A 57,671-nucleotide genomic window follows, 5' to 3' on the forward strand; every position below is an offset into this window, starting at 1 on the left:
CACGCATCCCTACGCTTAATAGATAACACCATAATGTTAACAAATTTAATCATTAATTAACATATTTGCCAGCATAAAATTTTGCTGACAATCAGTGTGAGAACCGCATGGCAGAGCAAGACAAACCCGTGGTCGTCGACGCCCACCCAGAGAAACGGCAACACCAAGATCACAGCTATAAAGAAGATGCCGATCTACGCGGCAGTAAAGGGCGACTAAAAGCGATTGCGAGCGAGTATCAAGTTGATGCTCGCTTACAAGACGTGGAGCAAGAGGATCTCGCCCATCGCAGCGCAAACCGCCAACGCCAGGTGATGCAAAAGCAACAAGCCAACCTCGAAGCGATCATTGCTCATACCTATGAAAGTTGTCACAGTGAAACGGCACAAACCCCCGATCCGGATTGGCTGGTACGCTTTTTCGACTTAGCCCGCAATATTCACGGCTATGCGATGCAACAGCTTTGGGCCAAGATCCTTAAACAGGAAATATTGCGTCCGGGAAGCACCTCGATCAAAGCACTCACCCTTTTAGAAACCATGACCCAGCGCGAAGCGCAAGCACTGCAACGCGCCTGTGCATTGTCCAGCACCTTTGGCCAAGACAGCACCAAAAAGCTAGTCACCGGTTTTCGCCGCCGCCAAGGCTTGGTGCAACTGCTGCGCCCAGAGCCGCCACACAAACTCTCGCTAGGGCATTACCAGCTTTCTTATACCGACTTGATGTTACTGATGGATTTAGGGCTGATCCTGCGCACCGAGCTTGAATCTGGGATCATTGAGATGCATCCTGCCATGCCATTTACACTGCAAGACACCCAGTACATGCTCACTCCGCTCCACAAAGGGATGCGTCTTTATTATTACCGCTTTAGCCCCACTGGCCATGAGCTAGCAAAACTGGTCGGTAAACGCGTGCATCCCGATTACCACCACGCCATTTGTGCGTTGCTCGCCGAAGGCTTTGAGATGCACAGCGACATTGGCGATACCGTCAACACCCATGCGTGATACCTTTAGGTGCGCAGCACTCCCCGATCGCGCAACACATCAAGGCAGACCGCCACATGCTCAGCAACACGCTGATCGCCAGTTAAATGAATCGCCGGTGCGTGCGGTGGTTCATAATCTGACGATATGCCGGTAAACGCAGGGATCTCGCCAGCGCGCGCTTTTTTGTACAGCCCTTTTGGATCGCGCTGCTCGCACACCGCCAGCGGCGTATCGACAAAGACTTCGATAAACTGCCCCTCTGGCAAACGCTCGCGCACCCTCTCTCGCTCCGCGCGGAATGGTGAGATAAAAGCACTGAGGACAATCAGACCAGCATCGGTCATCAACTTAGCCACCTCGCCAATTCGGCGAATGTTCTCGACTCTGTCCTGATCGGAAAAACCCAGATCGCGACACAATCCATGGCGAATATTATCGCCATCCAGCAAATAGGTATGGTGCCCTTCTGCCACCAAGGCGGCCTCCAACGCACCAGCAATGGTCGATTTGCCCGAGCCAGACAAGCCAGTAAACCAAAGCACGACCGGCTGCTGCTGCTTTTGTTCACTGCGCGTTGCTTGATCAACACTATGTGTATGCCAGATCACGTTAGGATCGGAAGACGATATAAAAGATTGCGTCATAAATAGTCTCTCCGTCCGCCATGCCAAAATACGTGTGTTATCACGATTCACCTATTCTCTTATCATTGCCTTGATGAGACCTCGTATCGGGCTAGCGAATGATGTGGCTAGCCCGATATAGGGCTTATTAACACTCAGGTATTATCTATCCCAGCTGACCAAGATCCCGCGCTTGCCAATGCGGAAAGTGCTTGCGGATCAGCTGGTTTAACTCAAGCTCAAACGCTGAGAACGACGAGGTGGTTTGCGGCTGCGCCTCGGCCACATGACGGATCATGCCCGCGCCGACCGTCACATTGGTGAGGCGATCAATCAGGATAAAGCCACCGGTATTCGGGCTATCGTGATAGGTATCCAGCGGCACCGCTTCGCTCAGGGTCAAGGTGCAACGGCCAATGCCATTAAGCGGCAAGGTGTCTGCGTCATGAGTGTTAAGCGTATTAACATCGACCCCATACGACAGTGCCTCAACCTGCGCCGAGGTTTTCTTGCTGGCCAACTTAATGTCATATTCTCGCCCCGGTGCCAGTGGAGTTTGCGTCATCCACACCACGTCGGCGTCAAACCGTTGACCCACCGCCACGTCATCATCCGCTCGCACCAAGAGATCGCCACGCGAGATATCAATTTCTCTATCTAAAGTGAGGGTGACCGCTTGACCGCTAAAGGCAAATTCACGATCACCGTCAAAGCTGACGATGCGCGCGACCTTCGCGGTAAGCCCAGAAGGGAGTACCTTAACCTCATCGCCCACATGCAACTCACCACTGGCAAGGGTGCCTGCATAGCCACGGAAGTTAAGATCCGGTCGATTGACATACTGCACCGGAAAACGGAACGCACCCGTCCCGCGCGATTTTTCAATGTCTATGGCTTCTAGCTGACTGAGCAGCGGCTCGCCTTGATACCACGCCATCGCGTCACTGGCATTGACCACGTTGTCGCCTTCCAGTGCCGACAAAGGCACCATAGACACTGACAAGCCGGGGTTGAGCTGATCGGCAAACGCCAGATACTGCTCTTGAATTTCATCAAACCGAGCTTGGCTATATGCCACCAAGTCCATCTTGTTCACCGCTACCACAAAATGCTGAATACCCAGCAAGTTAGCGATATACGAGTGGCGACGAGTCTGATCCAAGATGCCGTGGCGCGCGTCGATTAAGATCACCGCCACATCACAGGTCGACGCACCGGTGGCCATATTACGGGTGTACTGCTCATGGCCGGGGGTATCGGCGATGATAAACTTACGCTTGGCGGTGGAGAAATACCGGTACGCTACATCAATGGTGATCCCCTGCTCGCGCTCGGCTTGCAGGCCGTCGACCAGTAGCGCCAGATCCGGTTTCTCGCCCGTGGTGCCGACACGCTGGCTATCGGCATGGACAGCAGCCAGCTGATCTTCATAGATCTGTTGCGAGTCGTGCAGCAAGCGGCCAATCAAGGTCGATTTACCGTCATCGACCGAGCCACAGGTCAAAAAGCGCAATAAACTTTTGTGTTGGTGCTGTTGCAGATAACCCTCAATACCCAGATCGGCCACCTGTTGTTGAATTGCTGGATTCATGACTGCTCCTTAGAAATAACCCTGACGCTTTTTGCGCTCCATGGATCCGGACTGATCGTGGTCGATCGCCCGCCCTTGGCGTTCACTTGAGGTAGCGACCAACATCTCTTCGATGATCTCTGGCAAAGTGGTCGCGGTAGATTCAATCGCCCCGGTAAGCGGGTAACAGCCCAGCGTGCGGAAACGTACCGATTTATGCATCACGGTTTCTTCGGGTCCAATCGGCATCCGCGCATCATCGACCATGTACAAGGTGCCCTCACGCTCCACCACCGGGTGTTCAGCCGCCAAGTAAAGCGGGACAATATCGATATTTTCCAGATAGATGTATTGCCAGATATCGAGCTCAGTCCAGTTAGAGAGCGGAAACACACGAATGCTCTCGCCCGGGTTCACTTGGCCGTTGTAGTTGCGCCACAGCTCTGGCCGTTGATTTTTCGGATCCCAGCGGTGGTTCTTATCGCGGAACGAATAGACACGCTCTTTGGCACGGGACTTTTCTTCATCCCGACGTGCGCCGCCAAACGCCGCATCAAACTTATATTGATCCAGCGCCTGCTTTAGCGCTTGGGTTTTCATGATATCGGTGTGCTTGTCGGAGCCGTGATCAAAAGGATTGATCCCCTGTGCTATTCCTTCTGGATTTTTGTGCACAATCAGATCTAGCCCCAGCTCTTTAGCGGTGCGATCGCGAAAGGTAATCATGTCGCGAAACTTCCAATCGGTATCGACATGCAACAGCGGAAACGGGATCTTACCGGGGTAAAAGGCTTTGCGTGCTAAATGCAGCATCACCGACGAATCTTTACCAATTGAATACAGCATCACGGGGTTATCAAACTCCGCTGCGACTTCCCGCAGTATATGAATGCTCTCGGCTTCCAACTGCTGGAGGTGAGTCAGTGTTTTTGCGTCCATCTTCATTATCCTTTAAGCGAAGTTAACCACAGCGGTTGGCGCTTGCGTGGGATCAGCATCAGTTGCCACATTATTATCACCAAACCAAGTCAACTGACCGGCGAGGGCCGCGACTTCGCCTACCACGATTAGGGCTGGCGACGCGGCTTGCTCAGCCAGCGACGGTAAATTATTGAGTTGACCGGTAAAGACTTTTTGCTCTGGACGGGTGCCGTTTTCAATCACCGCCACTGGCGTCTCCGGTGAACGGCCATGAGCCAAAAGCTGGCTTTGAATGTGGGCCGACTTCATTAGCCCCATGTAGATCACCAAGGTTTGCTGCGCGCGTGCCAAGGTGGCCCATTCCAGCGTGTCTTGTTCTTTTTTCAAATGGCCGGTAATAAACAGCGCCGTTTGAGCGTGATCGCGATGGGTTAGCGGAATACCGGCATACGCCGTTGCCCCTGCAGCGGCGGTGATACCAGGCACCACTTGAAACGAGACACCGGCGTTGGCCAGTGTTTGTAACTCCTCGCCACCACGGCCAAACATAAACGGATCGCCTCCTTTTAAGCGCACCACCCGTTTTCCCGCTTGGGCATGCTCCACCAATAGACGATTGATGTCGTCTTGGCTAACACTGTGGTAGCTCGCCCGTTTACCCACGCAAACCAGCTCTGCATCTCGGCGACACAACTCCATAATCGGCTCAGCGACTAAGTAGTCGTATAACACCACATCGGCTTGCTGCATCAATTGCAACGCGCGCAAGGTCAATAGCCCAGGATCCCCTGGCCCGGCGCCAATCAAGGCCACTTCGCCTTGGGTGGTGATTTGTCCACTGAGCTGTTCAAGCGCCTGCTCGGCTTGCTGGTGTTTGCCCGCCGCGACTAAATCAGCAAACCGGCCACTAAAAGCGGCTTCCCAGAATTTACGCCGCCCCGTTAAGGTCGGAATGCGTGCTTTCAGTTTGTCGCGAAACGCGCCCGCCATCGCTGCCATTTTGCCGATATGTTGGGGGACCAAGGTTTCAATTTTTTCACGGAGCATCCGCGCCAATACCGGTGCTTTACCGCCCGACGAGATAGCAATGATAATGGGAGAGCGATCCACTAAAGAAGGGACAATAAAGCTACATTTAGGGGTGTCATCGACGACATTGACCAAAATATTGCGGCTGTCAGCGGCCGTGGAGACCAGCTCATTGACGAGGGCATTATCGGTCGCCGCAATTGCCAGCATGTTTCCATCCAGATGATCGGGACGAAACGCCTCGCGTAACACTGTCAACTTGCCTTGCGCTTGCGCTTCTTCAATTTCACGGTCGACCTCTGGGGCCACTAAGGTGACCGCCGCCCCGACTTTGAGTAGCATGCGGGTTTTTCGCCATGCCACTTCGCCACCGCCCACCACGAGGCAAGGACGGTGTTTGAGCTGAGCAAAAAGAGGAAGATAATCCATGATCGCGCATTTCCTTGATGACAATACCGCCACTATATCGCCCCATAACTATTACCTGAAATTCTATAAATTCATTTTTTATTCTTTTTAGTGCTTTAGGAGGGAGTGGAATGGGTAAGGCATCGGGTCAATAAAACAATGACTGCGATCGCAAAGCGCTCAATTTCCGCCTCAGAGCCTTGCAACGGTTCGATAAAGCCGATCAAGCGCACAGCTTCATATGAATGATAAACGGCATAATTCAATTGCTTGATAACTAACGCACACTTTTCACTTGGAGATCCTGTTATGCGTTTGCTCCCTTCTGCTGTCGCCACCGCGGTGGTTGCCGGTCTGTTTGCCGCATCTGGCAGTGCCTTTGCCGATACCATCAACCTGCGTGTGATTGAAACCACCGACATTCATACTAATGTGATGGATTACGACTACTACAAAAACAAGCCGTCACAAAAAATCGGCTTGGTCCGCGCCGCGACCGTGGTCAAACAAGCTCGCGATGAAGCACAAAACGCGCTATTGGTCGATAACGGTGACCTGATCCAAGGCAGTCCAATGGGCGATTACATGGCGAGCAAAGGCATCAAACCTGGCGAAGTGCACCCAGTGTACAAAGCGATGAACTTGCTCAATTATGAAGTGGGAAACATCGGTAACCATGAATTCAACTATGGCTTGGCCTTTTTAAAAGAGTCAATCAACGACGCTAACTTCCCGTATATCAACGCCAACGTGTTTGATGCCGATAGCGGCGAGCACTACTTTGACCCGTATTTAATTAAAGAATACCAACTCAAAGATGAAGACGGTGATAGCCACACCATCAAAGTCGGTTACATCGGCTTTGTCCCGCCACAGATAATGACTTGGGATAAAGCCAATCTCGAAGGAAAGGTGATCGCCAAAGACATTAAACAAACCGCAGAAAAGTTAGTGCCGGAAATGAAAGCCAAAGGGGCCGATGTGGTCGTGGCTATTCCTCACTCAGGTATTTCACAAGCGCCTTATAAAGCGATGGCAGAAGATTCTGTGTATTACCTCACGGATGTCGACGGCATTGATGCCATTGCCTTTGGTCATTCACATGCCGTCTTCCCTGGAGAAGACTTCGCCAACATTCCCGGTGCGGATATCGATAAAGGCACGATCAATGGTGTGGCCAGTGTGATGGCCGGCCGCTGGGGCAGCCATGTCGGAGTGATAGATCTGGCGCTCGAGCAAGTCGATGGTCAATGGCAAGTCACCGACAGTCAGGCTCAGGCGCGTCCGATTTTTGATCAGGCGAATAACAAGGCCTTAGTCGAGGCCGATGAAGCTTTGCTTAAGGCTGTGGAGTCAGACCATAAAGCCACACAAGATTTCGTCAATCAGCCAATTGGTCAAGCTAATGATGTGATGTATTCCTACTTGGCCCTGCTTCAAGACGATCCGACCGTACAAATCGTTAACCTCGCACAGCAAGACTATGTCGAGCGCATGATTCAAGGGGACCCTGACTTAGCCGATCTGCCGGTGCTGTCTGCCGCCGCGCCTTTTAAAGCCGGTGGTCGCAAAAACGATCCGAGCAACTTTACCGAAGTGGAGGCGGGCCAACTGACGTTCCGTAACGCCGCCGATCTTTATCTGTACCCGAATACCTTGGTGGCACTGAAAGTCTCTGGTGCCGAGCTTACCCAATGGCTAGAGTGCAGTGCCGGCCAGTTTAACCAAATCGATCCCAACACAGAGCAGCCCCAGTCACTGGTGAACTGGGATGGATTCCGCACCTATAACTTTGATGTCATTGACGGTGTCGAGTATCAGATTGATATCACCAAGCCTGCCCGCTACGACGGAGATTGCAATGAGGTCAATTCAGACGCGTCGCGAATCATCAATCTGACCTATCAAGGTGAGCCGGTTGACCCTGAGCAAACCTTCCTGATAGCGACCAACAATTACCGTGCCTATAGTGGTAAGTTCCCAGGCACCGGCAGTGACCATATCGCCTTTGCCGCGCCGGATGAAAACCGTACCGTGGTCGCCAACTACATCAGCCGTGTGAGTCAAGAAGAAGGCCAAGTCACAGTGAGTGCGGATAACAACTGGTCTATCGCGCCTATCGAAGGCGACGCTGTGGTCAGCTTTGAAACCTCACCGAGCGAGAAAGCGGCGCAATTTATCGAGCAAAAAGGCCAATGGTCAATGCGCCGCCAAGGCACTGATGAAGTGGGGTTTGGCGTTTATCATGTTGATTTAAGCCAGCCTCGTCAGTAGCTGGTTAACGACACCCACTAAATAGCTTTTGAATACCGCAGCCTGTCTGCGGTATTTTTTTACTTTCCCCTTTGGAGTTTTGGTATGGATTGGCAAATCGTGACATTTGACGCGCTTGATACGCGCACCTTATTCACACTGATGAAATTACGGGTAGATGTGTTTGTAGTGGAACAAGCCTGTGCCTACCCAGAGCTTGATGCGCTCGACACCGCGCCAGAGACGCTGCATTTAATGGGCTGGCTGAATGGCGAGCTAGCGGCTTATGCCCGTGTGCTGGCACCAGGTGCAAGTTACTCAGGCGCCAGCATTGGCCGTGTGATCGTTGCGCCCGCTCACCGAAACGGTCAATGGGGGCATCAATTGGTTCGCCACGCGATTCAGGCTTGCCAGCAACATTGGCCACATGATGATATTGAGATTGGCGCACAAACACATTTACAGCGGTTTTATCAAACCCATGGCTTTTCGGCGTTTTCCGACGCCTACTTAGAAGATGGGATCCCCCATATTGATATGCGTTTATCGGTAAGTGACGCATCCGCCGTTTAAAGCAAAAAATCCCGCTGAATCAGCGGGATTTTGTTTTCATCTATTGGCGGTACGACCTATTTGGTTAGACGGAAGCGCTGCATGGTCGTTTGCAGTGATTGCGCCAACTGGCTGAGCTCGCTACAGGCTTGTGCGGTTTGATCAGCACCGCCAGCGACTTCTTGTGACGAATCATTGATGCGCTCAATGTTACGGCTTAGCTCATCCGCTACCGAGTCTTGCTCGCCACAGGCACTGGCAATTTGCATGCCCATATCAGCGATGTTTTCAACCGAGGTTTCAATCCCACGCACCAGCTGTTGAGCCTGGTCGCCCTGCTCTACGCATTGCTCAATGCTCTCACAGCTTTGCGTGGTGGCATTGCGCGCTTGCGTGGCGTGTTGCTGCAGTTTTTCGATGATGGTGGTGATTTCGCCCGTTGAGTCTTGGGTACGGCCCGCTAAGGTACGCACTTCATCGGCCACCACCGCAAAGCCACGGCCCGATTCACCGGCACGCGCTGCTTCAATCGCCGCGTTCAACGCCAGTAAATTGGTTTGCTCAGCAATATCACGAATAACATCCACCACCATGTTGATTTGTTTCGACTGCTGATCGAGCTCACTCACGGTATTGCCCGTTTGACGCATGTCCTCTGCTACTTTGCGAATCGAAGCAACCATGCCATCAATATCTTGCGCCCCCATACGGGACTGCTCGCTCGCTTCGTTGGCGGCGGTGGATGAGCTTTCGGTATTCTGCGCCACGTCGGCAACGGTTGCCTTCATTTGTGCCATCGCGGTCGCCACTTGTGATACTTCATGTTGCTGACTTTGCATCCCGCTTGAGGTTTGGCTCGATACGGCACTGACCTCTTCGACTGCACTGCTCAATTGGGTTACCGCGGCAATCACTTCTTCAATCAGGGTGCGCAGACTGTCTTGCATCGCCATGCTCGAGTCCGCCAATTTACCCATTTCATCATTACCAATCTGGCCGCGATCCAATTGATAGCTCAAATCACCTTTGGCAATCGCAGAAGACTGCTCCATCACTAAGCGCAACGGACTGATGATCGCTCGAGTGAACACCACTGCCACCACAATCATAAAGGCGATCACTGCAAGCAGTACCCCAATAATGGTCATACTCACAGTAGAAACTTGGCTTAGCATGGAGGCGCGGTTTTTACCAATAAAGCCTTGCATCAACTCAGACATTTCCGTTAAGGACTTATCTAACTGTCCGAAGGTACCAAACGACTTAGATAAAATTTGTTGTGCTGCGGTCAGTTGCCCGTCTTCAACACGGTCAGGAAAAGCACTGAGCTCTTGATTATATTTGTCCCAATTGTTCTGGATACGACTGAAAATGGCTTTTTCATCATCGTACCAAAGCGTCTCCTGGTAGGCGTCGAGAGCACGGCTATAATCGCGCTTCATAACATCGATCTCGCCCAAGATTTCACGTCGTTCTGCCGGATCACTAAAGGTAAGAACCGCATACTGATCCTGACGAATACGAACGATTTCTTCACTAAGTCGTTCGATCTCAAGCACCGCGGGAAGGGTATCGTCAGTAAAGTTCAGCATATTATCGCGCATGCCGCTGACTTGGGTGAAGATGTAAAACCCAAAGATCACGACAGCAATACCAATGAGGGAAAAAGCCGCGGTAAACTTTTTGCCAATAGATAGATTTTTCAACATGGAAAAGCGAGTCCTCAACAAATTAGTGATTAGCGTGTTAATGCCTAGACATCCATGTTGAGGCGGGCTTGCGTGTCTGTCCTACACAGCGGCGCGAATACTAGCACAAAAAATAACCAAAGTGTGATGAAAGACTCATTATTTTCGTAAAAAGTATGTCATACAACACTGGCTTGTTTGGCAGGCATTCACACCCTTAACCGCAATTTGTCCCTTTTCCGCCTCAATGATGCAATGTATCCAGCCGTATTGACTGATTTATAAAAAGTAGCTTAAAAATCGTGCTGCAGCGACTTTAATCACAAAATTGCGCAAAAAACAGACAGAGTAAGGACTATAAAAGACAGGGAAGAGGCCGAAAGCACCACCTATCAATGCCTTCGGTTAGATTGACGGTTTCAAGAAACTAACGTTGACGGGCAAAACCGCCATCAGAAAGGCGAAAATACAGTGCGGATTGACCTTTCTCCGTTTCGATCTGCAATATATCTAGCGCGCCACTGGATGTCCGTTTAAAACGAATCCATTGGCCAGGCTGAATGCGGCTGATAGGTTTGTCTTCACCTTCAATATTGGCAATCGAATACAAGTCCGTTAAGGCGAGATCGTAGCGTCGGAACACTTTGGCCAAGGTATCACCAGACTCAATTTGATGACGTGTCCAAGCGCTCTCTTCTGCGGTTGAGGCCTCCTGTGACGTCGCAGAGTCAGCCACTGACGATGCGTTTTGTGACGCTGTTGACGATGGAGCTGTTGACGATGGAGCTGTTGACGATGATAACGAACGGCTCGCATCTGGATTGATCGCAACCGGCTGTCGCGCCTGGCGCACAGGTTTATCCGATGACGACTCAGGCGGCGTAGAGCTAGGAAGTAAGGCCAATACCACAACGACGGGAACCAGGATCATCAGCAGCCGCCGGTGGAGACGGGGCAGGTGATGCCACGCGTGTTGTATTCGCGTTAGCATCGCACTGTGACGACTTAACGTCGCCGCTTGCTCTAAAACAGTGGTGAGTTTGTGTCCACCTTTCGCACGCAGTTTATCCCAGAGCGCTCGTATTGCTATTAACTTCATTGCCACTCCGCGCATATATTGTTGTTTTGTCCTCACATTGGACGCCTTTTTGGCACAAAAGTTTACCCACGAATCCATCACCTGTTATCCTTTCACACTTTATTGACCCACAAAAGAGAGACGTTATGTCTGACGTACAACTGGAAACCGTCGAACAGAAGGCCAGCTATGGCATCGGCCTACAAATGGGCCAACAACTTGCGGGCAGTGGCCTTGAAGGTTTAAACGTCGATGCGATTGCCAAAGGCATCAGCACGGCCTTAGCTGGCGAAATGCCAGAGATTGAAATTGATGACATTAATAATGCATTGCGTGAGCTTCACACAAAAGCAGAAGAAGTTCGTCAAGAAGCTGCAAAAGCACAAGCCGCAGAAGGCGATACTTTCTTGGCTGATAATGCCAAACGTGATGAAGTGACGGTAACCGAATCAGGCCTACAGTACGAAGTGCTGGTACAAGGCGACGGTGACATCCCAACCAGCGATAAGCAGGTACGTGTGCACTATCATGGCCAACTGATCGATGGCAGCGTTTTTGATAGCTCAGTTACGCGTGGCGAACCGGTCGAGTTCCCAGTGACTGGCGTGATTAAAGGTTGGGTGGAAGCACTGCAAATGATGCCGGTTGGCTCTAAGTGGAAACTGTATGTACCACAAGATCTGGCCTACGGCGAGCGTGGTGCTGGCGCAGCAATCCCGCCATTTGCTGCATTAGTATTTGAAGTAGAGTTGCTTGATATCCTGTAAAACGGATCAGCGCTTGAATAACAAGCAAAGCGATGCCAATCGGCATCGCTTTTTTTGTACTGATTACTGCACGTATTCACGTGGGTTGACCGCGCCCCACCAGCTGTATATCTCAGGGAAGATCACATCCGCACTCGATTCATACTCTTCAGCGCCAATGGTCTCCTCCCCTTGCTGACCAAAGAGCACCACTTCATCGTTTGGCATCACTTGATCCGCAATCTCGGTAATATCGACCATAATGGTGTTCATGGATGACACACCGACCACGGGGGCTCGGTGACCTTGAATCAAGACATCAGCGTTGTTGCCCATTTTACGTGGCACACCATCCGAATACCCCACCGGCAGGTTCGCCAACACCGAATCACGCTTTAGCGTATAGGTACTGTCATAGCCCACGGTGCTGCCTTCAGGCAAGTGATGCACCGAGGCCACTTTAGTTTTAAAGCTCATGATCGGTGGCAGTTCACGGTTAGTGGGCTGATCGCCATACAAGGCGCCACCCGGACGAACCATATCAAGATGGCCTTCAGGAACATTCAGGGTCACAAAAGAGTTCGCCGCGTGCAGCAATACGTCTTCACGTTGAAGCCCAGCTTCCTCTATTAGCCATTCGCTGTTCGCAGTAAACTGTCCTAACTTGCTACGAACATACTCCGCTTCATAGTTAGGAAAGTGAGTCATGATACCGACGACGTTAAAACGTGGGTCGGTAGCGATATCCACCGCAACTTGTTTGCCAGATTCCTCGTTCATCTCAATACCATTACGCCCCATACCACCGGCATTAAAGGCCATATGGACCGGAATGGTAATATCATGCTTGTCGGCTAACTCACGCATTTGCTCGGCTTGCTCTGCCGAGCCAATGAGCTCTTGCATGTTCAATGCTAATGCACTTTCCATTTCCTGCAAGGTCGCGGTCCGTACACGCATGATCTCGCCGGTAAAGCCGCCTTCGCGCAACGTCCGAGCTTCTTCATTACTGGCAATACCAACACAGTCGATACCACTTGCAATCACGGTGGGCAATAAGCCTGCAATACCATTGCCATAGGCATCCGCTTTCATGACGGCACAGATTTTCGTCCCTTCACTGACTTGCTGTTGAACACGTTGAATATTGTTAGCAAAAGTGGCCGTGTTCACTTCCAGCCAGCCGTTGCCGTGCCCCATATAACGCTGGTTAGCATCAGACGTGGAGGGAGCTGCTGATGTATAGTCAATGACAGCCGGGGCGCCAATGGCAACGACACCGGCGACGGCAAGCGCGACTAAAGATAGTTTTTTGTTCATAAGATTCACTGTTGGTCACATTAATGGCGCATCCGTGACACGTTGCGAATAAAAGTATTAGGCTCTTATTCACTGCCTCCTAGCTTTACCCGCTATTTATAGCACAAAACACGCCACGGCTGATGAGTTACTCAGTTAAAGAGTAGACAAACTCAGTGAAATTGAACAAAAAAATGCCACTACAAGGTGACACTATTTAAGGGCCGAGAGTTAGTTACATTCTTTCTCGGCGGGGCTATTCTCGACGAGGCTATTGCCGACGGGGCTATATCCCCGAACCATCATTTAAGTCGTCCTCATGCAAGCCGCACTCGCGCTTGAGACCAAAAAACCGCGTTTGCTCTTCACGCATGCCCGGCTCTAACCGCTGGGTGGTATGGACATCCCCCACCGACACATAACCTTTTTCGCGCAATGGATGATAAGGCAATTCATGCTCGCGCAGGTAGTCATCGACCTGTTGGTTCGACCAATCAATCACAGGCAAGAACTTAAACACCCCATGCTGGACACTGAGTATCGGCAAATTGGTACGCGAGTCAGATTGACCTCGACGGAGCCCAGAAAACCAGGTCCCGGCTTTTAGCTCTCGCAGCGCACGCTTCATCGGCTCAACTTTGTTGATTTGATTATATCGGCTGATCCCCTCCACACCTTGCTCCCAGAGTTGGCCGTAACGCGCTTCTTGCCACGCGGGGGAAAGCTCAGCACGATAGACGCGCAAATCCAAGTTAAGCCGTGCAGTTAAGGTATCGATAAACCGGTAAGTCTCGGCAAATAAGTAGCCGGTGTCGGTTAAGATCACCGGAATGTCCGATTTCACCTGACTCACTAAATGAAGCATAAGCGCCCCCTGTACACCAAAGCTGGACGACAGAACACATTGCCCTTCGAGATGCTCCAGTGCCCAGGCCACACGCTCAGGCGCCGAAAGTGACTCCAAGGTGGCATTGACCTCCGCCAATGCCAAGGCTTGCTGGCTTTTATTCATCGCGGCAATGTCAGCCAAGGCTAACGTCGCATTAGGTTGAACGGTTTCAAGCATAAAAATCCCTCTTAGATACATGCACGGGGGCAATCACCTCGCGGCGGATCAAGAAATCACCAAAGTGCTCACCCACTTCACGCTCCGTTGCCCAGCGACCAATCAACTGATCCAATTCTTCAAGGAGCTGACGATCGGTGATGTTCTCTTTGTACATTTTGGGGATTCGGGTACCTTCCCAATTTCCGCCTAAATGCAGGTTATAGCGCCCTGGCGCTTTGCCGACCAAACCCACTTCTGCCAGCATCGCGCGGCCGCAACCATTGGGACAGCCGGTCACTCGTAAAACAATCGGATCGTTTTCTACTTGGTGTTTTTTCTGAATCGCTTCCACTTCGGTGACAAAATCGGGAAGAAAGCGCTCCGCTTCTGCCATGGCAAGTGGACAGGTTGGGAAGGAAACACACGCCATCGAATTCGTGCGCTGTACACTGTGCGCATCATCAATTAACCGATAACGACGCGCTAACGCCTCAATCTCGTCTTTTTGCGCTTCAGGGATCCCAGCAATGATCAGGTTTTGGTTGGCGGTCATTCGAAAATCGCCTTGGTGTACCTTGGCGATCTCTGCCATGCCGGTTTTGAGCGGCTTTTCTGGTGTATCACGCAAGCGGCCATTTTCGATAAATAGGGCGAGGTGGTATTTACCGTCAATCCCTTTAGTCCAGCCCAAGCGATCACCGCGACCAGTAAAGCTATAAGGCCGGCTTGGCGCAAATATTACACCAGCACGCTTTTCCACTTCCGCTTTGAATACATCCGCGCCAACACGATCAAGGGTGTACTTGGTTTTCGCATTTTTACGGTTCGAACGGTTTCCCCAATCACGTTGGGTGGTGACCACGGCCTCAGCAATCTTCAACGTATGTTCAAGCGGAATAAAACCAAAATCATCTGCGCGGCGCGGGTAGGTGTTGGTGTCACCATGGGTCATCGCCAGCCCACCCCCGACTAAGACGTTAAAGCCGATCAGCTGTCCTTGTTCGGCGATGGCGACAAAGTTAAGGTCGTTGGCGTGCACATCCACGTCGTTTTGTGGCGGGATCACCACCGTGGTTTTGAACTTACGCGGCAAGTAACGCTCACCCAAAATCGGCTCTTTATCTTGGCTGCCTTCGACTTTTTCACCATCGAGCCAAATCTCTGCGTAAGCGCGAGTTTTAGGCAGCAAGTGCTCGCTGATGCGTTTTGCCCAATCATAGGCTTGCTGATGGAGCTCGGACTCCACTGGGTTGGAGGTACACAACACATTACGGTTCACATCCCCAGCAGTAGCAATCGAGTCAATACCATATTCATGCAAGGTCTGATGCATGAGCTTGATGTTAGGCTTTAGGACACCATGAAACTGAAAAGTTTGTCGCGTGGTCAGGCGAATGCTGCCATAGAGCGAGCTTTCGCGGGCAAACTTGTCAATCGCTAACCATTGCTCAGGGGTAATGATCCCGCCCGGCATCCGCGCGCGTAACATCACGTTATGCAGTGGCTCCAATTTTTGTTTTTGCCGCTCCGCGCGAATATCGCGATCATCTTGCTGATACATGCCGTGAAAACGGATCAGCTGGAAATTATCATCGGTAAAACCACCCGTAATAGGATCCTGCAAGTCGTGATCAATGGTGCCACGCAAATAATCACTGTCTTTTTTTAGCCGTTCATTATCGGCCAGTGGGCCCAGTGTATCGCCCGCAAATTTCTGCTCACTCATTAGTACACATCCCTTTGATAGCGCTTATCTTTGCGCAATTCGTTAATAAAGGCTTCGGCTTGCTCACGGCTTTGCTGACCCTGTGTTTGGGCAATCTCGATTAACGCTTCATGGACATCTTTCGCCATTTGGTTGGCATCGCCACACACATAGAGGTAGGCACCGTTTGATAGCCATTGCCATACCGCTTCAGCACGTTCGCGTAACCGATGCTGGACATACACTTTCTCTGCCTGATCACGGCTAAAGGCCACATCCATCCGCGTGAGTAGGCCAGATTTAAGGTATTGCTGCCATTCAACCTGATAGAGAAAATCATCAGTAAAGGTGCGATCACCAAAGAACAACCAGTTGTCACCTTGTGCTTCCCGTTGCTCTCGCTCTTGCAAGAAGGCGCGGAATGGCGCAATACCGGTGCCTGGACCAATCATAATGATCGGGGTGGCATCGTTATCAGGAAGCTTAAAGTTATCGTTATGCTCAACAAACACTTTTACTGTCTCCGCTTGCGCCGCGCGGTGGGCGAGAAAGCTCGATGCGCCGCCTTGGCGTGACGCTCCACTCTCATGCTGATACTCCACCAGCCCGACGGTGAGGTGCACTTCGTCTTCTACTTCTGCCTGGCTCGAAGCAATTGAGTACAAACGCGGGGTAAGCCGGCGCAATATCGATTGAAATTGCTCGACATTGAGAGTGACATCGGCCAGCGTCAATGCATCAATGAGCTGAGTGCGATTGGCAAACTCACGCAGTGCAGCTTTGTCTTCCGTCAAGGCGGTGAGTGTGTCGCTTTCCGACAACGCCGCCAGCGCAGTGATCTGCTGCGGGTTAGAAGCGGTGATTTCATAGTCAGTGATCAGCGCCTCGCGCAACGAAACGGCACTGCCATCCACCGCCACCGACTCGTCACCACTCAGTCCTACTTGGGCTAAAATGGCATCGGCTAATACAGGATCGTTTTGATACCACACCCCCAAGGCATCGCCCGGTTGGTATTGAATGCCGGATTCATCCAGATCGAATTCAATGTGGTAAACCGCTTTATCTGACCCACGTCCAGTAATGCGCTGACAGGTGAGTAGTTCGGCTGTGTAAGGAGACTGCTTAGTATATTTAGCGTGCGAGGTGGCCTGATGGAGTGGCACCACTTGCGCGTCCCCGCTGGCCTGAAATTGTTGCTTGACCTCGGCTAAGGTTTGCTCGCGCCAGGCACTGGCTGTGGCTTCATAATCCACATCGCAATCAAGACGGGCGACCATGGGCTTAGCGCCGAGTTTTTGTAAAAAGGCGTCAAAATCTTTACCTGTTTGGCAAAAGTACTCGTAACTCGAGTCTCCTAAGCTCAAAACGGCGTAGTGAAGATGGTCAAGCTTAGGCGCTTTTTTAGATTGTAAAAATTCATGCAGCTCAATGGCATTATCAGGCGGCTCGCCTTCACCATTGGTGGAAGCCACTATCACCAAGTGGGTTTCTTTGCCCAGCTGCTTGCCTTTATAGTTATCGGTCGCAACCAACTTGGCTGGGATCCCTGCTGCCTCGGCCTCTTGATACAACGCCTCCGCCACGCCTTTGGCATTACCCGTTTGCGAGGCATACAGAATAGTCAGGGTGTGGTTGGGCGCGGCACTGGTTTGTGGCATGGTCTTGGGTGCCACCGCTTCACCGGCAGGTGTTTGGCTTAACCCCCAAAAATAACCACTGATCCAGGCCAGCTGCTGCGGCGACAACTCCGCCACCGCTTGTTGCAACTGGCCGATTTGCTGATCATTAAGCGGGCTGGTTAACCCGGAGAGATCCTTGAGTAACATGGTGACGACATTCCTTGCTAACATTGCGTAAATGCTAGCGTAACCTCACCAGTTAATAACAATAAAGAATAGATGTGAATGTTTTATAACTTTTTGTAAGATCCCATGTGTAGAAAGGAGTGCTTAAGCGGGGTCGCGGGATTAGTCGATAATGCGCACTTGCTGAAAACCAATCTCTAATGCATTCAAGGTCGCTTGATCGATATCGAGAAAACACTGCTCAACGCCGTCGGCATTCGTCAATGCCATCAAGCCTCCCGCAGCATGGCGGCATTCAACCACCCATCCTTCATTATCTAACGACGGCTCAACAAGCGCTTCAATCAAAAGCTGTTGGCGGTATAACGCACGGAGTTGTTCGGCTGTCATCGTCATTTGCCTATCGATAAAATCCACATCTTGAATTGAGCTTAGTATCAGATAGACGAGGGTGCCATGCATGGCCTTAACGTAAAACGGAGTTAGCGTGGTGCGGCATAGTCGCCGCACCGGATATCAAGATATGCTAGCTTAGAAAAAGCCCAAAGGATTAATGTCATAGCTCACCAATAAATTTTTTGTTTGTTGGTAATGACCCAACATCATTTTATGATTTTCACGGCCAATTCCCGATTTTTTATAGCCACCAAACGCCGCATGCGCCGGATAGAGGTGATAGCAGTTGGTCCACACACGTCCCGCCTCAATCGCGCGACCGACCCGATAGGCGCGGTTCATATCTCGCGTCCACAACCCCGCCCCTAAGCCATACTCGGTGTGGTTGGCAATCGCCAAGGCTTCGGCTTCATCTTTAAAGGTGGTCACCCCTATCACAGGACCAAAAATCTCTTCTTGGAACACACGCATGTCATTGTGCCCTTGCAGTAATGTCGGCTGCACGTAATAGCCGCCACCCAGGTCTTTATGGCTGCCCCCGATTAATACTTTGGCTCCCTCTTCCTGTCCAACGTTCAAATAATTCATGATCTTATCGAACTGCTCGTCAGACGCTTGGGCGCCCACCTGGGTCTCGGTATCGAGCGGATTTCCTTGTTTGATCATCCCGGCGCGCTCAATCACTTTTTCAATAAACGCATCGTAAATGCTCTCTTGAATCAATGCGCGTGATGGACAGGTGCAGACCTCGCCTTGGTTGAAAAAACCTAACAACAAGCCTTCGACCGCTTTATTGATATAGGCCTCCTCTTGCTGCATCACATCTTCAAAATAGATATTGGGCGATTTACCACCAAGCTCAACGGTTGAAGGGATCAGGTTTTCTGCCGCACAGCGCAGAATATGGTGTCCCACCGGAGTGGAGCCAGTAAACGCTAACTTGGCAATCCTTGGTGACGTGGCGAGAGCTTGCCCGGCTTCAGCGCCATAACCATTGACTACGTTAACGACCCCGGCCGGTAGCAGATCACCAATCAACTCCATCAGCAGCAAGATGGTCGTCGGCGTTTGCTCCGCCGGCTTGAGCACCACACAGTTTCCCGCCGCCAGTGCTGGTGCGAGTTTCCATGACGCCATCAGCAAAGGGAAGTTCCACGGAATAATTTGTCCCACCACACCCAGTGGTTCATGAATATGATAAGCAACGGTGCCTGCATCCAGCTCCGCCGCAGTGCCTTCTTGGGCGCGAATACAACCGGCAAAGTAACGGAAGTGATCAGCACAAAGCGGAATATCAGCCGCCAAGGTCTCACGTACGGCTTTTCCGTTTTCCCATGTTTCTGCCACCGCGAGCATCTCAAGATTAGCTTCAATCCGGTCGGCAATTTTTAACAAAACATTCGCACGGTCAGTGACGGAGGTTTTTCCCCACGCATCTTTCGCGCCATGGGCAGCATCCAATGCCAGATCCACGTCTTCGGCGCTCGAACGCGGTATCTCTGCTAGGGTTTCACCGGTACAGGGCGAGGTATTAGCAAAATACTGCCCTTTCACGGGTGGAACCCATTCACCTCCAATAAAATTTTGATAGCGTGATTTAAAACTTACCACTGACCCTTCTGTTCCTGGCTTTGCGTAAATCATACTCTTTCCTTATTCCGTGTTTGAGTCGATGGCGGAGCACGTACTGCCCTCTCCTTGCCGTTATGACTCAAAAATCGTGGCAGAGTTTTTTATTGCTGGATATTAGGCGAAAGTCGCAGTGAGACATATGCAACAGAGTTGGGAAAAAACAGGAAGGCATTAAAAAACCGCGCAGAGGCGCGGTTTAGGGCATAAAGGCGACAAAAAGCGAGATTAGAAGTCGAGTTCTGCACCGACAAAGAAGCCGGTTAAATCAAGCTCGCCTTTATTGTTGTCAAAATAATCGAAATCGTGGTCAATCATCCGATAGCCGCCACGCACATTCAGATCTGCGGCGACCAAGCCCAGTTGATAAATAAGGCCCGCCTCGGCATCTAGGGTGCTGGTGCCATCAAACTCGCCTTTGCTTACGGTGGCAAACACATTTAACGGCGTGCCTACCAAGCCAACGCGCGCATCGACATACAGGTTTGGCTGCCATTCGTCAAAGCTCTCCCCGTTGAACTTACCAGATTGAAAACGCTGTAAGTTAACACCGGCATCCACAGATACAAGATCGTTATCGAGAAACTCGTAATACGCCACGAAGTCGATTTGGTCAAAATCAACGTTGCCCGAGCGAGTGCCATCAACACTCACCGAGGTTTGACGGATCTTGGCATTCGGGATTAACGGAAGCGGGTGCTCGAGTGCCGCATAATAAGAACCCGCTGTACTGGCATCATCGGCTTCTACATTGTTGACATCAGCATCCATAAACCAGGCATCGGCGCCGACTTTTCCCCCGGCAAGGGTTGCTGCTTGAGAGGGCATGGCCAGTAGCGCGGTAAACGCTGCGGCGGCAAGCGTCATTGAAGTGGTTTTCATGAAAGTCTCCACATTGTCGATAAAAAAGTGTCGTCACGCGGAGGCGGCAAAGCCATGCCTTGTCGCCGGTAACTGATAATGATAGCAAGCTTTGTGCCGAGAAGAAGCTAAAAACAACTTATGCTGTCCGTTTGCTGTGCACACGCGCAAGTTTTCACGCTCTAGCGGCGACGGAATCGTGCCCAGCGCTTTTCATTGATGATCACTTCAGGCTCACGTTTACGGCTGCGACGTTGACGTTTGACTAACCAAACCACCAAAGCAATGACTAAAAGCCATGGCAATAGCTTGAGCAGCGTACCGATCATCCCAGCCAACATCATCACAGCAAAACCCGCGAGCATCGCCAGTACCATGCCCATAATGCTGACTCCGGTCATGAATAACACCACCGCAAAGCCAATCAGAAAAAGTAGTTCGATCATTACGATCTCCTTGTCTTGATAGCGAGACAGACTCTGCAGGTTTTAAGCCAATTTGTCACTCTATATATTCTCATTATTTCAGTACGTTAGGATTGGCTTTCCGGTCGATGTCAACGTGGTGGTTAAATGTAAACCTAAATTTAGTCATTTTCACTCAATTACGCATCAAGCCAATCGTCAGGAATGTGGCTCATCGCCGTGGTCAGTACTTCAATACTTGCTCCCGGCTTGTGCGCATTCTCGCTGATATAGCGACGCCACTGCCGCGCGCCAGGCATATTTTGGAACAGACCTAACATATGGCGACTGATATGGTTCAGTTGCGCCCCTTGAGAGAGCTGTTTTTCGATGTATGGGAACATGGCTTCAACCGCTTGACGACGTGTAATGCGAGGCGTTGTCATACCAAATAAACGCTGATCGGCCTCGGCCAACATAAACGGACTCTGATAAGCTTGGCGACCAACCATCACCCCATCAAGATGCTCAAGATGCTGCTCCGCTTCCTCAAGACTTTTCACCCCGCCATTGATAGCAAGCGTCAGGTGCGGAAAGTCTTTTTTGAGCTGATACACGCGTGGGTAATCCAGTGGCGGGATATCGCGGTTCTCTTTTGGGCTCAAACCGTTTAACCACGCTTTGCGCGCATGAATCGTGAATATATCACAGCCACCTTTTTCGCTGACTGTCTCAACAAAGTCGGTTAAAAATTCATAGCTGTCTTGCTCATCAATACCAATGCGAGTTTTGACAGTGATAGGCACATCGGTGACTTCTCGCATGGCAGCCACACACTGCGCCACCAGCTCAGGCTCCGCCATTAAACACGCCCCAAAGCGCCCGTTTTGCACCCGATCCGACGGGCAACCTACGTTGAGGTTAATTTCATCATAACCACGCGCGGCCGCCAGCTTGGCGCACATTGCCAAATCCGCCGGATCCGATCCCCCCAGCTGCAACGCCACCGGATGCTCCTGCTCGTTGTAAGCAAGGTAATCCGCTTTACCATGAATGATCGCCCCCGTGGTAACCATCTCGGTAAACAGCAAGGTTTGCCCAGATAATAAACGATGAAAGTAACGGCAGTGTCGGTCCGTCCAATCTAACATCGGCGCAACAGAGAAACGCTGCATCACCGTTTTTGGCGTCACATCAGGGCTGGCGGCGGTTTTGCTGGGGATAGTCATGGTCTCGAATCTCTGCAATTACGTTGAACGACGGTCGTTTTCGACAGGCGGACGCGGATTATACACATTGCATCGGTAAGATTTAAGCAGAACCGGTTCACCAGCAGGCTTAGAGAAAGAAATCGGTAAGATAACAGTATGGAGACCGTTATGATCGCAGGGATGATTCGACTTACTCTGTTATTAAGCCGAGAATGAAACAAGCGAGAGAGCCGAACGATGCGCTCTCTCGCAACAAGACTTATTCGATAGTGAATTTGCCTTTCATTACCGTCCAATGGCCGGGGAAAGAGCAGAAATAAGTTAAGTCTTTGCCTTGCAACCCATCGGTTGAGAAGGTGATGGTGGTGCTTTCGCCGCCGCCAACCAACTTGGTATGTGCCAAGATACGATCATCACCTTGTGGTAGGTAATCGTTATCGGCACCCGCACCCGCGCCTTTCATGGCGATATCTTGCAAGTTAGACGTTTCCGACAGCACCCAGTTGTGGCCCATCGAGGTCACAGGCATTGAGCCTTGATGCTCCAGCGTGAGCGTGACTTCACTACAGCTTGCTGGTACGGACAACGATGACTGGTCGTAGGCCATTTTATCGCCGGTGGTGACAGTTAACTCACACTCATTGGCAGCCGCTTGCGTAGAGACAGACGCGAACGCCAAAGCGGCGAGGGCTAACAGTTTTTTCATCGGTACATACTCCTGTTATGGATGTAAAGGTATGTTTTTTATGCCTGTGGCACACTGCCATCATACTGACATAACAGCGCAAAACAGTTAGCCGATTCAAAAATCGACTGATTGTTTATTGTTTTTACTTCTATCATTACCCAAAGGTAGCTGATCGCGATCAAGTGGTCATAGACTATCTATTTACACTTGTGGCAAAGCGCATAGGATAAAGATACGCAGGGTGCGTTGGTATACAGCTATGATAAGATAACTGTCTGACTGTTAGTACTTTGAGGCGCTATGACCCAGATCACTGGTTTACTGCACCGCGCACAGCAGCTATGTGAGCAACGTGGTGTGAGATTAACGCCGCAACGAACCCGCGTTTATGAAATTATCGCCAATAACTCACGGGCGATTACCGCGTACGAGCTGCTCGATATATTGCGTGAAACCGAGCCACAAGCGAAACCCCCAACGGTGTATCGTGCGCTAGACTTTCTATTAGCACAGGGGTTTGTGCACAAGGTAGAGTCGACCAATAGCTATATTGCCTGCTGCCACTTAGGGCATCAGGGGCACTGCTCTCAACTGCTGATTTGTGATCAATGCGGCACCGTAGAAGAGTGTCACACTGAAGAGCTATCAGAGGCATTGCGTGAGAAAGCGCGTAAAATGGGGTTTGATGTGCAACATCATGTGATTGAAACCCATGGCACTTGTGCACAATGCTTGGCTCACTAACACTGATTTGATTAGGACGGACACTCTTTATGGAAGCACAATTCGTCAACCCATTTCTTACTTCACTGATTAATGTGCTACAAACCATGGCACAGCTGGACATTCAGCCAGAGAAGCCTCATTTAAAAAAGTCAGAGATCGCAAAAGGTGACGTCTCTGGGTTGATAGGCATGGTTGGCCCACAAACCAAAGGATCATTTTCAGTCACATTTGATGAAGATATGGCACTGGAAATCATGCAACGCATGCTGGGCGAGCGCTCAGAATCCATTGATGAAGAAGTGACCGACATGGTCGGTGAAATTACTAATATGGTGACAGGCGGCGCTAAACGGATCCTATCCGAAAAAGGCTTTGAGTTTGAAATGGCGACCCCAGTGGTTGTCTCAGGCAAAGGCCATACCATCAACCACAAAAGTGATGGCCCAGTAATTATCATGCCGTTTAAGTCCCCACATGGCACAGCGTTTATCGAGATCTGCTTCGATCATTAAATAACGATGCGCAGCTTAGTCAACCCACGTATATTAAGATAAAAAACGCCGCGATAAGCATCGCGGCGTTTAGCTTTCTCAATTAATCGTAGTCGGTCAGCTTACGCTTGGCGCCACTGCTTGAATGCATTGATCAGTCCATTGGTCGAGCTATCATGGCTCTCAACCTGCTGATCATCACTCAGCTCAGGCAAAATGTTGCTTGCCAGTTGCTTACCCAGCTCAACACCCCACTGATCAAAGCTGAAAATGTTCCAAATCACACCCTGAGTGAAGATTTTATGCTCATACATTGCAATCAAAGCCCCGAGTGTATAAGGCGTGATTTTCTCAACCAAAATAGAGTTGGTTGGACGGTTACCTTCAAACACTTTAAAGGGTGCGATCGCGGCCACGTCTTCGGCCGATTTGCCCGCTTTCACTAGCTCGGCTTCGACTTGCTCACGGCTCTTACCAAAGGCTAATGCTTCGGTCTGAGCGAAAAAGTTCGCCATCAGTTTAGCGTGGTGATCGCCAATCGCGTTGTGACTATGCACGGGGGCAATAAAGTCACACGGGATTAACTTAGTGCCTTGGTGGATAAGCTGATAGAAAGCATGTTGGCCGTTTGTACCAGGTTCACCCCAGATAATTGGGCCCGTTTGATAATCGACCGGATTACCGTGACGGTCGACATACTTACCGTTTGATTCCATGTTGCCTTGCTGGAAATAAGCGGCAAAGCGATGCATATACTGATCATACGGTAGGATAGCTTCTGATTCAGCACCGTGGAAGTTGTTGTACCAGATACCAATTAACGCCAACAACACCGGCATGTTTTGAGCCATGGGTGCGGTTTTAAAGTGGTTATCCATTTGATGTGCGCCATCGAGTAAGGCGACAAAATTGTCAAAGCCGACGCCTAAGCAAATCGATAGACCAATGGCTGACCACAGTGAATAACGGCCACCAACCCAGTCCCAGAACTCGAACATGTTGGCCGTATCAATCCCAAAGTTCGCAACAGCATCGGCATTGGTTGAAAGCGCAGCAAAATGCTTCGCCACCTGGCTTTCATCTCCAGCAGCCTTCATAAACCAGTCACGCGCCGTGTGCGCATTGGTCATGGTTTCTTGGGTGGTAAAGGTTTTTGAAGCCACCAAGAACAACGTCGTTTCAGGATTCAGGGCTTTTAACGTTTCGGCCATGTGGGTGCCATCAACGTTAGAAACAAAGTGTAAATTGAGGTGGTTTTTGTAGGCTGCCAGCGCTTCAGTGACCATGTAAGGGCCAAGATCTGAGCCACCGATACCAATGTTCACCACATCGGTAATTGCTTTACCGGTATAGCCTTTCCACTCACCGCTGATCACACGCTCAGAGAATGATTGCATTTGCGCGAGTACTGCGTTGACGTGCGGCATGACATCTTCGCCATCCACCATAACAGGCTGGTTGCTACGGTTACGCAACGCAGTATGAAGCACGGCTCGGTCTTCTGTACGGTTGATTTTCTCACCATTAAACATCGACGTAATCGCGTCTGAGACGCCCGTTTCGTCTGCCAATGCCAATAACTTGGTCAGGGTTTCTTCGCTGATCAGGTTTTTGGAATAATCCAACAGAATGCTGTCTTCAAATTGCGTTGAGAAATGGGCAAATCGGTCTGGATTATCCGCAAACAGATCCGCCAGTGTATAGTCCTGTGCTTCTTCAAAGTGGGCGGTCAGTGATTGCCACGCCACGGTTTGTGTGGGGTTCGTTGTCTTTAGCATCATGTCATCCAAATCGCGTTGTGAGTGCTGCTGTGGGTATCACAGCAGGCTGGAGTCCTGTATAACGTCAGCACCACCATGCTGTACGCAGCGGTTATTGGTGTAATATTACATAATCATGGCTCGATTCTCACATGCAATCGCTGTGAGTAGGTTGCGATTAATCATAGAATAGTTGGATCGCCTTTGGGCTAACTGATTACGATAGAGATCACAACAAGGATTGCTTATGTGGTACCAAACTGAAATTCGCTTACGCCCGCGCTCTCGAGGCTTTCACCTTGTGACCGACGAGATCATCGACGCACTGCCTGTGTTGCATGATATTGAGATGGGGATGATGCAGGTATTTGTCAAACATACCTCAGCCAGTTTAACCCTCAATGAAAATGCGGACCCCACCGTGCGTCAAGATATGGAGTCCCATTTTAATCACTCAGTGCCCGAGCGTGCGCCCTATTACCGTCATACCTATGAGGGGGATGATGATATGCCGGCACATATTAAGGCGTCTTTACTGGGGGCCAGTGTCACTGTCCCTATCACTCAAGGACATCTCAACCTCGGTACGTGGCAAGGGATTTATCTAGGCGAACACCGTGATCAGGGCGGTTCACGTACGCTGGTCGTCACACTTCAAGGCGCGCCTACCGCGGGCTAATCAACCGAGACAAAGCAGTCCCGAGGCGTTTAGCGTATCACTGCGTTTCGCTCACCCCCCCCTCGGGGAGGGATTGGTTAGATATTGACGTGGGACGCGGCCTGTCACCTGGCAGACAAGTTCATAACCAATCGTATCAACCAAGCGCGCGATGCGCTCAACCGGGAGCTCGGGTCCCCACAACACCGCTTCATCACCCACCTTATCGGTCGCATCTGGACCCAGATCAACGGTGATCATATCCATTGAGACGCGCCCAGCCAGCGGTACTTCTCGACCATTGAGCCATACGGGCGTGCCGTCAGGTGCAGAACGCGGATAGCCGTCGCCATAGCCGATCGCAATCACACCAATCAAGGTATCGCGCGAACTGCGCCAACGCGCGCCATAACCTACCGGCTCGCCAGCTTTGAGACGACGCACAGCCATGACCCGCGATGTCAGGCGCATTGCCGGCTTCAAACCAAGTGCGTCGCCTGTTAATTCAATACGAGAGGAAATGCCATACAGGCAAATACCTGGGCGCACCCAATCAAAATGACTTTGCGGCCAAAATAACGTGCCGGAAGATGCAGCCAATGAGCGTTCACCGGGCAGCCCTTCCGTAACGCGCGAGAAGGTGTCAATTTGCGCTTGGGTGATCGGATTATCCATTTCGTCCGCGCAGCCAAAATGACTCAAGTAACCAATCTCAGGCGCTACATTGTCGCAAGCATGCAGGGCAAAAAGCGCACCAGGCACCTGATCCGGTTCAAAGCCGAGCCGATGCATGCCTGAGTCCACTTTTAGCCATACCGACAAAGGCGAAGATAGGGTCGCTTGTGTCAGCATTGCCACTTGCTCATCACAGTGCACCGTGGCGGTCAGTTGGTGCTCAACCAATAACGGCAGCTCATCCGCTTCGTAGAAACCTTCGAGTAGCACAATGGGTAAGGTAATGCCCGCTTGACGCAGCGTCAGTGCTTCTTCTATCCGCGCCACCCCAAAGGCATCGCTATAAGGCGCCAACGTCGTCGCAACGGAGGTTAGCCCATGACCGTAACCGTCCGATTTGACCACTGTCATCACTTTGCTACCGGGGGCTTTGCGACGCATCACTTGGATGTTGTGCACCATGGCCTCGGGATCAATGAAGGCGCGAGCCGCATTGGTCATGGTAGACAGATCACTCATCATCAAACGCGGGTCCTGCATAATTATCAAAGCGTGAGTACTGGCCTTGGAAGGTCAAGCGTACACTACCAATTGGACCGTTACGCTGTTTACCAATCAGGATTTCTGCAATCCCTTTCATGGCACTTTCTGGGTTGTAGACTTCGTCACGATAAATAAACATGATCAAGTCAGCATCTTGCTCAATCGCACCCGACTCACGCAGGTCCGAGTTAACGGGGCGCTTATCAGCACGTTGCTCCAACGAACGGTTAAGCTGCGATAGCGCCACTACAGGCACATTCAGCTCTTTCGCGAGCGCTTTCAGTGAACGCGAAATTTCAGCAATTTCCAAGGTCCGGTTTTCTTGTAACCCTGGCACGCGCATCAGTTGCAAATAGTCGACCATGATCATGCTCACGCCACCATGTTCGCGCGCCACACGGCGGGCTCGCGAGCGCACATCAGTCGGTGTTAGGCCGGAACTATCATCGATGTACATGTTCTTTTTCTGCATCAAGATCCCCATCGAGGACGAGATACGCGCCCAATCTTCATCATCTAATTGGCCGGTTCGGATCTTGGTTTGGTCAACTCGTGATAACGAGGCCAACATACGCATCATCAGCTGCTCAGCCGGCATCTCGAGCGAGAAAATCAATACAGGCTTTTCTTGATCCATGGCTGCGTTTTCACACAAGTTCATCGCAAAGGTCGTTTTACCCATCGATGGTCGTGCCGCGACGATAACGAGATCAGAGGGCTGTAAGCCTGCCGTTTTCTTATTAAGATCGGTAAAACCCGTCGATACCCCGGTAACCCCGTCTTGCGGTGACTTGAACAGCTCTTCAATGCGCTCTAGGGTGCGACTCAGTACCGAGTCAATGTGCTGTGGACCTTCGGTTTCACTGGTCCGAGACTCAGCAATCGCGAAGACTTTACTCTCCGCCATATCGAGCAAATCTTCTGAGCTTCGCCCTTGGGTATCATAGCCCGCATCGGCAATTTCATTGGCCACCCCGATCAGGTTCCGTACCATGGCGCGCTCACGCACAATGTCGGCATACGCCACAATGTTAGCGGCGCTCGGGGTGTTTTTCGCCAGCTCCGCCAAGTAAGCAAAGCCGCCCACATCGTCGAGCGTTCCCGCCTTTTCGAGATGCTCAGACAAGGTGATGAGATCAAGCGGCTTCCCCTCATCCAGTAGCGATTTGGTCGATTCATAAATCAACCGATGGGGTCGGCTATAAAAATCATGGCCGACGACTTTTTCCGCAACCGCATCCCAGCGTTCATTATCCAACATTAAACCACCTAAAACCGACTGCTCGGCCTCTATCGAGTGTGGTGGCACTTTGAGGTTAGCGACTTGCTGATCTTTTGCGGGTTTACGATTGTCTGCCATAAAAACTCACCTATTGCTAATGGAGGTCATTATACCCGCTGTCCTCGTGGGACGCTGCCCCATGAGACATTTTTTTCCAAGCGCTGAATGACCTCCTCGAATTCTAACCCAAATTTGACTATCACAATGCAAACAGCGCTTAGCATAGCGGCGCCTTAGATTGCGTGAGATGAAAGTAGTGAAGTCTTTTTGTCAGCCCGTGTGGTTATCAATTTGGATGGTATGCGGGGTCCCTGCCTATGCAAGTGACGATAATAAAACATCAGAATCACCTTGGTCAGCCGATATTTCGCTCGGTTATCAGCGCCTCGGTGGTAACTCAGATTCTCAAACCATCAATAATGCGCTCACAGGTCAATATCAAGTTGAGCAATACAGTTATCAAGCCAGCATTAGCCTGTTGCAAGTTGAAAAAGATGGTGAAGAGGACAAACGTAAAACAGAGCTAGAGTCGCAAGCTAATATGCTACTTGGTGACAGAAGCTATGCGCTACTCAATGCCACTTATGTCGCCGACCGTTACGGCCCTTATTATGACGATTTTATGCTGGCAACGGGTTTAGGTTATCACTGGCTTCAAAACGCTAAGGTCACATTAAGCACCGAGATAGGCCCAGGTTTTCGTTACCAACAACCGAACGTCGATGAAATTGATGATGACGATTTGATCATGCCTTACTCAGTCAGTGAATCAGTGATACGTGGACAGGCAAGAGGAGAGTGGCATATGCTCGATAATGTCAGTTTAGAAGGAAGAAGTATTATTATTTCAGGGAGCAGTAATACCAGTGTCGAAGGATCACTCACTTTGGCATCGACCATTACTGAAAAGTTATCGATAAAAATAACCAGCAAACAGACTTACATGACAGATGTCCCTCCGGGACTAAAAAATCGCGACAGTATGTTCACGGTCGGTATTCGTTATCAATGGTTATAAACCGCTGAAAAACAAAAAGCCAACCCGAAGGCTGGCTTTTTATCGAAACCTTGTTGCTAATTACATAGCAACAACGTTCACGTTGACGGTCGCGAAAACATCATAGTGCAGTTGCACGCTGATTTCGTACTCGCCAGTGTGACGCAGTGCGCCTTCTGGTAGACGAACTTCGTTTTTAGCGATTTCAACGCCCGCTGCAGTCACAGCGTCAGCGATATCACGGGTACCGATAGAACCAAACAGTTTACCTTCATCACCCGCTTTCGAAGCGATTTCAACCGCTTCTAGTGCTTCAACTTTCTCAGCACGCGCTTGAGCAGCAGCCAGTTGCTCAGCAACTTTTGCTTCTAGCTCAGCACGACGTGCTTCAAAATGTTCAATGTTGGCTTTGGTTGCCATAACAGCTTTACCCTGAGGGATAAGGAAGTTACGTGCATAACCAGATTTAACAGTTACCTGATCACCTAGGCCACCCAGGTTACCGATTTTATCAAGTAGAATAACTTGCATTCTTCAATCCTCTCTAACTTGGACAGTTCCGATTACTGATGCTTGTCAGTGTACGGCAGCAGGGCCAGGTAACGAGCGCGCTTGATAGCACGAGCCAGTTGACGCTGATACTTAGCACGAGTACCAGTGATACGGCTAGGTACGATTTTACCTGATTCGGTAATGTAATTTTTTAGAGTCGCTACATCTTTGTAATCGATCTCTGTGACGCCTTCTGCAGTGAAACGGCAGAATTTACGACGACGGAAGAAACGTGCCATGGGCTTATCTCCTGATCTAAATGTCTATAATAGTGTCGGCATGCAATACCAATTTTCCCTCGCCTTGTCGGCTGGTCTGGTAAGCGATAAAACCGCTTACCTTGATATGGCTACCTAAAGCTAAATTTTGCGTTTGTTGTGTTGACCCTTGCCCACTCACAACCACAGATAAACGACAAAAAACTTGTCGAGGGAAGTCAGCTTCAACCTGCGTGGAACGATGCTCTAACACAAAGTGACAGTGCGGAACGCCTGCAGGGCTTTGGCGACGGACCGGACCTTTACTGATAACACCAGCAAGCTCCAACCGATTGGTCATCACAGCAATTACTCAGCTGCGTTTTCGCCTTCAGCTTCAGCTTCCGCTTTTGCTTCTGGCTTCGCTTCCGCACGCTCTTCACGCTCAGGGCGATCTTCACGCTTAGCAGTACGCTCTTCTTTAGCCTTCATCATGACAGATGGCTCAGTGATAGCGTCTTTAGTACGCATGATCATGTTACGGATCACTGCGTCGTTGAAGCGGAACATGCTTTCTAGCTCGTCAATCACAGCCTGCTCGGCTTCTACGTTCATCATAACGTAGTGTGCTTTGTGCAGTTTGTTGATTGGGTAAGCCAGTTGGCGACGGCCCCAGTCTTCTAGACGGTGGATCTGACCGCCTGCATCTTTAATAGACGCAGTGTAACGCTCGATCATGCCAGCAACTTGCTCGCTCTGATCAGGGTGCACCATGAATACGATTTCGTAATGACGCATTGAGTTGCTCCTTACGGATTAATCAGCTTCCACAATTGGCTCGGTCGTCCAGCGGAAGCAAGGAACGGAAAAGAAAAGACCGAGAATCAGGCGCGAGATAGTACAGAATTGCAGCGTCATAAGCAAACGGATTTTGTCTTTATCGGTTGGTTGTTCCATGAACCCCCGAAAAAGAATGACCAATTTCAAAAAAAATAAGAAATCAAGCCTGCAAACTGTCAATTATGTGCGAATTACCACCAACATCACGCTATGGATGCACTTCTTTTTTACCAATAATTAATTTATGAACCCACGCTCAAATTATGACATTCCCGCCTCCTTTTCTTGGCAGTTAATGCCCAAAATAATCTTTTTATTGCCTATGCTTGAGCGGAAAAGCCGTTTTTAGTGCAAAAAGCGTAGGGGAAGACCTCATCAATCACTGACTGTATTGATGAAATTCGTTTCAAAAATTTTTGGAGCAAAATATGAAGATAGTAACACCATCGCGTATGGTCGCACTTGGTTTGGCAGGGCTCGCATTAAGTAGCCCCAGCGTACACGCTGCAGTTGATTGCCAGCCATTATCCGATTGGCAGAATGGCAATACCTACACTAAAGGGGATCAAGTAAAAACAGATAACACCGCCTATGAAGCGAGGTGGTGGACGCAAGCCGACCCGGCCACCCAATCTGGCGAATGGAAAGCGTGGAAAATCCTCGGCCAGTGCGCTGGTAGCGTCAACCAAGCCCCTACCGCAACCTTAACCGTCTCTCCGTCTGGACCGATTGAGGTTGGTGACACACTCATCTTCACCCTCGCCGGGACAGACACTGATGGCACAGTGACCTCATTCGCGCTCTCACAAGGCGACACCCTATTGTATGAAGGTGCAGAAGCAACCGCCATTCGCTGGCAAGCCGAACAAACGGGTCGTTTTACATTTACTCTCACCGTGACCGACGACAAAGGCGCTACCGACATCCAGACATTGCAACAGGTGGTGGGTGATGACCAAACCGGCGGCGATAAGTATACCTGTCGTCCGGCTGGTTTATACACCACCCCAGATGTCGAGGTGCCGTATTGCTCTGTGTATGACGAAAACGGCCTTGAAGACATGGGCGCCGATCACCCTCGCCGTGTCATTGGCTATTTCACCAGCTGGCGAAACGGCGCCAACGGCCAGCCCGCTTATTTAGTCAGCGATATTCCTTGGGACAAGATCACCCACATTAACTACGCCTTTGCCCACATCAACGCGGACAACCAACTGTCTATCGGCGATCCCAATGCCCCCGATAACCCCGCGACCCAAATGACCTGGCCGGGCGTGGCCGGCGCAGAGATGGATCCAACCCTGCCGTACAAAGGCCACTTTAACTTACTCAACAAGTATAAAAAGCAGCACCCCGACGTGAAAACACTGATCTCCGTGGGTGGCTGGGCCGAAACCGGGGGCTACTTCGATGAAAACGGCGAGCGCGTTGATAGTGGTGGCTTCTACACCATGACCACCAATGCCGATGGCAGCGTCAACCAAGCTGGCATTAAAGCTTTCACCGACAGTGCCGTCGCCTTCTTGCGCCAGTATGGCTTTGATGGTCTAGACATTGATTATGAATACCCATCATCAATGAAAGACTCTGGCCACCCTGACGATTTCGAGTACTCCAACCTACGTCGTGCGCACTTGAATAAATCCTATCAAGTGCTGATGAAGTCACTGCGTGAAGCACTCGATAAAGCCAGTGCGCAAGATGACAAGCACTATATGCTGACCATCGCCGCACCGTCATCGGGTTACTTATTACGCGGCATGGAAACCTTCCAAACCACCCAATACTTAGATTACGTCAACATCATGAGCTATGACCTGCACGGGGCATGGAACGATCATGTTGGCCATCAAGCGCCGCTGTACGACACCGGCGAAGACTCGGAGCTTAAACAGTGGAATGTCTACCAAACCCCTGAATTTGAAGGGATTGGTTATTTAAATGCCGACTGGGCAGCCACCTATTTTATGGGCGGTATGTCACCCGGCCGTATCAATATCGGTATCCCGTATTACACCCGCGGCTTTAAAGACGTGCAAGGTGGCGACAAAGGCCTTTGGGGACGCGCGCCATTGCCAAACCAAAGCGAGTGCCCAGCCGGCACCGGTGTCGGTGAGAAAAACAAATGCGGCAACGGTGCAGTCGGGATAGATAACCTTTGGCATGATGTGGACGAGCTCGGCAACGAAGTGCCTGCCGGCTCCAACCCTTTATGGCATGTGAAAAACTTGCTCGACGGCAAACTACCGGCCTATGCGGCGGAATACGGACTTGATCCTGAGCAAGACCCCACTGATCGCCTTACTGGTAGTTATCAGCGTTACTACGATGACATCGCCAAAGCGCCGTGGGTTTGGAACGAAGAAAAACGCGTATTCCTATCGATGGAAGACGAAACCTCGATGGCCGAAAAGGTCGACTACGTGGTCAATAGGGGCCTAGGCGGGGTGATGTTCTGGGAGCTGGCGGGGGATTATCGCTATGATGATCAGCGTCAAGCCTACTTTATGGGTGACACCCTGACCTCTCTGGCGTACCAAACCTTTAAGCAAGCGGGCAGCGACTACTCACTACAACGTGGCGACGCCAACTTCCAAGTGCCAAGCGAGCAAGTGGATGTCACGTTTGACGCGCTGAACTTCCCAGTGGGCGATGACAACTACCCTATTCGCCCCACGTTCCGCTTTACCAACCACTCCGATCTGGACTTATCGGGCGCCACCATCAGCTTTGATGTGCCAGTGTCTACCTCGGCCATTTTTAAATCTGACTGGAACGCCCAGAAAAAGCTGCGCATGGAAGTCGTGCGTGATAGCAGCAATGCCAGTGGTAACAACATCGGCGGGTTTGATGCCACCCATCATCGCTTTGCCATCACCTTGATTAACGAATGGGGTGGTATAGAGCAAAGCTTTAAGCCGGGTGAAACCTTGGACGCTCAGGTGATGTACTACATGCCTATCACCAACCCAACCAATATCACCATCGAAAAAAATGGCCAGCGCTATGCGGTGAAGCAGGAGTATCCAAGCCTTCCGCCTGCGCTCCCCGGTAGCACCAGCCAAAGTGGCGGAGAGTCTCAGTGTCCTGACGTCGATATCGCCAGCCTGAGTACCTACCCCAACTGGCCTAACGGGGGCAATCATGCCAGCGGTGGCGACCAACTTATCTACCAAGAGGCGGTGTGGGAAGCCAAGTGGTGGACCCAAGCGGCACCCGGTGGTCAAGCTTGGCGCCAAGTCTGCAGCCTCTAATCCATTTCTGGTCTTGAATGCGGGGGCTTCGTGCCCCCGTTAAGGAGTCGTTATGTTCAAGTCTTCGTTTACTCAACTTTCCTACCGTACCGCCATCGCCCTTGCATTGGCGGCATGCAGTACACAGGTGATGGCACATGGCTATTTAGAAAGCCCCAAAGCCCGCCAGGCGATTTGCCATGAGCAAGGGGGCTATTGGTGGCCTTCAGATGGGTCAGGTATCCCTAACGCCGCCTGTCGCGCTGCGTTCTTAGAGTCGGGGCACTACCCGTTTGTACAACACCATGAATCGGCGCAATTGGTGGCGGATTATCGCAATATGGATGCGGTGAAAGCGGCCGTTACCGATGGCAACTTATGTGGCGCCGGCGATCCCAATAAAGCCGGGATCAGTTTGCCCTCACCAGATTGGCAACGGACCGAAGTCACCCCAGATGGCAATGGGCAAATTGACGTGCGTTTTCGCGCCACCACACCGCACAACCCAAGCTTTTGGGAAATTTATCTGACCAAGCCAGACTACAACGGCGCGACCGATGCGCTGACGTGGGACGATCTCGAAAAGATCGACACCTTTGGCGACCTGCCCATTGTGGTTGGCGATGACGGTAACCGGTATTACGAGATGACCGTGACCCTGCCCGCCGATCGTCAAGGTGATGCCATTCTCTATAGCCGTTGGCAACGTATTGATCCGGCCGGAGAAGGCTTCTACAACTGTGCCGACATCACCATCACCCCTAGTCAGACCGCCCCCGCCCAATGGCACGAGCTAGGATACTTTGTCCCACATCCACAAATGGCAGCATTGGGCGATCGCGTGCGGGCCCGCTTGCACAACCGCCAAGGCCAAGAAGTGGTGGATGTCACTCTCACCCTGACGGACCAAAATGTGGCGAATTGGCCACACGCACTGGCGAGCCTTATCGAAAAACAAGCTAACGAGCCCTTGCGTATCGGGGTGATGCGCCACGGCGAGATCCAGTTTAATGCCGATGACGTGGTGCAAAACCAAGTCTTTAGCCATCACGATAGCTATAGCTTCAACCTGTCGGTGATCCCGGCTACCGACGAACCCACCAGCAACCTGCCCGCATGGCGCGCATCTGAGGTCTATGTGGCCAAGGATCGCGTGCGCTACGGCGACAACATCTACCAAGCAAAATGGTGGACTAGAAACGAGCAACCCGGCGCTGCCCTTGTTTGGCAACGCGTGACACAATAAGGAGCAAACATGAAGCCAATAACCCTACTCTCTCTGGCGATTGCTGGGGCACTGGGCGCCAGCCACGCCGTGGCGGCCCCTTCAACCCCAAGTTTGGACTGGAAGCCACAAAACTATTCTTTTGTTGAAGTCGATGAATATGGCCGCGGATCGTACAAAGATCTGGTGCAGCGCGTGGATGAAGTCCAAATTGAAATTAAATGGAATGCCTGGTCCGGTGATGGCGGTGACAGCTACAAGGTGTACTTTGACGATCAGGTGGTCAATCAAGGCACTTTACCGGCAGGCACCCAATCCGGAACAGTCACTTTCCCCTATGACAAAGGCGGTCGTCACCAGCTTAAACTCGCCTTGTGTGAAGGGGGCGTCGATGGTCAGTGTGCGACCAGTGCCGCCAAACCCATCGTGATCGCAGACACCGACGGCGTCCATCTTGACCCACTGCCGATGAATGTCGACCCCAACAACAATGACTATCCCAAACAGCCTGATACCGTGGTGGGGGCATACTTTGTCGAATGGGGCATTTATGGTCGTAACTTCGATGTCAGTCAGGTGCCCGCGGGGAATCTCACCCACATCTTGTATGGCTTTATCCCCATTTGTGGCCCCAATGAGTCATTGGGCGACATCGAAAATGGCAACAGCTTGCGCGCACTTGAGCTCGCTTGCCAAGGCTCAGAAGACTATGAAGTGGCAATCCATGACCCATGGGCGGCGATTCAGAAAAAGCTGCCCGGCACACCGGCCAAAGATCCGATAGGTGGCACCTACGCGCAAATGATGGCGCTCAAGCAGCGCTACCCTGATCTGAAAATTCTCCCCTCCGTTGGCGGCTGGACCCTATCAGACCCCTTCTATGATTTCACCGACAAGGCCAACCGTGACGTCTTTGTCGCCTCGATGAAAGAGTTCCTACAAACCTGGAAATTCTATGACGGGGTCGACATTGACTGGGAATACCCAGGCGGTGGTGGTGCCAACCCAGATTTGGGCAATCCAGATAAAGACAGCCAAGCCTACGCGGCCTTAATGCGTGAGCTGCGCTCGATGTTGGATGAGCTCGAGGCCGACACCGGCCGTGAGTACCAACTCACCTCGGCCGTCGGTGCCGGTTATGACAAAATCGCTAACGTCGATTACAGCGCCAGCGCGCCGTACATGGATTACATCTTTGCCATGACCTACGACTTTTTCGGTGCATGGAATAATGTCACCGGCCACCAAACTGCCATTTACTGTGGCAGCCATATGAGCGCGGGGGAATGTGATGGTACCGGTGTCGATGACAACGGCGAACCTCGCAAAGGCCCGGCCTACACGCTCGATAATGGCGTGCAATTACTGCTAGAAAGCGGCGTGCCACCGGAAAAAATGGTGATCGGTACCGCGATGTACGGTCGTGGTTGGGAAGGCGTTTTCCCTGCCAATGCAACCGATCCTAGCAACCCGATGACCGCGCCCGGTAACGGCCCGATCAAAGGCAGCACCGCTGATGGTATTTGGGAAGCGGGCGTGATTGACTACAAAGGCGTCGTCAAATCAATGCTCGGCAGCGCGGGTAACGGCATCAATGGCTTTCAAACCGGTTATGATGAGCAAGCTGAAGCGGCCTACATTTGGAACCCTGACAACGGCAAGCTGGTCACTTACGACAACCCACGATCGGTCAAAGCCAAAGGCCAGTATGTGCGTAATCACAACTTCGCCGGTTTGTTTGCCTGGGAAATAGATGCCGACAATGGCGATATCCTCAACGCGATGCACGAGGGCTTAGCACAGGATGGTCAGCCGCCAGTCAACAACGCCCCAACTGTGAGTATCGCACAACAAAGCTATACGCTGGCGCCGGGAGAATCATTAACCATTGCGGCCAATGGGCGCGATCGGGATGGCGATGCCCTGACCTATCGCTGGCAAGGCGATACGGCGCTGACCCTGACTAATAGCGACACGGATTCGGTCACGGTGACCGCCCCCGATGTGAGCACCAGCACCGATTATTCCCTGTCGGTGACAGTATCGGATGGTCAAGCCCGTGCCGAGGCCAATGCGACTATCGAGGTAGTGGTACTGGGTGAAAACCAAGCCCCTACCGTGGCACCTATCGCCCCAGTTAGCCTGAAAAGCGGTGAGCAAACCCGCGTGACGATTGAGGCAAACGACCCAGATGGCGATACACTCAGCTACACCTACCGTGCATCCGGCGATCTGGCCGTTTCTGGCAGCGGTGATCAGGTGACGCTAACGGCACCCACCGTGACGGAGAATCGCGACTATGTGGTCACGGTCGAGGTCAGCGATGGCGACAAAACCACGCAAGCGCAATTCACGGTGACCGTGACGCCGGCCAGTGGCTTGCCAACGTGGGATGAAAATACCGTGTATGTCGGCGGCGATCGCGTCCTGTATAAAGGGGTTGAGTATCGGGCCAAGTGGTGGACCAAAGGCCAGCGCCCAGACCAAGGCGATCCATGGGAGCGCGTCGGGGATAGCCAAGCCAACCAAAGCAGTGAATGGCAAGCGACCGTCGCTTATTCCGGCGGCGCTGAAGTTGAATATAACAACCAACGCTACCAAGCCAAGTGGTGGACCCAAGGCGAAAAGCCGGGCAGTACCGCAGTTTGGCAATTACTGTAACGATTGTTCACTTCCCAAAATGACAAAACGCCCCAACAGGGGCGTTTTTCTTCAACGGTGGACAAGAGACAAGGCACTTAACGACGCTGACGCACCGCTTCATACAAACAGACACCAGTTGCCACGGATACGTTCAAGCTCGATACGCTTCCTGACATGGGAATACGAATTAGCTCATCACAGGTTTCACGGGTCAAACGGCGCATGCCGTCTCCTTCCGCGCCCATCACTAAGGCTAGCGGCCCCACCAATTTGGTGTCGTAAACATCATGATCGGCTTCACCGGCCGTGCCCACAAACCACACGCCCTGCTCTTTGAGCGCACGCATGGTACGCGCTAAGTTGGTAACACGCACCAAAGGTACCACTTCAGCTGCGCCACAGGCCACTTTGCGTGCCGTCGCGTTAAGCTGAGCAGATTTATCTTTCGGAACGATGACCGCACTCACTCCGGCTGCATCGGCAGTGCGCAGGCAAGCCCCCAAATTATGCGGGTCGGTGACACCGTCAAGTACCAGCAACAAAGGGTTCTCGGTATTAGCGAGGATCGCCTCCAAGTCATTCTCGTTGTACTGACGACCCGGTTTGACACGGGCAACAATCCCCTGATGCGACGCACCTTGAGTTTTGTCGTCTAACGCTTTGCGGCCCACTTGCTGAATACTCACGCCCAGCATCGCAATGTCATTGAGCACGGGGACCAAACGCTCGTCTTGACGCCCTTTTAATACCATCACTTCAATAAAGCGGGAAGGATCGGTTGCTAAAATCGCTTGGACGGCATGAATGCCGTAAATAACTTCACTACTCATGATTTACTTCTTTTTCTTACCCGCTTCGGCTTTTTGTTTTTTCGCCTTTTTCTTGCGTGCTTTTTGCGCAGGCGACTTTACTTTACTCTTTTTGCTTGGCTTATCCGCCGGCGCCTTATCGCCCTCAACACTGGGCACCGCACCGCGTTTAAGCTGTTGACGTACCGAGGTTCGCTCACGGCGCGCTTGCGGATCTTTATTCGACTCCGCACGACCTTTTTTGCGCTTATCGCGTTCGGTTTTACCCGGGCGACGGGCTTTGCGCTCAGAGCCTACCAGTTCAAAGTCAATTTGTCGCTCATCAAGATTCACTGACAGCACTTTAACCGTTACCTGATCGCCAAGTCGGAACACGCGGCCAGAGCCTTCGCCCACCAGACGCTGACCTACCATATCAAAACGGTAATAGTCGTTATCTAGGTTAGAGATATGGACCAAACCATCGATATGCAGCTCATTGAGGCGAACAAAGAAGCCAAAACCGGTGACATTGGCAATCACGCCTTCCAGTTCATCGCCAACGTGATCTTGCATATATTCGCATTTAAGCCAATCCGACACATCACGGGTGGCATCATCGGCGCGACGCTCGGTTTTTGAACACTGCTCGCCGAGCACATCCATATCGTCAAATGAGTAGTGGTAGCCACCGGTCGGGGTCCAACGGTCTTGGTTTTTACCCGCTTGTTTGGCAATCAAGTATTTGAGTGCACGGTGCAACAGTAAATCCGGATAACGACGAATAGGCGAGGTAAAGTGGGCGTATTGTTTTAGCGCCAAACCAAAGTGACCTTGGTTATCCGCTTGATACACCGCTTGCTTCATCGAGCGGAGCAACATGGTCTGGATAAGCTCACTGTCCGCGCGACCATGGACCACGTGCATCAGTGCCGCGTAATCTTTCGGCGTCGGCTCTAGGCCGCCACTCAGGCTTAAGCCTAACTCGCCTAAGAAATCTTTAAAGCCACTAAGACGTTCTTCACCCGGTGCTTCGTGAACACGATATAATGCTGGCTCTTTATGCTTCTCGACAAAACGCGCAGAGGCGACGTTGGCAAGAATCATACATTCTTCGATGATCTTGTGCGCATCGTTGCGCTCCACCGGCACAATACGGTCGATTTTACGCTGTGCGTTGAAAATAAATTGGGTTTCTACTGTCTCAAACTCAATGGCGCCGCGTTGTTGGCGAGCCCCACTGAGCACCTTGTACATATCGTGCAAGGTTTCTAGATGTGGAACCAAGGTGTGATAACGCTCTCGCAAGGTCTCATCACCCTCTAAGATGTTAGACACCTTGGTGTAGGTTAAACGCGCATGTGAGTTCATCACCGCTTCATAGTGCTTGTAGCCGGATAGTGCGCCTGACTCAGAAATTGTCATTTCACAGACCATACATAGACGATCAACCTGTGGATTGAGCGAGCATAGGCCGTTGGAAAGCACTTCTGGTAACATGGGCACCACTTGGTTGGGGAAGTACACCGAGTTACCGCGGTTTTGCGCTTCTTTATCCAGCGCAGAATCAGGCCGCACATAGTAACTAACATCGGCAATTGCCACCCACAAACGCCAGCCACCAGAACGTTTACGTTCACAGTAGACCGCATCATCAAAGTCACGGGCATCTTCACCGTCGATGGTCACCAGCGGCAGATCGCGTAGATCAACGCGGCCTTCTTTCGCTTTTTCCGGCACTTCCTCGTTCAAACTTTTAACTTGCTTGAGCACGGCATCCGGCCATTGATGAGGAATATCATGGGTGCGCATCGCGATTTCAATTTCCATGCCCGGCGCCATGTTTTCGCCCAGCACGTCAACAATCTTACCCATTGGGTTGGTTTGGCGAGTAGGACGTTGCATGATCTCAACCACCACTACATTGCCCATACGCGCGCCCTGAGTGTGATCTTTATCAATCACGATATCTTGGCCCAGGCGGCTGTCGTCTGGCACGACAAAGCCCATACCATCTTCGACAAAATAACGCCCAACGATTTGGCCTTGACGTGCTTCCAACACTCGCACGACACGGGCTTCTTGGCGACCGCGCTTATCGGTGCCAACACCTTGCGCCAAAATGACATCGCCATGCATCACGCTACGCATTTGATGATACGGTAACGTCCAATCGTCATGATTGCCTTTCCCTTCAGGGCGCAAGAAGCCAAAACCATCACGGTGACCAATGACGGTCCCTTTAATCAGATCCAGACGCTCGGGCAAGGCATAGCATTGACGACGGGTGAACACCAATTGTCCATCACGCTCCATGGCGCGCAGGCGTCGACGTAAACCTTCATACTGATCATCGCCGTCTAAACCGAGATGGGTAAACAGATTGTCGCGGCTCACTGGCGCCTTAAAGCTGCGGATCACTTCCAGCAAGTGCTCTCGGCTGGGAACCGGATTTTCATATTTTTCAGCTTCACGGGCCTGGTGTGGATCCGCAGCGATGTTGTTTGGCGTATTATTTGTCGAACCTGTGTCTTGCGACATAGACCTTTTCCTATTGGCGTATGTTGATTTCATTATATCTGTTAACTGTCGCGATTGCGCCGCGATGATCGCAGTTTGACGTTTTGTTTCAGCGCTTTGCTTGTAGGCAACGAGAGGAACATGGCGAACTGGCCATATCAAATCAGATTGGGAACAGATGAGTAAAGGGAGTATAGCGGATTTTGACGATAAAATCGCCTACAGTCAGAGGCTGGTGGTTACCAGTAACTGGTGCGTCTTTTAGCGCGAGCGATAATATTCTGAGGCATTCGCGCTTCAAGCGCTGAGCGTAATTCGGCAATACGATCACGCGTGCCAGAGTCTGCGGTAATGGTCTGATATAACCAGCGATAAGCATCCTCATAATCAAGCGGTGAACCGACGTCATCCACCAGCAACTCGGCCAGTTGAATTCGCGCGCGGGTATCCCCCAATGAAGCGGCTTCGCGCAGGTAAGGAATCGCGCGTCGTTGATCTTGCTGCACCAAGGTCCCATTCGCATAGTATCGCCCTAGCTGCTCCAATGCCGCAGGTAACCCTTGCTGCGCAGCCTGTTTCATGTAATACACACCGAGCTCGGCATCTTGATCAACGCATACGCCCCACGCCAACATATCGCCGTACAAGAACTCATAGGCGGGAGATCCCACACGTGTTGCCCGTACTTCGATGTCTTGTACGAGTTGGCATTCATCTTGTTCCACACGCTCAAGGTGTGAGTTGGTCTCGAATAAGGCGATCAGTTCACTTTCTTCATACAAGGGCACCGCCGGCCCCACATCCGCTCTCGCGGTTGCTGTTGCCAACGTCGTTACCGTTAGTAAAAGTGAAAAACTCAGCGTTCGAAACTTCATGCCTACTCGCTATTCAACCAAGAAACCCAACAGCAACGCGCACGCTCGCCGTGTGCTTTTTTGTATCGGCACCCTGCTTAGTGACTTTAGCAAAGGCGGCAAGTTTTTTCCGCTTTCCACACGATCTGGGTTCCAACCTCGTCCAATAGCGATAAAAAAAGCCAGCGTTAAACGCTGGCTTCATGGTTTGTCTTCGCGCAAGCATTAGCTCTCGAAAGGATGAACCTTAATGATGGTTTCATTACGGTCTGGGCCAGTTGAAATTAGATCAATCGGCACGCCAGTCAAGGTTTCAATACGCTTGATGTAATCAAGTGCAGCTTGTGGTAACTCGTCGAGAGATTTCACTCCAAAGGTGTTTTCACTCCAGCCCGGCATGCTTTCATAGATAGGCTCGATGTGCTCATACGCGTCAGCAGCTAGTGGAGACACCTCAACCGTTGAACCGTCTGCCATCTTGTAACCGGTGCAGATTTTGATTTCTTCCAAACCGTCCATCACGTCCAGCTTAGTTAAGCAGAAACCCGAGACCGAGTTAATCTGCACGGCACGGCGCATAGCCACCGCGTCAAACCAACCACAACGACGCTTACGACCCGTGGTTGCACCAAACTCCGCACCCTTAGTGCCGAGATGCATACCAATGTCGTCATCAAGTTCTGTTGGGAACGGACCTGCCCCTACTCGCGTGCAATAGGCTTTGGCGATACCTAGCACATAACCAAGATGACGAGGACCAAAACCAGAGCCTGCAGCCACACCGCCAGCGGTAGTGTTTGAGGAGGTGACATACGGATAAGTGCCGTGATCAATATCTAGCAAGGTGCCTTGTGCGCCTTCGAACATGATTTTGTCATCACGTTTACGCGCATCATCGAGCTCTTGGGTGACATCAATCACCATACCGGTGAGGATGTCTGCTTGCTCCATGACCTTGGCTAAGGTGTCTTCATAGCTTACAGGTTCGACTTTATAGAAGTGCTCTAGCTGGAAGTTATGGAGTTCCATCACTTCTTTCAGCTTTTCAGCGAAGGCTTCTTTATCGAATAGGTCACCCACACGCAAACCACGGCGCGCCGCTTTGTCTTCGTACGCTGGGCCAATACCACGGCCTGTGGTGCCAATGGCTTTCTTGCCACGCGCTTTTTCACGCGCTGCATCCAACGCAATGTGATAAGGCAGGATCAAAGGACACGCTTCTGATAGGAATAGGCGCTCACGCACGGGTACGCCGCGTGCTTCCAGCTCACCCATTTCTTTCAGTAAAGCGTCTGGCGACAGCACCACACCATTACCGATAATGCATTTAACGTTGTTGCGGAGGATACCAGAAGGAATCAAGTGTAGGACGGTCTTTTCACCGTCAATGACAAGAGTATGACCTGCGTTGTGACCGCCTTGATAGCGAACCACGTATTTTGCATCTTCAGTCAAAAGATCAACGATCTTTCCCTTACCTTCGTCACCCCATTGGGTGCCGAGAACGACTACGTTATTACCCATCTTCTTCGATATGCAGCTAGTTAAAAAAGGATTCTAGCACCTTAAAAACTCGGTTGCAGTTATTTTTTAACCGTATTGTCGTTTTCTTTCCATGGGTTTGTCACGTCAAGCTGACAGCCGCGTTGTTAACCTAAGATGGAATAGGCAAATACGGCGCCAATCACCACTAAACATCCTCCTAGACGTCGCAACTGATTATCCGGCTGCTGACTCAGCTCGGTCACCATTTGTCGCCATTGCTTGGGGAATAACATAGGCCCCAGCCCCTCGATAATTAATACCAGCGCGAGCGCCCCCCAGAATGTCATCATGATTCCTTCTCCTTTATTGAACGCTACTGTGCGCAATCATTACCCGATAAAAAAAAGACAAGGCACGATGCCTTGTCTTTTCTGTCGGTGATAACGATTTATTGATCGATCACATCTGGCTGCTTCATGTATTTGAAGAAGTCACTTTTCGGATCAACAATCAGCATATCGCCCTTGCTGTCAAAGCTCTCGCGATAGGCCTGTAGCGAACGTACAAAACTATAGAACTCAGGCTCTTTCTTGAACGCGTTAGCAAATAGCTGCGCCACTTCAGCGTCTGCTTCACCGCGTGTGATTCGCGCCTGACGCTCTGCTTGAGAAAGAATCGTGGCTACCTCAAGTTCTGCTTGTGCGCGAATAATTTCAGCCTGCTCACGACCTTGAGCACGATGACGACGCGCCACTGCTTCACGCTCTGCACGCATACGGGCATAGATGGATTCACTGATCTCGCTTGGAAGATTGATACGCTTGATACGCAAATCAATCAGCTCAATCCCTAAATCACGTATCCCCTCACCCGCGGCACGCTCCAACACACCTTCCATGACTTGGTCGCGCTTTTCAGACACTATCTCTTTGATGGTCTTGTTACCAATTTCGGCACGCAGACCGTCAGAAATACGACGTTGCAGCAGCGACTCAGCGGTGATCTTATTACCGCCCCCTGTGGCAAGGTAGTATTGACCGAAGTCTTTAATTCGCCACTTCAGATAAGAGTCGATAATGACATCTTTTTTCTCTGCAGTAACAAAGCGATCGGCACGGTCATCCATGGTTTGAATGCGCGCGTCGAGGGTCTTCACTCGGTCAAACAACGGCAACTTAAAGTGCAAACCTGGCTGATAGATTTTCGCGATCTCGTTATCCACTTTCAGGACACGTCCAAAGCGAATCACAATACTGCGTTCACCTTCACTCACCACGAAGATCGACATCAAAAATATCACGACCGCTAAGACTATAACCGGGATCATCATCTTACGCATGCTTAGTATCTCCCTTCACGTGATGAACCAGAACGCGGCGCCGATTCAGGCTGTTTTGGCTGAGAGCTTTGCTCCAGCTCAATGCCATACTGGCTGCTCGACGTTTCTTTACGCTGGTTAGGCCCAACGGCTGCCCCTCCCATCAACTTATCCAGCGGGAGATACAAGAGGTTGCTGTTTCCGCTTTGCGAATCCACCATCACCTTACTTGTACTGCTGTACACCTGTTCCATGGTTTGGATATACAGGCGATTACGTGTCACGCGTGGCGCATCAATATACTCAGGCAACAATTTTTCGAATTGAGAGACTTCACCTTCTGCTTCATTGACCGTACGAGCTTTGTAACCCAATGCGGCTTTTTTCAGCGTTTCGGCTCGACCCGTTGCCTTTGGCAAGACGTCATTACGATACGCTTCTGCTTCACGGATAAAGCGCGCTTCATCCTCACGTGCTGCAATGGCGTCATCAAAGGCATCTTTTACCTGCTCTGGTGGTCGTGCGTACTGGAAGTTTACGTCGACAATAATCAAGCCCATGTTGTATTTATCAATGATCTGATTCAACTCAACTTGGGTGCGCTCTCTTACTTCTTGACGACCTCGAGTGATAATATCATCCATCACAGAATCACCCACGACCGCACGAAGCGCTGAATCCGTCGCTTGACGCAAGCTGTCATCAGCATTGGTGACACTGTAGAGATACTGCTGGGCATCCATCACGCGGTATTGGACATCCATTTCGACGTTGACCACGTTTTCATCTTTGGTCAGCATCAAACCTGAACTGTTTAGCGAGCGGATTGATTCCATATCAACCGTTCTCACGGTATCAACAAACGTCGGTTTCCAGTTAAGGCCTGGTTGTACGACACGATCATACTGACCGAACCGAAGTACCACACCACGCTGTGCTTCGCCAATGGTATAGAAACCGGAAATACCCCATACGATAATACCGATGAGTGCGAGGACACCTAGCCCCGCCATTCCGCCACCGAAAGAAGGTCCTTTGCCTTTCCGGCCACCAAAGCCACCCAGTTTGCGGCTTAGTTTATTAAACAATTCATCAAGATCGGGTGGTCCTTGATTACGGCCACCACGATTCCCCCAGGGGTCTTTGTCGGGACCGCCATTGTTTCCTGGCTCATTCCACGCCATTCGCGCACTCCATCAAATTGATCTGACGATAATTTTTTACTCTAGCAGCCTATTCACTGACGATAAAGTCGCCAAGCTGGTTGCCTTCTCTTTTTTCTAACCGATGCCAGTCTGTTTGCGGCAGCCTAACATCGACTAATAGATGCCCATCGTCTTGGTATTCTTCACTGACAATGCATCGCATCTGGTGAAATTTACTTTGCATCCGACCCGCTAGATTTGGCGGTAGTCGTAATCGATGCCGCACCATGGTACCGGCCAAACGCTCAGTCAGCGCGTCAAAGATGAGCGCAATACCTTGCCCCGACAAGGCGGATACCCATACGGCTTTCGGCACGCCCTCGTCGTCTCGTTCAATACGAGGCTCAGCCTGATCCAGACTATCGATTTTATTCATGATAAGTAGACGTGGCACATCAGCGGCTTCTATCTCTTCGAGCACGCTGTCAACAGCCTCAATGTTGTCACTCAATCGCTCATCACTGGCGTCAACCACATGCAACAATAAACTCGCTTCTTGCGTTTCTTGCAATGTCGCTTTAAACGCCGCCACCAAATCATGTGGCAAATGGCGAATGAAACCGACGGTATCGGCTAAAATCGCGGTGCCGACATCTTCGACTTCAATCCGACGTAAGGTCGGATCCAAAGTAGCAAACAGTTGATCGGCTGCATAAACGCCAGCTTCGGTAATCCGATTAAACAGCGTCGACTTACCCGCATTGGTATACCCCACCAGCGATACCGTTGGTACCTCGGCACGCGCTCGCGCACGTCGTCCTTGCTCGCGCTGCTTGGCCACTTTGTCTAACCGACGCAAAATCGCTTTTACCCGATCACGCAATAATCGACGATCCGTTTCTAACTGGGTTTCCCCCGGGCCACGTAAACCGATCCCCCCTTTCTGACGTTCAAGGTGGGTCCAGCCACGCACGAGTCGGGTTGAAAGATGCCGTAACTGCGCTAATTCAACCTGCAATTTACCCTCATGCGTACGTGCACGCTGCGCGAAAATATCGAGAATGAGGCCTGTTCGGTCTAATACTCGACATTTAAATCGCTGCTCCAGATTGCGCTCTTGGGCGGCAGACAAGGTATGATTGAAGATCACCACATCGGCCCCGACGTGCTGCACGGTCTCTGCAATTTCTTGGGCTTTTCCCTCGCCGACAAAATATTTCGGGTGAGGAGACTGACGGCTGCCGACAACAACTTGCAAGGCGTCGACACCCGAGGACGAAACCAGCATTTGAAACTCACTGAGATCATCCCACTCGCCATCATGGGTAAAATTAATATGAACGAGTACAGCCTGTTCACCGGCCTCGTAACGGTCAAACAAGCGAAAGACTCCTTAGCAATTGAATACTCACTCCTCAGGTTTTTCTTGCTGACGATCGCCCTGTGGACGCTCTCCAGCCCCTTGGTTATTGTTGTGATGGCTCACAGCACGTGCTGGCACCACAGTAGAAATGGCATGCTTATACACCATTTGATTCACGGTGTTTTTCAGCAAGATCACAAACTGATCAAACGATTCGATTTGCCCTTGTAACTTAATGCCATTCACAAGGTAAATGGAAACAGGAATACGCTCACGACGTAACGCATTTAGGAATGGGTCTTGTAATGATTGCCCCTTAGCCATTAGTTCTTTTCCTTATTTGTTTGTAATTGTAGTCAATGTCGCGGTTAAGCAGCGTCCTTGTCAGTGACAGTATACATCAAGTTTCCGTCCCTGCCGTCAACGCTTTTGTCACCGTTTGTAAAGACAGTGACGGCGCGTCACTGTCAAGCCACGTCACATTTTCCCAGCCTCGCAGCCAAGTTATCTGACGTTTGGCTAACTGGCGCGTCGCGCAAATCCCACGGTAAACGGCTTCATCATGGGTGCTACGTCCGGCCAAATAATCCCACATTTGGCGATACCCAACACAGCGGATCGAGGGCAGATCGGGATGCAGATCCTCTCGCTCAAACAGTGTACGTACCTCCTTTTCAAAGCCCGCTTCAACCATTTTGTCAAATCTGAGCTCAATGCGGCGATGCAACTCACCTCGTTCCTGAGGCGCTATTGCAAATTGGTGTACCTGATACGGCAAAGGTTCACCTTTTTTTTCCGTCAATGCGGTCAGGGTTTGTCCACTGATACGGTACACCTCAAGTGCCCGCATAATCCGCTGCGGATCGTTGCGATGGATCCGCGCACCAGAAACAGGATCAATATCACATAACTGTGCATGAAGCGCTTCCCAGCCATGCTGCTGCGCTTCTTTTTCTAATGCGTCACGCACACTAGGATCCGCACTGGGTAATGGCGATAACCCTTCTAATAACGCTTTAAAATACAACATGGTGCCCCCAACCAACAGAGGGATCTTGCCATTCGACACGATCTTCTTCATTTCTGTGAGGGCGTCTTCACGAAAGTCGGCTGCGGAATAAGCCTGAGCGGGATCTCGAATGTCGATGAGGCGATGCGGCGCCTGTGCTAATTCGTCAGCGGTTGGCTTGGCGGTACCAATATCCATCCCTCGATAAATTAAGGCCGAATCAACACTAATAATTTCAACCGGCATGGTATTGCGTAATGCAATGGCCAGATCCGTTTTTCCCGAGGCGGTTGGCCCCATCAAAAAAATGGCCTTAGGCAGCGGATTAGTCATGTTGTAATGCTTCTATTGCTGAGGTTAGGTCGAGGCGCGTAAACAAGCGTTGTCGCCCTTTTTCCAACGCCTCACCCTGCCAATACTGTTCAATTTCCGATACGGTCTGTACCGCTTGCGCAAGGCTGACTGGATCCGATGCAACTGTCAACTGCTTTGCCAGCCAACCCAACAGGTTCGCGCGGTGATCCGGATTAGATTGGCTGGGGTCTAAGCCGCCTAAAAAGTTCAGCAAGGATGGAACAAAGGCTTGCAGATTCTGTTGCCGCAGTGGTTGGCACACAGACATCACCATTAACTGCTGGCCTTTTACCCGAATATGAATACCAAATTGCCCCAGTAACGTTTGATAGTGGCTAATCGCATCACATTCGGATGCAGACGCAGATAAACGTTGTGGAATTAATAAAGGCTGAGTGACTAATCCCTCCGCCAAGGCTGGTTGTAACGCCCCTTGATGACGCCAGCTTTCTAACCGATAATGATCAGCTAACCATAAACCCTCACCCCACGACATCAGCACATAATGCTGATCAATCACCGCAAGTACCTTTCCCAAGCCAGGTTCACCACTCACTATCTTAGCTGGTGCCATATACGTGCTTACGCTAACCGGCGAAGACGACTGCTCATTCGATGTCGCCTCATCCTTGGCATCGTCAGTGTGAACGGCCGCTCGCGGCGTCATTAACCTTTGATAGGCTTGGGTCGCTTGCTTGGAAGGCGTACTCGAACGGTCAGCGCGCGAAGCTTGCCCTTTTGCTGGCCGTGACGACTCGGTTGACTGTTTCCCCGGATAAGCGGGGAAGGCATTCACCGCTTGCTGATAGGGATGGTCGGTTGCCACGGCCGATGCTCGAGGCTGATAAGACACTGTCTCTCTGACCTCGCCGGTCTCTGGATTGACCGTCTCGTCGATGGGTAACGATGATTGTTGCAGCCCGTCATAAATCGCTTGATAAATAAAGTCATGCACCAGCCGTGCTTGATGAAAGCGGACTTCATGCTTCGCCGGATGAACGTTAACGTCTACCTGATGCGGATCCACATCGATATAAAGCACATAAGCGGCATACTGATCGGGCGCCAAGCTTTGCTCATACCCTTGGCGGATAGCATGGTTGATCAATTTATCTTTCATCATGCGCTGATTCACAAAACAATGCTGCATATCGTTTTGCTGCCGCGCGCCATCAGGGGTACATATCCAACCGCGCAGCGCCATATCATGATGGGTCAAGTCAATCCGCAGCGCATGATCAACAAATTTTTGCCCGCAGATGGCTTTTAGACGACGTAGAGGATCTCCCCTTTCAGGGATACGCCGATATTGGCGAACCTGCGTGCCGTTGTGGCGCAGGTTGATGGTAATATCAAATCGGCTCAAAGCGATACGTCGCAGCAACTCATCAATATGGCTGAACTCGGTTTTATCGGTACGCAAGAACTTACGTCGGGCTGGCGTGTTAAAAAATAAATCCACCACTTCCACGGTACAACCCACCGGATGCGCTGCCGGTTTCACGCTAACGACCATATCGCGTCCTTCAGCAAAGGCTGACCACGCTTCTTGCTGTTCCGCGGGGCGAGAGGTAATGGTAAGGCGCGAAACGGCGCTCACACTCGCTAACGCCTCTCCCCGAAAGCCCAAGCTCATGATCGCTTCTAAATCATCCAGGCTGTGGATTTTGGAGGTCGCATGGCGACTTAATGCCAGCTGTAAATCTGTTTTGCTGATCCCAACACCATTATCACGGACACGAATGAGCTTACTGCCGCCTTTTTCAATATCGACGTCAATACGGGTTGCGCCGGCATCAATACTGTTTTCCACCAGCTCTTTAACCACCGATGCTGGCCGCTCGACCACTTCGCCCGCGGCGATTTGGTTGGCGAGTCGAGCGGGTAATATCTCAATCGCCATATCAGCTTCCTGGAATAATTAAGGTTTGTCCGACCGCCAGGGTATCTGAGCCGAGTTCATTGGCACGACGTAAGCTTTCGATCGTCACCCCATAATTACTGGCAATTTTACCGAGGTATTCACCGCGTTTCACTTTGTGCTTGATGGCCGGTGATGTCGCACCAGGGACCTTCAGTTTTTGCCCGACCCAAAGGGTATCGGACTTGAGATTGTTCGCTTGGCGAAGCGTGCTCAGTGAGACTTGATACTGCTCGGCGATTTTACCGAGAAATTCGCCTCGGCTCACGGTATGAGTCAGGGTTTGTGTGGATGCCCGCTCGGCTTTACCGGCTAACTTAGCCACATCGACATTTGGAATTGATAGCACTTGTCCCACCTGCAGCGTGCTTGAGGTTAAGCCGTTCGCCGATTTTATCGCAGCTATTGAGCTTTGATACTGTTTGGCGATAACTGAGAGGGACTGTCCCGGGCTGACTTTGTGTTTTACCCCGTTTTTGCGCGCGGCAAACAAGGTGCCGTCAGGAGGAAAGCGTTCAAAATAATTACGAATACCGTGATAAATGGCATTCGCCAAACCACGTTGATGCCCTCGTTGGAATAACAAACGCTCTTCTTGCGGATTAGAAATAAATCCGGTCTCTACCAACAAAGACGGGATATCCGGCGATTTGAGCACGGCCAAACTCGCATGCTCAGGGCTCGATTTGTGCAGCTTGGTCACTTTACCCAGCTCTTTAAGCACCCGAGTCGCGACGTTGTAGCCTTCTTTTTGCGAGTTACTAAACTGCAAGTCCAACACCGCACGGCTTAAATATTCGTCCTCGTTATTTTGTGCGAGCAAAGAGCCACCACCTAACAAGTTGGATTGCTCTTCATGTTTTTCAATCCAGCGACCAATTTCACTGTTCGCTCGGCGGCGTGAGAGCACCCACACCGAGGCACCACGAGGTTGTGGCTGATGAAAACCGTCGGCATGCACTGAGACGAGTAAATGGGCTTTGTGTTTGCGTGCGATTTCAGAACGCTGATTCAAATCAACAAAATAGTCACCGGTACGGGTCAAGACGGCCCGCATTCCCGGCACCGCATTGATGCGTGCAGCCGCTTGTTTAGCAATGGCAAGATTGACATCTTTTTCCTGCTTGCGACGCGGCCCAATGGCGCCGGGATCGTTACCGCCGTGCCCGGGGTCAATCGCGACGACAATGTCTTCAGTGCCAAAGGGTAAAGCCGCGACCGTCTCACGCCGCTTCTTTTCCGCTACCGAGAGTGTCGGTTTGTTCTTATCCACTTTTTGCGCGTGCGGTAAATCAACCACTAAACGGTGGCCATACTCGCCTCCCGGTGCGAGAGAAAATATCGTCGGCTTAGCACCATTTTTTAACTCAAAAACCAGTCGATACGTGCTGGCATCAGGGGGGCTGCTCTTGCGGATTTTAGTCAGAATATCGCTGCCTTTAACCTGCTTTGGCAAGCCGGTGGCGAGCTGACTTTGTTTCAAGTCGACCACAAGTCGGTCCGGACGTGTTAAAGAAAAATAACTAAAATCCGCCTTTTCAGCGAGATCAACCACCACCCGGGTTTCATTCGGTGCCGGCCACACCCGAATATTTTCGATTTTGTTGGCCCAACTTGTTGCACTCAACAAACTGGCGATCATCAAGATGCAAAGCCGCTGCCACATCATGCTAGTCTTCCCATTCTAGGCGGTCGATAATAGCCAGGCCTGCCGCGCTATTGGCATCAATAATAAGGTTGCGCTGCTCACCGTCGTAACGCAGAGTGATATCCAGATCGGCATGCGGTAACCAGCCTTCTCCCTTTTCTGGCCATTCAATTAAGCACAGCGCTTGTTGATTAAAATAATCTCGGATCCCCATAAACTCCAACTCTTCTGGATCCGCCAAACGGTAGAGATCGAAATGATACACTTGCCAAGGTGTTAGCTCATAAGGTTCAACCAAGGTATAGGTTGGACTTTTGACATTACCGGTATGCCCCATCGCCTGGATAAAACCGCGGCAAAACGTGGTCTTTCCCGCACCAAGATCTCCATGTAGATAGCAGGTTGTACTTTGCGTACAAGCACGCGCCAGTGCCGCGCCAAAAGCCACCGTGCGATCCGCATCGGTCAACTGAGTGATAAAAGTCTGGGTCATACTACTTTGGGATCTCGTCTGTTATTTATGTCATAAACTGCTCTGATTACTGAACCAGGCGCGTTTCTCTAATCCACTAACTGCTGCAAATAGGGAAACAAATCGCTGGCGAGCAATCCTCGTTCACCGGCCTGAGCGGCGTAATCACCCGCTTTACCATGAAGGTAGCAACCCAATGTTGCCGCCGAGAATAAATCAACGCCTTGCGCCAACAAACTACCGATTACCCCCGAGAGAACATCGCCCATCCCCCCAGACGCCATGCCAGGATTGCCCACATTTGCAACAGCATAATCTGTGCCATCATATACGATCGTTCCTGCCCCTTTAAGCAAAACGACACCACCATACCGTGTTTGTATCGCTTTGACGGCGGCAAAACGATCGAGTTCCACCTCTTTTACTTCACAGCCCAATAAGCGAGCGGCCTCGCCTGGGTGAGGCGTGAGAATCCAATCGTCGCGGTGTTGGGGTTGCCGCGCTAATTTATTTAATCCATCCGCATCAACAACCTTAGGCAACCGTGCCGAGAGGGCGATGGTCCAGAGTGCATCCGACCACGCACTCTGGCCAAGTCCAGGGCCGATAACAATATGGGTGGCCCAAGACAAGGCATCACCTAATGATTGGCCCGGCGCCCAGCTTTGCGTCATTAGCTCAGGCTGACGCGTGACGAGCATCAAGGTATGGTCTTTTTGCGTCACAACTTTGACGAGGCCGGCGCCAGTGCGTAACGCAGCTTGGGCACAAAGCGTCACGGCACCGGCCATACCATGGTCGCCGCCTAAACAAAGAACGCGACCAAATTGCCCTTTATGTGCACTGCGCGCTCGGGGCGGGAGGCATTGCGTTTTGATATCGTCACTGATCAGCTGCCCAGCCGGTTCCGCTTGACGTGCAAAGGCTGTTGCTACATTGAGACCAGCAAAAATAAGTTCACCGCGATGCGTGACCGCTTGCCCGGTTAATAAGCCTTGTTTTAATGCAATCAAGGTAACCGTTATATCCGCTGCGATTGCCACACCTTTTACACAGCCACTGTTGGCACATAAGCCAGACGGAATATCAACCGCCACCACTGGCACGTGGCAATGATTAATCACCCTGACCGCTTGGGCAAAATCGCCTTCAACCGCGCGCGATAAACCGGTGCCCAACATGGCATCGACAATGACATCAAACTGCGTGACGGTAGGCTGGGTCTTAATAACGCTTCCACCACAATCTTGCCACTCTTGCCAAGCGGTTGCCGCGTCGCCACTAAGTTTTTCTGGCGCGACCAATGACCATATGGTGACATTTAATCCCGCTGATTTCGCCAACCGAGCAATCACATAACCATCGCCGGCGTTGTTGCCCGCACCACAGACGATCAATAACCGTGCCGCGTTAGGGTAATACTGATTGATACTATCAAAGACGGCTTGGCCCGCTCTTAACATCAGCTGATACATAGGAATATCCAACGCACGCGCGACAGCCTGTTCGCCTTCACGAACTTGCTCTGCACGATAGAAACTCTGTGGTAAACTTGTCGCCATCAACTGCCTCCATTGATTGTACTGCACCACTTAAGGCCTCAGGATCTACCGCTATGTCGCAACCCACGCCCGATGCATCGATTAATTTCGACCAATTAGCCCAACGTATCAAGCAATGGGGACAAGCGCTAGGCTTCCAGCATGTTGGGATCACGGATGTTGATCTCAAGCAACATGAGGCGCAACTGCAACGTTGGCTCGACAATGGCTATCACGGTGAGATGGCGTGGATGGCGCGACATGGCATGATGCGTGCGCGCCCAGAGGAGTTGGTGCCTGGTACGATACGCGTGATTAGTGTACGCATGAATTATTTACCACCAGAAGCGGGATTTGCCACCACATTGGCCAATCCACGTTTAGGTTATGTGAGTCGCTATTCTTTAGGGCGCGACTATCACAAACTCATCCGCAACCGATTGAAAAAGCTGGGGCAGCAAATCGAAGCCGAGGTTGGTCCCTATGGCTATCGTCCTTTTGTCGACTCGGCACCTATTTTAGAACGTCCGTTGGCAGAAAAAGCAGGGTTGGGATGGACAGGTAAACACTCATTGATCCTTAACGAGGAAACGGGATCCTGGTTTTTCCTCGGCGAGCTATTGGTTGATCTCCCTTTACCGACGGATACTCCCGTTGATAATCAGTGTGGCAAGTGCGTTGCTTGTATGACGAGCTGCCCAACCCAAGCGATTGTTGCGGAAGGCGTGGTCGATGCCCGGCGCTGTATTTCCTACCTCACCATTGAATATGATGGTGTGATCCCTATGGAGTTTCGCCACGCGATAGGTAACCGCATTTACGGTTGCGATGACTGCCAGCTCGTTTGTCCATTCAACCGCGAGGCTGAACTCACCTTAGAAGCCGACTTTCACTGTCGCCCTAGCCTTGATCAACAGCCGCTCACCACACTTTTTAATTGGGATGAGGACACTTTTTTATCCTTAACGCAAGGGTCGGCCATTCGTCGTATTGGGATTAAAAAGTGGCGACGCAATCTTGCTATCGCGATGGGTAACGCGCCTTATGATCCAGAGATCGTTGCGAGCTTACGAGCCCGGCATGGAGAGGATGCATTGGTTGATGAACATATAGAGTGGGCGCTCGGTGAGCAAGAAAGCAAACGACAGCGCATTGATGTGGCCGTACTCCCCACCGGCACTCGCCGCCTGGTGCGCATCATTGAAAAAGGGTTACCGCGAGATGCTTAGCACTGTTAAATAGCAGAAAGATGACGCCATTCACATTATGTGGAAAACTATTAAGCAATGTGTGTTTATGGTGCACTTTTTGATAGTTAAACACATAGGCAGGGCATTAAGCGAGCAAGATCACGATAGTGAATAACACTGTGGAAAAGCATTAGTTAACCTGGAAAAAAATACACTATTCCCCTTTATTTTCAGCTAAATAGAGAGAAATGGTGTTTATTTCCGGTGTACAACATCGTCCTCGTGCTTGCTGACAAGATCACCGGCATGGCGGGCTTTACAGAATTCATCAACCAAGTTATCCACAAAACGAGTCTTGTGGATAAAGCTGTGCATTAGTAATTAAAAGCACGCCAATACGCCGCTTCCAGAGGAAGTACGTTAGGTGTGAATTTGATGCTAGAGATGATGCTTCACAGCATTAAAGACGGCGCTATATGTAACGCCACACTTGCGGTTAACCAAGTGATTGGAGCGACACACGGGGTTCGAACCCGTGACCTCAACCTTGGCAAGGTTGCGCTCTACCAGCTGAGCTAGTGTCGCTTATACCGAATTGTTATTTGGAGCGACATACGAGGTTCGAACTCGTGACCTCAACCTTGGCAAGGTTGCGCTCTACCAGCTGAGCTAATGTCGCATTGCCGATGCGTAACATCGAATTTTAAATTGGAGCGACACACGAGGTTCGAACTCGTGACCTCAACCTTGGCAAGGTTGCGCTCTACCAGCTGAGCTAGTGTCGCTTAGATCGACCTGATCACTATCAGATCGATATTTAATTTGGAGCGACATACGAGGTTCGAACTCGTGACCTCAACCTTGGCAAGGTTGCGCTCTACCAGCTGAGCTAATGTCGCTTTCAACAGACGATTCACGTCGTTAGGGCTGCGAATTATACGAAGAAAAAACCGGGTTGCAAGTGCTGATAAGCAAAATTATGATTTTTTCTTTTGATCGCTCAAAAGAGCAACAGATCGACGAAAAGAAAATCAGATCGTCAGGATCCTTTCGCGATAGAACTGCAATTCTGCAATTGATTCCCGAATGTCGTCAAGGGCTAAATGGGTGCCTTTTTTAGAAAACGCATTCAGTATTTCGGGCTGCCAACGGCGCGTAAGCTCTTTCAGCGTACTGACGTCCACCGTGCGATAGTGAAAATAACGCTCCAGCACCGGCATATGACGATAGAGAAAACGACGATCTTGGCCCACACTGTTACCACAAATCGGGGAGGCCCCCGCGGGTACCCATTGAGATAAAAATGCGATCGTTTGCTCAATAGCCGCTTGC

General features: G+C 51.1%; 50 protein-coding genes and 4 tRNA genes (1 of these 54 running past the window's edge). 12 read left to right on the forward strand and 42 right to left on the reverse strand.

Annotation, left to right across the window (positions count from 1 at the left end; translation table 11 throughout):
- Nucleotides 1–107: 107 nt before the first annotated feature.
- Nucleotides 108–1,010, forward strand: a complete 903-nt coding sequence (locus BZG75_RS10050) for a TIGR03899 family protein (protein ID WP_021023527.1) — start codon at nucleotides 108–110, stop codon at nucleotides 1,008–1,010.
- 5 nt (nucleotides 1,011–1,015) lie between these two features.
- Here BZG75_RS10050 and cysC read toward each other — a convergent pair whose 3' ends face one another.
- The 4 genes from cysC to cysG all read right to left on the reverse strand — a co-directional run bounded on the left by cysC (nucleotide 1,016) and on the right by cysG (nucleotide 5,564).
- Nucleotides 1,016–1,636: an adenylyl-sulfate kinase gene (cysC, locus tag BZG75_RS10055; protein WP_077576872.1), complete on the reverse strand. Its 621-nt coding sequence runs from the start codon at nucleotides 1,634–1,636 to the stop codon at nucleotides 1,016–1,018.
- Between the two features lie 145 nt (nucleotides 1,637–1,781).
- Nucleotides 1,782–3,206: a sulfate adenylyltransferase subunit CysN gene (gene cysN, locus BZG75_RS10060; protein ID WP_077576873.1), complete on the reverse strand. Its 1,425-nt coding sequence runs from the start codon at nucleotides 3,204–3,206 to the stop codon at nucleotides 1,782–1,784.
- A 9-nt stretch (nucleotides 3,207–3,215) separates the two neighbouring features.
- Nucleotides 3,216–4,124 carry a sulfate adenylyltransferase subunit CysD gene (cysD, locus tag BZG75_RS10065; protein WP_077576874.1) on the reverse strand — a complete coding sequence of 303 codons (909 nt, stop codon included), beginning with the start codon at nucleotides 4,122–4,124 and terminating at the stop codon, nucleotides 3,216–3,218.
- Nucleotides 4,125–4,136: 12 nt separating this feature from the next.
- On the reverse strand, nucleotides 4,137–5,564 hold the full coding sequence (cysG, locus tag BZG75_RS10070; RefSeq protein WP_077576875.1) for a siroheme synthase CysG: 1,428 nt from the start codon (nucleotides 5,562–5,564) through the stop codon (nucleotides 4,137–4,139).
- 288 nt (nucleotides 5,565–5,852) lie between these two features.
- Between cysG and cpdB the strand changes: the two genes are divergently transcribed.
- Together cpdB and BZG75_RS10080 are read left to right on the forward strand one after the other, a co-directional pair.
- On the forward strand, nucleotides 5,853–7,817 hold the full coding sequence (cpdB, locus tag BZG75_RS10075; RefSeq protein ID WP_077576876.1) for a 2',3'-cyclic-nucleotide 2'-phosphodiesterase: 1,965 nt from the start codon (nucleotides 5,853–5,855) through the stop codon (nucleotides 7,815–7,817).
- An 84-nt stretch (nucleotides 7,818–7,901) separates the two neighbouring features.
- Nucleotides 7,902–8,369, forward strand: coding sequence for a GNAT family N-acetyltransferase (locus BZG75_RS10080; protein ID WP_077459992.1), 468 nt, complete (start codon nucleotides 7,902–7,904; stop codon nucleotides 8,367–8,369).
- Between the two features lie 56 nt (nucleotides 8,370–8,425).
- Here BZG75_RS10080 and BZG75_RS10085 read toward each other — a convergent pair whose 3' ends face one another.
- Nucleotides 8,426–10,057 (reverse strand): methyl-accepting chemotaxis protein, encoded by a 1,632-nt coding sequence (locus BZG75_RS10085; protein WP_077576877.1) that lies wholly within the window; start codon nucleotides 10,055–10,057, stop codon nucleotides 8,426–8,428.
- A gap of 406 nt (nucleotides 10,058–10,463) precedes the next feature.
- A complete protein-coding gene (locus BZG75_RS10090; RefSeq protein WP_199878889.1) occupies nucleotides 10,464–11,135 on the reverse strand; it encodes a LysM-like peptidoglycan-binding domain-containing protein in 672 nt (223 codons plus the stop codon).
- Nucleotides 11,136–11,260: 125 nt separating this feature from the next.
- Between BZG75_RS10090 and BZG75_RS10095 the strand changes: the two genes are divergently transcribed.
- Nucleotides 11,261–11,881 (forward strand): FKBP-type peptidyl-prolyl cis-trans isomerase, encoded by a 621-nt coding sequence (locus BZG75_RS10095; protein ID WP_021023517.1) that lies wholly within the window; start codon nucleotides 11,261–11,263, stop codon nucleotides 11,879–11,881.
- A 63-nt stretch (nucleotides 11,882–11,944) separates the two neighbouring features.
- Here the strand turns inward: BZG75_RS10095 and alr (BZG75_RS10100) are convergent, their stop codons facing one another.
- The 10 genes from alr (BZG75_RS10100) to azu form a co-directional block, all read right to left on the reverse strand.
- Nucleotides 11,945–13,180 carry an alanine racemase gene (gene alr, locus BZG75_RS10100; RefSeq protein WP_077576879.1) on the reverse strand — a complete coding sequence of 412 codons (1,236 nt, stop codon included), beginning with the start codon at nucleotides 13,178–13,180 and terminating at the stop codon, nucleotides 11,945–11,947.
- Nucleotides 13,181–13,445: 265 nt separating this feature from the next.
- A complete protein-coding gene (locus BZG75_RS10105) occupies nucleotides 13,446–14,225 on the reverse strand; it encodes a phosphoadenylyl-sulfate reductase (protein WP_077576880.1) in 780 nt (259 codons plus the stop codon).
- Nucleotides 14,218–15,933, reverse strand: a complete 1,716-nt coding sequence (gene cysI, locus BZG75_RS10110; RefSeq protein WP_077576881.1) for an assimilatory sulfite reductase (NADPH) hemoprotein subunit — start codon at nucleotides 15,931–15,933, stop codon at nucleotides 14,218–14,220. The genes BZG75_RS10105 and cysI overlap by 8 nt, the downstream gene beginning before the upstream one ends.
- Complete coding sequence (locus BZG75_RS10115) at nucleotides 15,933–17,741, reverse strand: assimilatory sulfite reductase (NADPH) flavoprotein subunit (protein ID WP_077576882.1); 1,809 nt, start codon at nucleotides 17,739–17,741, stop codon at nucleotides 15,933–15,935. Before BZG75_RS10115 ends, cysI begins: the two co-directional genes overlap by 1 nt.
- A 141-nt stretch (nucleotides 17,742–17,882) precedes the next feature.
- Nucleotides 17,883–18,110, reverse strand: coding sequence for a hypothetical protein (locus BZG75_RS10120; protein ID WP_021023512.1), 228 nt, complete (start codon nucleotides 18,108–18,110; stop codon nucleotides 17,883–17,885).
- Between the two features lie 141 nt (nucleotides 18,111–18,251).
- Nucleotides 18,252–19,760: an acetaldehyde dehydrogenase ExaC gene (gene exaC, locus BZG75_RS10125; protein ID WP_077576883.1), complete on the reverse strand. Its 1,509-nt coding sequence runs from the start codon at nucleotides 19,758–19,760 to the stop codon at nucleotides 18,252–18,254.
- Between the two features lie 213 nt (nucleotides 19,761–19,973).
- Nucleotides 19,974–20,627, reverse strand: a complete 654-nt coding sequence (locus BZG75_RS10130) for a TIGR04219 family outer membrane beta-barrel protein (protein WP_077576884.1) — start codon at nucleotides 20,625–20,627, stop codon at nucleotides 19,974–19,976.
- Between the two features lie 161 nt (nucleotides 20,628–20,788).
- The gene (pspG, locus tag BZG75_RS10135; RefSeq protein WP_077460001.1) at nucleotides 20,789–21,052 is read right to left on the reverse strand and encodes an envelope stress response protein PspG; all 264 of its coding nucleotides are present in this window, start codon (nucleotides 21,050–21,052) and stop codon (nucleotides 20,789–20,791) included.
- Nucleotides 21,053–21,210: 158 nt separating this feature from the next.
- Entirely contained in the window at nucleotides 21,211–22,239 is a 1,029-nt protein-coding gene (gene dusA / locus BZG75_RS10140; RefSeq protein ID WP_077576885.1) for a tRNA dihydrouridine(20/20a) synthase DusA, read from the reverse strand.
- Nucleotides 22,240–22,480: 241 nt separating this feature from the next.
- Nucleotides 22,481–22,927 carry an azurin gene (azu, locus tag BZG75_RS10145; protein WP_021023502.1) on the reverse strand — a complete coding sequence of 149 codons (447 nt, stop codon included), beginning with the start codon at nucleotides 22,925–22,927 and terminating at the stop codon, nucleotides 22,481–22,483.
- A gap of 282 nt (nucleotides 22,928–23,209) precedes the next feature.
- Between azu and zur the strand changes: the two genes are divergently transcribed.
- Nucleotides 23,210–23,653 carry a zinc uptake transcriptional repressor Zur gene (gene zur / locus BZG75_RS10150; protein WP_021023501.1) on the forward strand — a complete coding sequence of 148 codons (444 nt, stop codon included), beginning with the start codon at nucleotides 23,210–23,212 and terminating at the stop codon, nucleotides 23,651–23,653.
- A 29-nt stretch (nucleotides 23,654–23,682) separates the two neighbouring features.
- Nucleotides 23,683–24,147, forward strand: coding sequence for a chemotaxis protein CheX (locus tag BZG75_RS10155; protein WP_021023500.1), 465 nt, complete (start codon nucleotides 23,683–23,685; stop codon nucleotides 24,145–24,147).
- Between the two features lie 101 nt (nucleotides 24,148–24,248).
- On the opposite strand, the gene pgi is transcribed toward BZG75_RS10155, so the two are convergent.
- Entirely contained in the window at nucleotides 24,249–25,904 is a 1,656-nt protein-coding gene (gene pgi / locus BZG75_RS10160) for a glucose-6-phosphate isomerase (RefSeq protein ID WP_021023499.1), read from the reverse strand.
- A gap of 229 nt (nucleotides 25,905–26,133) precedes the next feature.
- On the opposite strand from pgi, the gene BZG75_RS10165 reads away from it, so the two are divergent.
- The gene (locus BZG75_RS10165; RefSeq protein ID WP_077576886.1) at nucleotides 26,134–26,565 is read left to right on the forward strand and encodes a secondary thiamine-phosphate synthase enzyme YjbQ; all 432 of its coding nucleotides are present in this window, start codon (nucleotides 26,134–26,136) and stop codon (nucleotides 26,563–26,565) included.
- 51 nt (nucleotides 26,566–26,616) lie between these two features.
- Here BZG75_RS10165 and alr (BZG75_RS10170) read toward each other — a convergent pair whose 3' ends face one another.
- Nucleotides 26,617–27,759: an alanine racemase gene (gene alr / locus BZG75_RS10170; protein ID WP_077576887.1), complete on the reverse strand. Its 1,143-nt coding sequence runs from the start codon at nucleotides 27,757–27,759 to the stop codon at nucleotides 26,617–26,619.
- Entirely contained in the window at nucleotides 27,731–29,122 is a 1,392-nt protein-coding gene (locus tag BZG75_RS10175) for a replicative DNA helicase (protein WP_021023496.1), read from the reverse strand. Before BZG75_RS10175 ends, alr (BZG75_RS10170) begins: the two co-directional genes overlap by 29 nt.
- Nucleotides 29,123–29,291: 169 nt before the next feature.
- Between BZG75_RS10175 and BZG75_RS10180 the strand changes: the two genes are divergently transcribed.
- Nucleotides 29,292–30,062, forward strand: coding sequence for a DUF481 domain-containing protein (locus tag BZG75_RS10180; RefSeq protein ID WP_077460006.1), 771 nt, complete (start codon nucleotides 29,292–29,294; stop codon nucleotides 30,060–30,062).
- A 60-nt stretch (nucleotides 30,063–30,122) separates the two neighbouring features.
- Here BZG75_RS10180 and rplI read toward each other — a convergent pair whose 3' ends face one another.
- The 4 genes from rplI to rpsF are packed head-to-tail and all read right to left on the reverse strand — an operon-like array spanning nucleotide 30,123 to nucleotide 31,588.
- On the reverse strand, nucleotides 30,123–30,572 hold the full coding sequence (rplI, locus tag BZG75_RS10185; protein ID WP_021023494.1) for a 50S ribosomal protein L9: 450 nt from the start codon (nucleotides 30,570–30,572) through the stop codon (nucleotides 30,123–30,125).
- A 32-nt stretch (nucleotides 30,573–30,604) separates the two neighbouring features.
- Nucleotides 30,605–30,832, reverse strand: coding sequence for a 30S ribosomal protein S18 (gene rpsR, locus BZG75_RS10190; protein ID WP_021023493.1), 228 nt, complete (start codon nucleotides 30,830–30,832; stop codon nucleotides 30,605–30,607).
- Between the two features lie 16 nt (nucleotides 30,833–30,848).
- Nucleotides 30,849–31,151 (reverse strand): primosomal replication protein N, encoded by a 303-nt coding sequence (priB, locus tag BZG75_RS10195; protein WP_021023492.1) that lies wholly within the window; start codon nucleotides 31,149–31,151, stop codon nucleotides 30,849–30,851.
- Between the two features lie 8 nt (nucleotides 31,152–31,159).
- Nucleotides 31,160–31,588: a 30S ribosomal protein S6 gene (gene rpsF / locus BZG75_RS10200; protein ID WP_077460007.1), complete on the reverse strand. Its 429-nt coding sequence runs from the start codon at nucleotides 31,586–31,588 to the stop codon at nucleotides 31,160–31,162.
- Between the two features lie 470 nt (nucleotides 31,589–32,058).
- Here rpsF and BZG75_RS10205 point away from each other — a divergent pair, with 470 nt between their 5' ends.
- From BZG75_RS10205 to BZG75_RS10215, 3 genes are read left to right on the forward strand one after another with little or no spacing between them, the layout of a single operon-like run.
- Nucleotides 32,059–34,884 carry a glycosyl hydrolase family 18 protein gene (locus tag BZG75_RS10205; protein WP_077460008.1) on the forward strand — a complete coding sequence of 942 codons (2,826 nt, stop codon included), beginning with the start codon at nucleotides 32,059–32,061 and terminating at the stop codon, nucleotides 34,882–34,884.
- Nucleotides 34,885–34,936: 52 nt separating this feature from the next.
- Entirely contained in the window at nucleotides 34,937–36,109 is a 1,173-nt protein-coding gene (locus tag BZG75_RS10210) for a lytic polysaccharide monooxygenase (protein WP_077460009.1), read from the forward strand.
- A gap of 9 nt (nucleotides 36,110–36,118) precedes the next feature.
- Nucleotides 36,119–38,749, forward strand: coding sequence for a glycosyl hydrolase family 18 protein (locus tag BZG75_RS10215; protein ID WP_077576888.1), 2,631 nt, complete (start codon nucleotides 36,119–36,121; stop codon nucleotides 38,747–38,749).
- Nucleotides 38,750–38,826: 77 nt separating this feature from the next.
- On the opposite strand, the gene rlmB is transcribed toward BZG75_RS10215, so the two are convergent.
- The 14 genes from rlmB to BZG75_RS10290 form a co-directional block, all read right to left on the reverse strand.
- Nucleotides 38,827–39,561, reverse strand: coding sequence for a 23S rRNA (guanosine(2251)-2'-O)-methyltransferase RlmB (gene rlmB, locus BZG75_RS10220; RefSeq protein WP_077576889.1), 735 nt, complete (start codon nucleotides 39,559–39,561; stop codon nucleotides 38,827–38,829).
- A gap of 3 nt (nucleotides 39,562–39,564) precedes the next feature.
- Nucleotides 39,565–42,060 (reverse strand): ribonuclease R, encoded by a 2,496-nt coding sequence (gene rnr, locus BZG75_RS10225; protein WP_077576890.1) that lies wholly within the window; start codon nucleotides 42,058–42,060, stop codon nucleotides 39,565–39,567.
- A 218-nt stretch (nucleotides 42,061–42,278) separates the two neighbouring features.
- A complete protein-coding gene (motX, locus tag BZG75_RS10230; RefSeq protein ID WP_021023486.1) occupies nucleotides 42,279–42,914 on the reverse strand; it encodes a flagellar protein MotX in 636 nt (211 codons plus the stop codon).
- A gap of 204 nt (nucleotides 42,915–43,118) precedes the next feature.
- Entirely contained in the window at nucleotides 43,119–44,417 is a 1,299-nt protein-coding gene (locus tag BZG75_RS10240) for an adenylosuccinate synthase (protein ID WP_077576892.1), read from the reverse strand.
- Between the two features lie 125 nt (nucleotides 44,418–44,542).
- On the reverse strand, nucleotides 44,543–44,728 hold the full coding sequence (locus BZG75_RS10245) for a DUF2065 domain-containing protein (protein ID WP_077576893.1): 186 nt from the start codon (nucleotides 44,726–44,728) through the stop codon (nucleotides 44,543–44,545).
- A 98-nt stretch (nucleotides 44,729–44,826) separates the two neighbouring features.
- Nucleotides 44,827–45,717, reverse strand: a complete 891-nt coding sequence (gene hflC, locus BZG75_RS10250) for a protease modulator HflC (protein WP_077576894.1) — start codon at nucleotides 45,715–45,717, stop codon at nucleotides 44,827–44,829.
- A 2-nt stretch (nucleotides 45,718–45,719) separates the two neighbouring features.
- On the reverse strand, nucleotides 45,720–46,880 hold the full coding sequence (gene hflK / locus BZG75_RS10255) for an FtsH protease activity modulator HflK (protein ID WP_077460014.1): 1,161 nt from the start codon (nucleotides 46,878–46,880) through the stop codon (nucleotides 45,720–45,722).
- Between the two features lie 49 nt (nucleotides 46,881–46,929).
- Nucleotides 46,930–48,222 carry a ribosome rescue GTPase HflX gene (gene hflX, locus BZG75_RS10260; protein ID WP_021023480.1) on the reverse strand — a complete coding sequence of 431 codons (1,293 nt, stop codon included), beginning with the start codon at nucleotides 48,220–48,222 and terminating at the stop codon, nucleotides 46,930–46,932.
- A gap of 27 nt (nucleotides 48,223–48,249) precedes the next feature.
- On the reverse strand, nucleotides 48,250–48,528 hold the full coding sequence (gene hfq / locus BZG75_RS10265) for an RNA chaperone Hfq (protein WP_021023479.1): 279 nt from the start codon (nucleotides 48,526–48,528) through the stop codon (nucleotides 48,250–48,252).
- A gap of 76 nt (nucleotides 48,529–48,604) precedes the next feature.
- On the reverse strand, nucleotides 48,605–49,546 hold the full coding sequence (gene miaA / locus BZG75_RS10270) for a tRNA (adenosine(37)-N6)-dimethylallyltransferase MiaA (protein ID WP_077460016.1): 942 nt from the start codon (nucleotides 49,544–49,546) through the stop codon (nucleotides 48,605–48,607).
- Nucleotides 49,539–51,470: a DNA mismatch repair endonuclease MutL gene (mutL, locus tag BZG75_RS10275; protein ID WP_077576895.1), complete on the reverse strand. Its 1,932-nt coding sequence runs from the start codon at nucleotides 51,468–51,470 to the stop codon at nucleotides 49,539–49,541. The genes miaA and mutL overlap by 8 nt, the downstream gene beginning before the upstream one ends.
- A gap of 1 nt (nucleotide 51,471) precedes the next feature.
- Nucleotides 51,472–53,157 (reverse strand): N-acetylmuramoyl-L-alanine amidase, encoded by a 1,686-nt coding sequence (locus tag BZG75_RS10280; protein ID WP_077460018.1) that lies wholly within the window; start codon nucleotides 53,155–53,157, stop codon nucleotides 51,472–51,474.
- A 1-nt stretch (nucleotide 53,158) separates the two neighbouring features.
- Complete coding sequence (gene tsaE, locus BZG75_RS10285) at nucleotides 53,159–53,629, reverse strand: tRNA (adenosine(37)-N6)-threonylcarbamoyltransferase complex ATPase subunit type 1 TsaE (RefSeq protein ID WP_021023475.1); 471 nt, start codon at nucleotides 53,627–53,629, stop codon at nucleotides 53,159–53,161.
- A gap of 68 nt (nucleotides 53,630–53,697) precedes the next feature.
- Nucleotides 53,698–55,170 carry a bifunctional ADP-dependent NAD(P)H-hydrate dehydratase/NAD(P)H-hydrate epimerase gene (locus BZG75_RS10290; RefSeq protein ID WP_028569672.1) on the reverse strand — a complete coding sequence of 491 codons (1,473 nt, stop codon included), beginning with the start codon at nucleotides 55,168–55,170 and terminating at the stop codon, nucleotides 53,698–53,700.
- Between the two features lie 80 nt (nucleotides 55,171–55,250).
- Here BZG75_RS10290 and queG point away from each other — a divergent pair, with 80 nt between their 5' ends.
- Complete coding sequence (gene queG / locus BZG75_RS10295) at nucleotides 55,251–56,378, forward strand: tRNA epoxyqueuosine(34) reductase QueG (protein ID WP_158009978.1); 1,128 nt, start codon at nucleotides 55,251–55,253, stop codon at nucleotides 56,376–56,378.
- Nucleotides 56,379–56,848: 470 nt separating this feature from the next.
- Here queG and BZG75_RS10300 read toward each other — a convergent pair.
- From BZG75_RS10300 to orn, 5 genes are all read right to left on the reverse strand, one after another.
- Nucleotides 56,849–56,924: transfer RNA gene (locus BZG75_RS10300), tRNA-Gly, on the reverse strand.
- Nucleotides 56,925–56,942: 18 nt separating this feature from the next.
- Nucleotides 56,943–57,018 (reverse strand) — tRNA-Gly (locus BZG75_RS10305).
- Between the two features lie 30 nt (nucleotides 57,019–57,048).
- Nucleotides 57,049–57,124: transfer RNA gene (locus BZG75_RS10310), tRNA-Gly, on the reverse strand.
- Between the two features lie 38 nt (nucleotides 57,125–57,162).
- Nucleotides 57,163–57,238 (reverse strand) — tRNA-Gly (locus BZG75_RS10315).
- Nucleotides 57,239–57,370: 132 nt separating this feature from the next.
- Nucleotides 57,371–57,671, reverse strand: the 3' portion of a protein-coding gene (gene orn, locus BZG75_RS10320) for an oligoribonuclease (protein WP_077460020.1). The gene runs 245 nt beyond the window's last position; only the last 301 of its 546 coding nucleotides appear in the window; its start codon lies beyond the right edge, outside the window — the gene reads right to left on this strand; its stop codon occupies nucleotides 57,371–57,373.

This window comes from Salinivibrio sp. AR640 (genome assembly GCF_001995405.1).
Classification (GTDB): domain Bacteria; phylum Pseudomonadota; class Gammaproteobacteria; order Enterobacterales; family Vibrionaceae; genus Salinivibrio; species Salinivibrio costicola.

What these genes read in the sequence shown, in the direction of transcription:
- BZG75_RS10050 (WP_021023527.1), top strand. Translation starts at nt 108, where the DNA reads ATGGCAGAGCAAGACAAACCCGTGGTCGTCGACGCCCACCCAGAGAAA.
- cysC (WP_077576872.1), bottom strand. Translation starts at nt 1,636, where the DNA reads ATGACGCAATCTTTTATATCGTCTTCCGATCCTAACGTGATCTGGCAT.
- cysN (WP_077576873.1), bottom strand. Translation starts at nt 3,206, where the DNA reads ATGAATCCAGCAATTCAACAACAGGTGGCCGATCTGGGTATTGAGGGT.
- cysD (WP_077576874.1), bottom strand. Translation starts at nt 4,124, where the DNA reads ATGGACGCAAAAACACTGACTCACCTCCAGCAGTTGGAAGCCGAGAGC.
- cysG (WP_077576875.1), bottom strand. Translation starts at nt 5,564, where the DNA reads ATGGATTATCTTCCTCTTTTTGCTCAGCTCAAACACCGTCCTTGCCTC.
- cpdB (WP_077576876.1), top strand. Translation starts at nt 5,853, where the DNA reads ATGCGTTTGCTCCCTTCTGCTGTCGCCACCGCGGTGGTTGCCGGTCTG.
- BZG75_RS10080 (WP_077459992.1), top strand. Translation starts at nt 7,902, where the DNA reads ATGGATTGGCAAATCGTGACATTTGACGCGCTTGATACGCGCACCTTA.
- BZG75_RS10085 (WP_077576877.1), bottom strand. Translation starts at nt 10,057, where the DNA reads ATGTTGAAAAATCTATCTATTGGCAAAAAGTTTACCGCGGCTTTTTCC.
- BZG75_RS10090 (WP_199878889.1), bottom strand. Translation starts at nt 11,135, where the DNA reads ATGAAGTTAATAGCAATACGAGCGCTCTGGGATAAACTGCGTGCGAAA.
- BZG75_RS10095 (WP_021023517.1), top strand. Translation starts at nt 11,261, where the DNA reads ATGTCTGACGTACAACTGGAAACCGTCGAACAGAAGGCCAGCTATGGC.
- alr (WP_077576879.1), bottom strand. Translation starts at nt 13,180, where the DNA reads ATGAACAAAAAACTATCTTTAGTCGCGCTTGCCGTCGCCGGTGTCGTT.
- BZG75_RS10105 (WP_077576880.1), bottom strand. Translation starts at nt 14,225, where the DNA reads ATGCTTGAAACCGTTCAACCTAATGCGACGTTAGCCTTGGCTGACATT.
- cysI (WP_077576881.1), bottom strand. Translation starts at nt 15,933, where the DNA reads ATGAGTGAGCAGAAATTTGCGGGCGATACACTGGGCCCACTGGCCGAT.
- BZG75_RS10115 (WP_077576882.1), bottom strand. Translation starts at nt 17,741, where the DNA reads ATGTTACTCAAGGATCTCTCCGGGTTAACCAGCCCGCTTAATGATCAG.
- BZG75_RS10120 (WP_021023512.1), bottom strand. Translation starts at nt 18,110, where the DNA reads ATGACAGCCGAACAACTCCGTGCGTTATACCGCCAACAGCTTTTGATT.
- exaC (WP_077576883.1), bottom strand. Translation starts at nt 19,760, where the DNA reads ATGATTTACGCAAAGCCAGGAACAGAAGGGTCAGTGGTAAGTTTTAAA.
- BZG75_RS10130 (WP_077576884.1), bottom strand. Translation starts at nt 20,627, where the DNA reads ATGAAAACCACTTCAATGACGCTTGCCGCCGCAGCGTTTACCGCGCTA.
- pspG (WP_077460001.1), bottom strand. Translation starts at nt 21,052, where the DNA reads ATGATCGAACTACTTTTTCTGATTGGCTTTGCGGTGGTGTTATTCATG.
- dusA (WP_077576885.1), bottom strand. Translation starts at nt 22,239, where the DNA reads ATGACTATCCCCAGCAAAACCGCCGCCAGCCCTGATGTGACGCCAAAA.
- azu (WP_021023502.1), bottom strand. Translation starts at nt 22,927, where the DNA reads ATGAAAAAACTGTTAGCCCTCGCCGCTTTGGCGTTCGCGTCTGTCTCT.
- zur (WP_021023501.1), top strand. Translation starts at nt 23,210, where the DNA reads ATGACCCAGATCACTGGTTTACTGCACCGCGCACAGCAGCTATGTGAG.
- BZG75_RS10155 (WP_021023500.1), top strand. Translation starts at nt 23,683, where the DNA reads ATGGAAGCACAATTCGTCAACCCATTTCTTACTTCACTGATTAATGTG.
- pgi (WP_021023499.1), bottom strand. Translation starts at nt 25,904, where the DNA reads ATGCTAAAGACAACGAACCCCACACAAACCGTGGCGTGGCAATCACTG.
- BZG75_RS10165 (WP_077576886.1), top strand. Translation starts at nt 26,134, where the DNA reads ATGTGGTACCAAACTGAAATTCGCTTACGCCCGCGCTCTCGAGGCTTT.
- alr (WP_077576887.1), bottom strand. Translation starts at nt 27,759, where the DNA reads ATGCAGGACCCGCGTTTGATGATGAGTGATCTGTCTACCATGACCAAT.
- BZG75_RS10175 (WP_021023496.1), bottom strand. Translation starts at nt 29,122, where the DNA reads ATGGCAGACAATCGTAAACCCGCAAAAGATCAGCAAGTCGCTAACCTC.
- BZG75_RS10180 (WP_077460006.1), top strand. Translation starts at nt 29,292, where the DNA reads ATGAAAGTAGTGAAGTCTTTTTGTCAGCCCGTGTGGTTATCAATTTGG.
- rplI (WP_021023494.1), bottom strand. Translation starts at nt 30,572, where the DNA reads ATGCAAGTTATTCTACTTGATAAAATCGGTAACCTGGGTGGCCTAGGT.
- rpsR (WP_021023493.1), bottom strand. Translation starts at nt 30,832, where the DNA reads ATGGCACGTTTCTTCCGTCGTCGTAAATTCTGCCGTTTCACTGCAGAA.
- priB (WP_021023492.1), bottom strand. Translation starts at nt 31,151, where the DNA reads ATGACCAATCGGTTGGAGCTTGCTGGTGTTATCAGTAAAGGTCCGGTC.
- rpsF (WP_077460007.1), bottom strand. Translation starts at nt 31,588, where the DNA reads ATGCGTCATTACGAAATCGTATTCATGGTGCACCCTGATCAGAGCGAG.
- BZG75_RS10205 (WP_077460008.1), top strand. Translation starts at nt 32,059, where the DNA reads ATGAAGATAGTAACACCATCGCGTATGGTCGCACTTGGTTTGGCAGGG.
- BZG75_RS10210 (WP_077460009.1), top strand. Translation starts at nt 34,937, where the DNA reads ATGTTCAAGTCTTCGTTTACTCAACTTTCCTACCGTACCGCCATCGCC.
- BZG75_RS10215 (WP_077576888.1), top strand. Translation starts at nt 36,119, where the DNA reads ATGAAGCCAATAACCCTACTCTCTCTGGCGATTGCTGGGGCACTGGGC.
- rlmB (WP_077576889.1), bottom strand. Translation starts at nt 39,561, where the DNA reads ATGAGTAGTGAAGTTATTTACGGCATTCATGCCGTCCAAGCGATTTTA.
- rnr (WP_077576890.1), bottom strand. Translation starts at nt 42,060, where the DNA reads ATGTCGCAAGACACAGGTTCGACAAATAATACGCCAAACAACATCGCT.
- motX (WP_021023486.1), bottom strand. Translation starts at nt 42,914, where the DNA reads ATGAAGTTTCGAACGCTGAGTTTTTCACTTTTACTAACGGTAACGACG.
- BZG75_RS10240 (WP_077576892.1), bottom strand. Translation starts at nt 44,417, where the DNA reads ATGGGTAATAACGTAGTCGTTCTCGGCACCCAATGGGGTGACGAAGGT.
- BZG75_RS10245 (WP_077576893.1), bottom strand. Translation starts at nt 44,728, where the DNA reads ATGATGACATTCTGGGGGGCGCTCGCGCTGGTATTAATTATCGAGGGG.
- hflC (WP_077576894.1), bottom strand. Translation starts at nt 45,717, where the DNA reads ATGCGTAAGATGATGATCCCGGTTATAGTCTTAGCGGTCGTGATATTT.
- hflK (WP_077460014.1), bottom strand. Translation starts at nt 46,880, where the DNA reads ATGGCGTGGAATGAGCCAGGAAACAATGGCGGTCCCGACAAAGACCCC.
- hfq (WP_021023479.1), bottom strand. Translation starts at nt 48,528, where the DNA reads ATGGCTAAGGGGCAATCATTACAAGACCCATTCCTAAATGCGTTACGT.
- miaA (WP_077460016.1), bottom strand. Translation starts at nt 49,546, where the DNA reads ATGACTAATCCGCTGCCTAAGGCCATTTTTTTGATGGGGCCAACCGCC.
- mutL (WP_077576895.1), bottom strand. Translation starts at nt 51,470, where the DNA reads ATGGCGATTGAGATATTACCCGCTCGACTCGCCAACCAAATCGCCGCG.
- BZG75_RS10280 (WP_077460018.1), bottom strand. Translation starts at nt 53,157, where the DNA reads ATGATGTGGCAGCGGCTTTGCATCTTGATGATCGCCAGTTTGTTGAGT.
- tsaE (WP_021023475.1), bottom strand. Translation starts at nt 53,629, where the DNA reads ATGACCCAGACTTTTATCACTCAGTTGACCGATGCGGATCGCACGGTG.
- BZG75_RS10290 (WP_028569672.1), bottom strand. Translation starts at nt 55,170, where the DNA reads ATGGCGACAAGTTTACCACAGAGTTTCTATCGTGCAGAGCAAGTTCGT.